Source organism: Psychrobacter sp. TAE2020, assembly GCF_018919485.1.
Classification (GTDB): Bacteria; Pseudomonadota; Gammaproteobacteria; order Pseudomonadales; family Moraxellaceae; genus Psychrobacter.
This window is the reverse complement of record NZ_JAHLMU010000001.1, coordinates 2,396,785-2,454,455: the sequence shown is the minus strand read 5'-3', so window position 1 is coordinate 2,454,455 and position 57,671 is coordinate 2,396,785. Positions and strand designations below refer to the sequence as shown.

General features: G+C 41.6%; 50 protein-coding genes. 26 read left to right on the top strand and 24 right to left on the bottom strand.

Features of this window, described 5'->3' with window-relative positions:
* Positions 1 to 254 precede the first annotated feature (254 nt).
* From KPY62_RS10050 to KPY62_RS10035, 4 genes are all read left to right on the top strand, one after another.
* On the top strand, positions 255 to 1,211 hold the full coding sequence (locus KPY62_RS10050; protein WP_216581868.1) for an alpha/beta fold hydrolase: 957 nt from the start codon (positions 255 to 257) through the stop codon (positions 1,209 to 1,211).
* 249 nt (positions 1,212 to 1,460) lie between these two features.
* Entirely contained in the window at positions 1,461 to 2,513 is a 1,053-nt protein-coding gene (locus tag KPY62_RS10045; RefSeq protein WP_216581867.1) for a bifunctional nicotinamide-nucleotide adenylyltransferase/Nudix hydroxylase, read from the top strand.
* Positions 2,514 to 2,721: 208 nt separating this feature from the next.
* Positions 2,722 to 4,119 (top strand): nicotinate phosphoribosyltransferase, encoded by a 1,398-nt coding sequence (locus KPY62_RS10040; protein WP_216581866.1) that lies wholly within the window; start codon positions 2,722 to 2,724, stop codon positions 4,117 to 4,119.
* Positions 4,113 to 4,949 carry an SGNH/GDSL hydrolase family protein gene (locus KPY62_RS10035; protein ID WP_216581865.1) on the top strand — a complete coding sequence of 279 codons (837 nt, stop codon included), beginning with the start codon at positions 4,113 to 4,115 and terminating at the stop codon, positions 4,947 to 4,949. Before KPY62_RS10040 ends, KPY62_RS10035 begins: the two co-directional genes overlap by 7 nt.
* A gap of 164 nt (positions 4,950 to 5,113) precedes the next feature.
* Here KPY62_RS10035 and KPY62_RS10030 read toward each other — a convergent pair whose 3' ends face one another.
* Entirely contained in the window at positions 5,114 to 5,398 is a 285-nt protein-coding gene (locus tag KPY62_RS10030; RefSeq protein ID WP_201624352.1) for a type B 50S ribosomal protein L31, read from the bottom strand.
* Positions 5,399 to 5,878: 480 nt separating this feature from the next.
* Between KPY62_RS10030 and KPY62_RS10025 the strand changes: the two genes are divergently transcribed.
* Positions 5,879 to 6,481, top strand: a complete 603-nt coding sequence (locus KPY62_RS10025) for a YceI family protein (protein ID WP_228730648.1) — start codon at positions 5,879 to 5,881, stop codon at positions 6,479 to 6,481.
* Between the two features lie 174 nt (positions 6,482 to 6,655).
* Here the strand turns inward: KPY62_RS10025 and KPY62_RS10020 are convergent, their stop codons facing one another.
* A complete protein-coding gene (locus KPY62_RS10020) occupies positions 6,656 to 7,090 on the bottom strand; it encodes a hypothetical protein (protein WP_216581864.1) in 435 nt (144 codons plus the stop codon).
* Positions 7,091 to 7,707: 617 nt separating this feature from the next.
* On the opposite strand from KPY62_RS10020, the gene KPY62_RS10015 reads away from it, so the two are divergent.
* Positions 7,708 to 9,351, top strand: a complete 1,644-nt coding sequence (locus KPY62_RS10015) for an FAD-dependent oxidoreductase (protein ID WP_228730647.1) — start codon at positions 7,708 to 7,710, stop codon at positions 9,349 to 9,351.
* A 177-nt stretch (positions 9,352 to 9,528) separates the two neighbouring features.
* Here the strand turns inward: KPY62_RS10015 and KPY62_RS10010 are convergent, their stop codons facing one another.
* On the bottom strand, positions 9,529 to 10,206 hold the full coding sequence (locus tag KPY62_RS10010; RefSeq protein WP_216581863.1) for a TIGR00730 family Rossman fold protein: 678 nt from the start codon (positions 10,204 to 10,206) through the stop codon (positions 9,529 to 9,531).
* Between the two features lie 230 nt (positions 10,207 to 10,436).
* Between KPY62_RS10010 and KPY62_RS10005 the strand changes: the two genes are divergently transcribed.
* Positions 10,437 to 11,399 carry an alpha/beta fold hydrolase gene (locus KPY62_RS10005; protein WP_216581862.1) on the top strand — a complete coding sequence of 321 codons (963 nt, stop codon included), beginning with the start codon at positions 10,437 to 10,439 and terminating at the stop codon, positions 11,397 to 11,399.
* 25 nt (positions 11,400 to 11,424) lie between these two features.
* On the opposite strand, the gene KPY62_RS10000 is transcribed toward KPY62_RS10005, so the two are convergent.
* Positions 11,425 to 12,828 (bottom strand): sodium:solute symporter family transporter, encoded by a 1,404-nt coding sequence (locus KPY62_RS10000; RefSeq protein WP_216581861.1) that lies wholly within the window; start codon positions 12,826 to 12,828, stop codon positions 11,425 to 11,427.
* Positions 12,829 to 12,919: 91 nt separating this feature from the next.
* Positions 12,920 to 13,615 carry a putative quorum-sensing-regulated virulence factor gene (locus tag KPY62_RS09995; RefSeq protein ID WP_216581860.1) on the bottom strand — a complete coding sequence of 232 codons (696 nt, stop codon included), beginning with the start codon at positions 13,613 to 13,615 and terminating at the stop codon, positions 12,920 to 12,922.
* Positions 13,616 to 13,848: 233 nt separating this feature from the next.
* Here KPY62_RS09995 and KPY62_RS09990 point away from each other — a divergent pair, with 233 nt between their 5' ends.
* Entirely contained in the window at positions 13,849 to 14,442 is a 594-nt protein-coding gene (locus KPY62_RS09990) for a M23 family metallopeptidase (protein WP_228730646.1), read from the top strand.
* A 9-nt stretch (positions 14,443 to 14,451) separates the two neighbouring features.
* Here KPY62_RS09990 and phoR read toward each other — a convergent pair whose 3' ends face one another.
* From phoR to dtd, 3 genes are all read right to left on the bottom strand, one after another.
* Positions 14,452 to 15,567, bottom strand: a complete 1,116-nt coding sequence (gene phoR / locus KPY62_RS09985) for a phosphate regulon sensor histidine kinase PhoR (RefSeq protein WP_216581859.1) — start codon at positions 15,565 to 15,567, stop codon at positions 14,452 to 14,454.
* Positions 15,568 to 15,621: 54 nt separating this feature from the next.
* Complete coding sequence (gene phoB, locus KPY62_RS09980; protein ID WP_216581858.1) at positions 15,622 to 16,326, bottom strand: phosphate regulon transcriptional regulator PhoB; 705 nt, start codon at positions 16,324 to 16,326, stop codon at positions 15,622 to 15,624.
* A gap of 216 nt (positions 16,327 to 16,542) precedes the next feature.
* On the bottom strand, positions 16,543 to 16,995 hold the full coding sequence (gene dtd, locus KPY62_RS09975) for a D-aminoacyl-tRNA deacylase (protein ID WP_216581857.1): 453 nt from the start codon (positions 16,993 to 16,995) through the stop codon (positions 16,543 to 16,545).
* 155 nt (positions 16,996 to 17,150) lie between these two features.
* On the opposite strand from dtd, the gene asd reads away from it, so the two are divergent.
* Positions 17,151 to 17,987, top strand: coding sequence for an archaetidylserine decarboxylase (gene asd / locus KPY62_RS09970; protein ID WP_216581856.1), 837 nt, complete (start codon positions 17,151 to 17,153; stop codon positions 17,985 to 17,987).
* 139 nt (positions 17,988 to 18,126) lie between these two features.
* On the opposite strand, the gene KPY62_RS09965 is transcribed toward asd, so the two are convergent.
* The 4 genes from KPY62_RS09965 to fadB form a co-directional block, all read right to left on the bottom strand.
* On the bottom strand, positions 18,127 to 18,729 hold the full coding sequence (locus KPY62_RS09965; protein WP_216581855.1) for a DUF1287 domain-containing protein: 603 nt from the start codon (positions 18,727 to 18,729) through the stop codon (positions 18,127 to 18,129).
* Between the two features lie 48 nt (positions 18,730 to 18,777).
* Positions 18,778 to 19,353 (bottom strand): isochorismatase family protein, encoded by a 576-nt coding sequence (locus tag KPY62_RS09960; RefSeq protein ID WP_216581854.1) that lies wholly within the window; start codon positions 19,351 to 19,353, stop codon positions 18,778 to 18,780.
* Between the two features lie 478 nt (positions 19,354 to 19,831).
* Complete coding sequence (gene fadA, locus KPY62_RS09955; protein WP_216581853.1) at positions 19,832 to 21,004, bottom strand: acetyl-CoA C-acyltransferase FadA; 1,173 nt, start codon at positions 21,002 to 21,004, stop codon at positions 19,832 to 19,834.
* 169 nt (positions 21,005 to 21,173) lie between these two features.
* Positions 21,174 to 23,333 carry a fatty acid oxidation complex subunit alpha FadB gene (fadB, locus tag KPY62_RS09950; RefSeq protein WP_216581852.1) on the bottom strand — a complete coding sequence of 720 codons (2,160 nt, stop codon included), beginning with the start codon at positions 23,331 to 23,333 and terminating at the stop codon, positions 21,174 to 21,176.
* 692 nt (positions 23,334 to 24,025) lie between these two features.
* On the opposite strand from fadB, the gene KPY62_RS09945 reads away from it, so the two are divergent.
* The 5 genes from KPY62_RS09945 (at position 24,026) to KPY62_RS09925 (ending at position 29,117) form a co-directional block, all read left to right on the top strand.
* On the top strand, positions 24,026 to 25,138 hold the full coding sequence (locus KPY62_RS09945; protein ID WP_216581851.1) for a polyprenyl synthetase family protein: 1,113 nt from the start codon (positions 24,026 to 24,028) through the stop codon (positions 25,136 to 25,138).
* 180 nt (positions 25,139 to 25,318) lie between these two features.
* On the top strand, positions 25,319 to 25,828 hold the full coding sequence (locus tag KPY62_RS09940) for a diacylglycerol kinase (RefSeq protein ID WP_216581850.1): 510 nt from the start codon (positions 25,319 to 25,321) through the stop codon (positions 25,826 to 25,828).
* A 32-nt stretch (positions 25,829 to 25,860) separates the two neighbouring features.
* A complete protein-coding gene (locus KPY62_RS09935) occupies positions 25,861 to 26,733 on the top strand; it encodes a DUF72 domain-containing protein (RefSeq protein ID WP_216581849.1) in 873 nt (290 codons plus the stop codon).
* A gap of 204 nt (positions 26,734 to 26,937) precedes the next feature.
* Positions 26,938 to 28,092, top strand: a complete 1,155-nt coding sequence (locus KPY62_RS09930) for a metal-dependent hydrolase (protein WP_216581848.1) — start codon at positions 26,938 to 26,940, stop codon at positions 28,090 to 28,092.
* Positions 28,093 to 28,376: 284 nt separating this feature from the next.
* Positions 28,377 to 29,117 carry a DUF4145 domain-containing protein gene (locus KPY62_RS09925; RefSeq protein ID WP_216581847.1) on the top strand — a complete coding sequence of 247 codons (741 nt, stop codon included), beginning with the start codon at positions 28,377 to 28,379 and terminating at the stop codon, positions 29,115 to 29,117.
* Between the two features lie 86 nt (positions 29,118 to 29,203).
* On the opposite strand, the gene KPY62_RS09920 is transcribed toward KPY62_RS09925, so the two are convergent.
* Complete coding sequence (locus KPY62_RS09920; protein ID WP_216581846.1) at positions 29,204 to 29,833, bottom strand: superoxide dismutase; 630 nt, start codon at positions 29,831 to 29,833, stop codon at positions 29,204 to 29,206.
* A gap of 416 nt (positions 29,834 to 30,249) precedes the next feature.
* On the opposite strand from KPY62_RS09920, the gene rdgB reads away from it, so the two are divergent.
* The 6 genes from rdgB to KPY62_RS09890 all read left to right on the top strand — a co-directional run bounded on the left by rdgB (position 30,250) and on the right by KPY62_RS09890 (position 37,765).
* Complete coding sequence (gene rdgB / locus KPY62_RS09915; protein WP_216581845.1) at positions 30,250 to 30,894, top strand: RdgB/HAM1 family non-canonical purine NTP pyrophosphatase; 645 nt, start codon at positions 30,250 to 30,252, stop codon at positions 30,892 to 30,894.
* Positions 30,895 to 31,232: 338 nt separating this feature from the next.
* Positions 31,233 to 32,579, top strand: coding sequence for a trigger factor (tig, locus tag KPY62_RS09910; protein WP_216581844.1), 1,347 nt, complete (start codon positions 31,233 to 31,235; stop codon positions 32,577 to 32,579).
* Positions 32,580 to 32,898: 319 nt separating this feature from the next.
* Positions 32,899 to 33,597, top strand: coding sequence for an ATP-dependent Clp endopeptidase proteolytic subunit ClpP (clpP, locus tag KPY62_RS09905; protein WP_416384037.1), 699 nt, complete (start codon positions 32,899 to 32,901; stop codon positions 33,595 to 33,597).
* A 156-nt stretch (positions 33,598 to 33,753) separates the two neighbouring features.
* A complete protein-coding gene (gene clpX, locus KPY62_RS09900; protein WP_216581843.1) occupies positions 33,754 to 35,031 on the top strand; it encodes an ATP-dependent protease ATP-binding subunit ClpX in 1,278 nt (425 codons plus the stop codon).
* 315 nt (positions 35,032 to 35,346) lie between these two features.
* Positions 35,347 to 36,243: an SDR family NAD(P)-dependent oxidoreductase gene (locus tag KPY62_RS09895; RefSeq protein WP_216583302.1), complete on the top strand. Its 897-nt coding sequence runs from the start codon at positions 35,347 to 35,349 to the stop codon at positions 36,241 to 36,243.
* 532 nt (positions 36,244 to 36,775) lie between these two features.
* On the top strand, positions 36,776 to 37,765 hold the full coding sequence (locus KPY62_RS09890) for a c-type cytochrome (protein WP_216581842.1): 990 nt from the start codon (positions 36,776 to 36,778) through the stop codon (positions 37,763 to 37,765).
* A 182-nt stretch (positions 37,766 to 37,947) separates the two neighbouring features.
* Here the strand turns inward: KPY62_RS09890 and KPY62_RS09885 are convergent, their stop codons facing one another.
* The 3 genes from KPY62_RS09885 to argS form a co-directional block, all read right to left on the bottom strand.
* Complete coding sequence (locus KPY62_RS09885; RefSeq protein WP_216581841.1) at positions 37,948 to 39,042, bottom strand: PTS transporter subunit IIC; 1,095 nt, start codon at positions 39,040 to 39,042, stop codon at positions 37,948 to 37,950.
* Between the two features lie 132 nt (positions 39,043 to 39,174).
* Positions 39,175 to 39,981 carry an SPOR domain-containing protein gene (locus KPY62_RS09880; RefSeq protein WP_216581840.1) on the bottom strand — a complete coding sequence of 269 codons (807 nt, stop codon included), beginning with the start codon at positions 39,979 to 39,981 and terminating at the stop codon, positions 39,175 to 39,177.
* 159 nt (positions 39,982 to 40,140) lie between these two features.
* A complete protein-coding gene (argS, locus tag KPY62_RS09875; RefSeq protein WP_216581839.1) occupies positions 40,141 to 41,970 on the bottom strand; it encodes an arginine--tRNA ligase in 1,830 nt (609 codons plus the stop codon).
* Between the two features lie 645 nt (positions 41,971 to 42,615).
* Between argS and KPY62_RS09870 the strand changes: the two genes are divergently transcribed.
* On the top strand, positions 42,616 to 42,837 hold the full coding sequence (locus KPY62_RS09870; protein WP_216581838.1) for a DUF2788 domain-containing protein: 222 nt from the start codon (positions 42,616 to 42,618) through the stop codon (positions 42,835 to 42,837).
* Positions 42,838 to 42,969: 132 nt separating this feature from the next.
* Here the strand turns inward: KPY62_RS09870 and KPY62_RS09865 are convergent, their stop codons facing one another.
* From KPY62_RS09865 to cmoA, 3 genes are all read right to left on the bottom strand, one after another.
* Entirely contained in the window at positions 42,970 to 44,094 is a 1,125-nt protein-coding gene (locus KPY62_RS09865; protein ID WP_324033918.1) for a DUF1176 domain-containing protein, read from the bottom strand.
* A gap of 45 nt (positions 44,095 to 44,139) precedes the next feature.
* The gene (cmoB, locus tag KPY62_RS09860) at positions 44,140 to 45,264 is read right to left on the bottom strand and encodes a tRNA 5-methoxyuridine(34)/uridine 5-oxyacetic acid(34) synthase CmoB (RefSeq protein WP_216581837.1); all 1,125 of its coding nucleotides are present in this window, start codon (positions 45,262 to 45,264) and stop codon (positions 44,140 to 44,142) included.
* A gap of 230 nt (positions 45,265 to 45,494) precedes the next feature.
* A complete protein-coding gene (gene cmoA / locus KPY62_RS09855) occupies positions 45,495 to 46,316 on the bottom strand; it encodes a carboxy-S-adenosyl-L-methionine synthase CmoA (protein WP_416384036.1) in 822 nt (273 codons plus the stop codon).
* A gap of 184 nt (positions 46,317 to 46,500) precedes the next feature.
* Here cmoA and msrA point away from each other — a divergent pair, with 184 nt between their 5' ends.
* The 3 genes from msrA to KPY62_RS09840 all read left to right on the top strand — a co-directional run bounded on the left by msrA (position 46,501) and on the right by KPY62_RS09840 (position 48,610).
* Complete coding sequence (gene msrA, locus KPY62_RS09850) at positions 46,501 to 47,022, top strand: peptide-methionine (S)-S-oxide reductase MsrA (protein WP_216581836.1); 522 nt, start codon at positions 46,501 to 46,503, stop codon at positions 47,020 to 47,022.
* Positions 47,023 to 47,195: 173 nt separating this feature from the next.
* Positions 47,196 to 47,876: a thiopurine S-methyltransferase gene (gene tmpT, locus KPY62_RS09845; RefSeq protein WP_216581835.1), complete on the top strand. Its 681-nt coding sequence runs from the start codon at positions 47,196 to 47,198 to the stop codon at positions 47,874 to 47,876.
* Positions 47,873 to 48,610: a DUF1499 domain-containing protein gene (locus tag KPY62_RS09840; RefSeq protein WP_228730645.1), complete on the top strand. Its 738-nt coding sequence runs from the start codon at positions 47,873 to 47,875 to the stop codon at positions 48,608 to 48,610. Before tmpT ends, KPY62_RS09840 begins: the two co-directional genes overlap by 4 nt.
* A gap of 16 nt (positions 48,611 to 48,626) precedes the next feature.
* Here the strand turns inward: KPY62_RS09840 and KPY62_RS09835 are convergent, their stop codons facing one another.
* On the bottom strand, positions 48,627 to 49,232 hold the full coding sequence (locus KPY62_RS09835; protein WP_216581834.1) for a retron system putative HNH endonuclease: 606 nt from the start codon (positions 49,230 to 49,232) through the stop codon (positions 48,627 to 48,629).
* On the bottom strand, positions 49,219 to 50,730 hold the full coding sequence (locus KPY62_RS09830) for an AAA family ATPase (RefSeq protein ID WP_216581833.1): 1,512 nt from the start codon (positions 50,728 to 50,730) through the stop codon (positions 49,219 to 49,221). The genes KPY62_RS09835 and KPY62_RS09830 overlap by 14 nt, the downstream gene beginning before the upstream one ends.
* A gap of 262 nt (positions 50,731 to 50,992) precedes the next feature.
* On the opposite strand from KPY62_RS09830, the gene KPY62_RS09825 reads away from it, so the two are divergent.
* Positions 50,993 to 52,459 carry a lytic murein transglycosylase gene (locus KPY62_RS09825; protein WP_216581832.1) on the top strand — a complete coding sequence of 489 codons (1,467 nt, stop codon included), beginning with the start codon at positions 50,993 to 50,995 and terminating at the stop codon, positions 52,457 to 52,459.
* A 130-nt stretch (positions 52,460 to 52,589) separates the two neighbouring features.
* Here the strand turns inward: KPY62_RS09825 and KPY62_RS09820 are convergent, their stop codons facing one another.
* The 3 genes from KPY62_RS09820 to KPY62_RS09810 form a co-directional block, all read right to left on the bottom strand.
* Positions 52,590 to 52,886, bottom strand: coding sequence for a hypothetical protein (locus tag KPY62_RS09820; protein ID WP_216581831.1), 297 nt, complete (start codon positions 52,884 to 52,886; stop codon positions 52,590 to 52,592).
* Positions 52,887 to 53,131: 245 nt separating this feature from the next.
* Positions 53,132 to 54,178: a glutamate racemase gene (murI, locus tag KPY62_RS09815; protein ID WP_216581830.1), complete on the bottom strand. Its 1,047-nt coding sequence runs from the start codon at positions 54,176 to 54,178 to the stop codon at positions 53,132 to 53,134.
* Between the two features lie 163 nt (positions 54,179 to 54,341).
* Positions 54,342 to 55,058, bottom strand: a complete 717-nt coding sequence (locus KPY62_RS09810; protein ID WP_216581829.1) for a DUF1285 domain-containing protein — start codon at positions 55,056 to 55,058, stop codon at positions 54,342 to 54,344.
* Between the two features lie 844 nt (positions 55,059 to 55,902).
* Between KPY62_RS09810 and KPY62_RS09805 the strand changes: the two genes are divergently transcribed.
* Positions 55,903 to 57,576 (top strand): electron transfer flavoprotein-ubiquinone oxidoreductase, encoded by a 1,674-nt coding sequence (locus tag KPY62_RS09805; protein WP_216583293.1) that lies wholly within the window; start codon positions 55,903 to 55,905, stop codon positions 57,574 to 57,576.
* The last annotated feature ends 95 nt before the right edge of the window (positions 57,577 to 57,671 follow it).

The window sequence follows — 57,671 nt, the reverse complement described above, 5'->3', positions numbered from 1 at the left end:
TGCTAATGTCTATATCTTAGTAGCTACATCTTAGTATCTATATTAAGGTCAACTCCTCGATTATCAACCGTTGCCTTATATCAGCTATTAATAATGCTTAGACTAACTATTTTAGTAGCTTAGCTAACGTTTAATACCACAGCTGAATTTATGCTTAGACGATTTTTTTAAGCGTTGCTAACTAACTATTTTCTAGTCATTTTGATACTCTGAAATCATTAAATAACACCTTGTAATCAAAAAGAGTCCGTCTTATGAGTACTGAAAGCTTGCATCTAGTGACTACTAAAGACGATGAAAAAATTGCCGTCTGGCACCTCGCTGCTATAGTAAAAAACGATTATGTAAAGCAATCTTCTGCAGTCGATAATCTTAGCCTTCAAGCTAAAACTAAAAGCCAAAACATCTTGTTGATCCACGGTACTTTTTCCGACAAAAGAGTCAGCTTAGGGATTGCCGGCTACTTAGCTAAGCTTGGGCATAATTGCTATATTATGGAGTGGCGTGGCCATGGAGCCAGCTCAACCCCTAAAGATAAATTCAATTTTGAAACTGTGGCTTTTTATGATGTCGAGGCAAGTCTTCACTATCTCTTTGATCAATTAAAATTAGACAATCTACATGCAGTCACTCATAGCGGCGGTGGCATTTGCTTGACTATGTGTCTAACTCAAAATCAGCACTATATTAATAAAATAAGCAGTATCAGTATGGTGGCTTGCCAAGCTTATGGTGCGGTATTAAATCGGCAAAGCTATAGCAAAACCTTTCTGCTAAAAACCCTAACTCGATGGCTCAATCATTTGCCTGCTAAAAGGCTCAAACTCGGTCCGATTAATGAGAGCTACTACATTATGAGTCAGTGGTATAACTGGAATTTAAATAAAAATTTTTGCAGTAACTTGTCTCAACAAAGTTTAAATATGGTAGGTTTTACTGATAAAACCGACTTTGATTATCGCCTGCTAATGCCTTCTATTACCATTCCTATCTATGCTATCAGTGCTAAAGGCGATCATTTTATAGCCCCACCTAATGGCTGCCAGCTATTTTTAACTGATTTTAATAATCCAGCAAATGTCTTCCGTGAGTTCTCTAGCACCAGTGGCGATTTGGAAGATTATAACCACAGCCGAGTTATCTTAAGTAGCAATGCCGCCAAAGAGATTTGGCCAACGATTGCCGCTTGGATTAAGCAACATAAAAAATAATAGTTTATTTTTTGCGTCAACCACTATATCAAGGTATGTTACGAAGTAGTTCCATTAGTTAATGAGTCTAGTAAAGATCGTTAACTATCACCAAACTGCTTGAGCTTAAATTACTGCCATTGATTATCATCAACATTCATACCTTACAACACATCTTTATACTTGCCAGTTCCTAAGCGCCTGTGTCAGTATTAGCGTCATTAAATAATTTTGAAACACTGCTAGATGTTTTGCAGGGAGTAAGCACTTATGAGTGAATTGATAGCAAAAGACTTAGATCAAAAAGACAACAAACACTATAAATACTTAGTTTTTATTGGCCGTTTTCAGCCGTTTCATAGCGGGCATAAAGCGGTCATTGATGAAGCGCTAAAGCGTGCTGATGAAGTGATTATGCTTATCGGCTCGGCCAACTTACCACGTAGCTTACGCAATCCTTTTACCGTTGAGGAACGTACCGCAATGATTAAGGGTGCTTATTCAAAGGATGAAGCCGCTAGAATCCATTGTGTAGCGCTCGATGACGCCCTCTATAACGATACCCGTTGGCTCAAATATGTACAAGCCGGCGTACGCTCCGTCACTGGTGATCTACACGCTGATATAGGCCTAATCGGCCACTCCAAAGACAGCTCATCATACTATCTATCCTTATTTCCAAACTGGGCCTCTGTTGCCGTTCCTAACTATCAAAATCTATCTGCCACCCCTATTCGGGACAGCTATTTGATGGGCGCAACCCCGACCCCAGAGCGCACGCCAGAGTCGACTCGTAAAGTGTTAAATGAGTTTAAGACTAGCGCAGATTATAAGCAGTTAAATGAAGAAGCTGGCTTTATTGATACCTACAAAAAACAATGGGAAGCCGCGCCTTATCCGCCGACCTTCATGACTGCGGATGCGTTAGTAGTTCAGTCTGGGCATATCTTATTAGTAGAGCGCCGTAGTATGCCAGGACGGGGTCTTTGGGCATTACCAGGTGGTTTTCTCAATCCTAAAGAGACCCTATTTGACGCTTGTATCCGTGAGCTGCGCGAGGAGACTCGTCTAAAAGTGCCTGAGCCAGTATTGCGTGGCTCTTGTCATAGCCAGCATACTTTTGATGATCCCTATCGCTCAGCGCGTGGTCGCACTATTACCCAAGCTTTTTATCTCCACTTGAAGAACGACGCCAAAGGTTTGCCAAAAGTAAAAGGTGGCGATGATGCCGCACAAGCATTTTGGCTACCCTTAGCTGAGCTCAATGCCAAGATGATGTTTGAAGATCACTATGCAATTATTACTAAAATGGTCGGTTTATAGCGACTGTTGAAGTCATAACTGACTAGCTTTTAGATTAAAAAAATCGATATAATTTTATAGCTTTTACGATTTGTATAGCGGTGATATAAACTATTTCGATATAACTAGCTTTAGCGCCTAAGCCGATAGACGGCAAAGGTTAATCCCGCCGCAGTTGACCGTATTAATCAAGAGAAACTGCGGTATTTCAAAGCAGAGGAGTTCTGTGATGTACACTAGTAATTTTAATAATTTGATTCTCAATAGCGACAGCTATAAAACCTCACATTGGGTGCAATACCCAGCGGGCAGCGAGTATATGTCCAGCTATGTTGAGGCTAGAGGTGGCGACTACGACGTAGTGTTCTTCGGCTTACAGGCATTTATTAAAGAGTATCTCAGTAAACCTATTACTCAACAAGATATTGATGAAGCCGAAACTATTATCCAAGCCCATGGTTTGACTTTTAACCGTGCTGGCTGGGAGCTTTTATTAGCAAAACATGGTGGTTATTTGCCGCTACGTATTGAAGCCGTACCTGAAGGCAGTATCGTGCCAGTATCCAACGTGGTCTGTCAGATTATCAACACTGACCCTGAATTCTATTGGCTACCTAGTTATATCGAGACCTCCTTATTACGGGCTATTTGGTACCCCTCGACGGTTGCCAGCGTCTCACGCTACTGCAAAGGGATTATTCGTCAAGCCTTGGAGAAATCCGCTGACAATATTGACTCGCTACCGTTTCGCTTACATGACTTTGGCGCTCGTGGTGCATCGAGTTTTGAATCAGTGGCGCTCGGTAGCTTGGCGCACTTAGTGAATTTCTCGGGTACTGACTCAATGACTGCTCTAGTGGCAGCCAGTCGTTGGTATGGTATGAATAAAGACATGCCAGCCTTCTCTATCCCAGCGGCGGAACACAGTACTATGACCGCCTGGGGACGTGAAGGGGAAACTGCGGCTTATGCCAATATGCTCAAGCAATTTGGTGGCGCAGGTAAGGCCTTTTCGGTAGTTTCTGATAGCTATGACTTATGGAATGCCATCGACAATATTTGGGGCGATAGTCTAAAAGACGACGTCAAAAATATGGGCGGGACTTTGGTCATCCGGCCCGATAGTGGTGAGCCGATCAAAGTTGTCCGTGAGGCCTTACAACGTTTGGCCGTCAAATTCGGTACCACCATCAATAGCAAAGGCTATAAAGTATTGCCCGACTATGTACGCATCATTCAAGGTGACGGTATTAGCCCGCAGAGTCTAGGTAAAATCGTCGATGCGGTTATGGAAGCTGGCTTTAGCGCAGATAATATTACCTTTGGTATGGGCGGCGGTCTATTGCAACAAGTCAACCGCGATACTATGAGCTGGGCGATGAAAGCTAGCGCTATCTCTATCGATGGTAACTGGAAAGAGATCTATAAAGATCCTATCACTAGCCACTCTAAACGCTCCAAAAAAGGCCGCTTAGCCTTGATAGAAGACAGTAATGGCCAGCTAAAAACTATTAGAGCTGATGAGTTAACGGCCTATAGTAATAACTTACTACGTGACGTCTTCGTCGATGGCAAACTAATCACTGAAGACAGTCTAACGACTATTCGGGAGCGTGCCAAATGGTAGCAGCCACTAACATAAAATCTACTGCAAAAGATTTATTGTTAGCTCCTCTTTACCTTTATCAAGGTCGTAAAGTTAAGCGCAATACTATTCGTCTACCTGAGCCTAAAGGCATACGCTGTGGGCAAGTAAAACTTACAGACTCGACTGAAAGTAATAGTGCTGATACTGATCAGGACACGCTTAAGATCATGGTGGTTGGTGATTCGGCAGCGGCTGGGGTTGGTAGTCAGACCCAACAACAGGCGCTAGCTGGTAAATTAATCCCAGCGTTACAGCAGCAAGCGCTAGTTAATAAAGCTTTTGCGGCACAATTTGACGAGTTGAATTGGTCAGTGCAAGCGACTACAGGTCATACTAGCTTCGATATTCTAAGGCGCTTGTACATATTGCCTAAACCTAGTCAGCCTATCGACGTGATGGTGCTAAGCGTTGGGGTAAATGATACGACGTCTAACGTCGCAGTACACCAGTGGCAACAACAAATCGAAGATATTATCGCTATTACTAAGCGCAAGTTTGGGGTACGAGAGATTATCTTTTCTAGCCTGCCACCAATGGCAAAAATGCCCGCCTTGCCCGCTCCTTTGAGTGACTTTATAGGTGCGAAAGCTTCTAAGCTGGATAAAGTATTGCGCGATATTTGTGCTGAACACCAAGGTGTGAGCTATATGGACACTGACTTTCCACGAATGATAGCAGAGCACTCTAATGGCACGCCAATCGATATTGCAGTGATGTTTGCCAGAGATGGCTTTCACCCTAGTAGCTTGATGTACGGCTATTGGGCGCAGCAGTTGGCGGAACTGATTACTGAACTGCTCACTACTTAACGCGGGATATGAGGTTTAGTAACAAGTCCAATAACAGCTAAAACAGTTAAAACAGTTAAAACAGCTAATTTCATAGTAAAAAAAACCACTGAATAGTCAGTGGTTTTTTTATTTTAATATTATTACCTAATCTGGGTAAAACAAACTTACCTAGTAAGATAATCTTACTCGGCAGGAGTAGCATCTTCAGCTTTCTTATTACGGCCACCGAATGCACCAAAGCGTTTGTTAAAGCTAGCAACACGGCCTTCAGTAGAAGTTTTGCGTTGTTCGCCAGTATAGAACGGATGCGATGCACTTGAGATATCAAGTGGGTAATATGGGTATTCTGTACCTTCATATTCGCGAGTAGTTTTAGTCTTAACTGTTGAGCGGGTTAAGAAATAAACGTCAGCGTTAGTATCATGGAACAAAACGTCATGGTAATCAGGATGAATATCTTTACGCATAATAAACTCTCTATGTCCGATGTATGATCACTATTACTGGCAATTTGCCAAACTTATATATTAAGTTTCTGTAAAAAGTACATACGTAACTGAGGCACTAAGCACATCTATAAGTCTGGCAATCACGTCACTGGCTTATTCCAGTACCCAACACCAAATCTCTGCTCTCTTAGCCTTCCACAGCGGGAAAATCAAAAAGGGATTTTAACGGTTTTTGACGCTCGATGCAAGTCGCTGGTAAGTTATCATTAAAGGCTATAGCTTGTGATAGACTGTTACAACAACGGCTAGAACACTAGTTTATGGTTTAAGCCATGCTATCAATGACGGCTTACTCGTTTGCATAACACTACTGACTTTTGACTGGCGATACGTTATAAACGGTGGGTAACTTTTATAGTCGACTGTTCGCATACTAATATTGTATGGCGACTGCTCATTATCAAGGATCTAATAAACGCTAATCAATAGGAATAATAAATGATGAGCTATACTTCATTAACTACTTTAACCAAAACCTTAGTAATCAGCGCAGCACTAACCGTCGCTACTCTCGCTACTGCGGCTACGCCAACTCAATGGCAACTTGATAACTCGCATACTCGTGTTGGCTTTTCAGTTGAGCATTTAGGGTTTTCCACTACTATGGGACATTTCGATAAAGTCGGTGGCAGCCTCAATTATGATATGAAAGCTCCTAATAAAGCGCAGATGAACTTTGTGATTGATACTAATAGTATCAACACGGCGTGGGAGGCTCGTGATAAGCACTTGAGAACAGCTGATTTCTTCAATGTCGAAAAACACCCAACGATGACTTTTAAATCGACACAAGTAAACTTCATCAATCCTATTCAAGCTAAAGTTACTGGTGACTTTACTTTATTAGGTAAGACTATGCCGCTAACTTTAGACGTCACTTTGAAAAAGATCGCTAATAGTCCGATGACTAAAGAGCCAGTTATTGGTTTCCGTGCTACAGGTAATATTGATCGTGCTGCTTATGGTATGACTACTTTTGCGCAAGGGATCACTACTAATGTACCCATCCAAATCGATGGCGAGCTAATCCAAAAGAAATAAATAGATGGATAAAAGAAAAGTCATCAAGCTGATTAGTCTATCTTTAACTAGAATCAAAACAACAATTAAAACCGAAGTTAAAACTAAAACAGCAGCTACGATAAACGTTAGCTGCTGTTTTTTATTATAAGATAACTATAATATGTGAAGAGTGTATTGAAGCTTAAAAACACCCTATTTGGTGCGTACTACATGCCATACACCAAGCTTGTTGTCGCCGTCTGTATCGCCGACTTTGGTATCATTAGCGTAGAAGTATAATGGCTTACCGTTTGCAGCCCATTGATAAGTGCCATCTTCACGTTGGAATGCTGAGAACTGACTTGTAGACTTAGCATTACTAGGTGCCGTAAACGCTGGCCAAGCTACAGTACAGACTGAACCACACTCTGACTTATTCATTGAATCTTTATCAAAAGTATACAATGTCATTTTGTTTATTGAATCAACCAGCACCCCGTTCATACTAGTAACTGGAGCTGTATTACTGGTAGTGGCTTGAACATCCTGCATACCTGAATTACCCATGCCCATCATATCCTTCATGGTTGTACAACCGGTGAGCGTTAAAGCTCCTGCTAACGCTGACAACATGATAATATTTTTCATAGCAACTTCCTTATTGTGAAAAAATTTAGTATCTTTATTTATTTATTTACTTTGAGATATTCAAACACCTAATATATTCTAAACTATTATTGAGCTTTTTTAATATATCACAGGTTCACATTAAGTCGATTCCATTGGTCATTATACTTACAAAACATATCATCTAATACTCATAATCATTACCTATACAAGCCGTCGCTACGCTGGCTGGTTATCATCAATAATATTTGTAGTGTTCTAGTATATCTATCGGCTTCCTTTGACAAAATGAATGTACATTCTTACCAATTTGCTGTCATGTTTATTATTATTTTAATTAAAATAAGGTTACCCCCAATAGGTTATATTAAAAGACTTGTAACACAACCATCTTGACAGTCACTATCTATTGAACTCACCAATCATTGCACTCATATAACCAATACTATGAGTAAATACACTTCTGCAAACCAAATAGCTCCAATCTTAACACCAGTAATCAGCAGTATTAAAATCAACACCGCTAACGTAATGCTGAACCAATACTAAGTAAATGCAACTTTGACTGCCTGTTGTAAGCCTATATTAGTGCTAACAATAATGTTGATGTTCACGACATAAAGGATATGACAACGACGATGATGCCATTCTCTGATAATACTTACTCTGAGGCTTTTAAATTACAGCCTCATAATGATAATAATACCAACTTTAGTCAAGTTCAGACCAAACGTGTTGGTATTCTTGGTGGCGGTACTGCAGGTGCCACTATTGCCATACGTTTAGCTGCGCTTGGGCTTGAAACCTATTTGTTTGAGAAAAAAACATCGCTTATTGATGGTCCACCAATGTGTCATCTACACGCTGGCGGTAATTTATACCGCGAGATTCCAGATGAAGATTGCGTAGCGCTACTTAAACAGTGCATCGATATCTTACGCCTTTATCCTTATACTATTGATGTGCGTCCGACAGTATTCGCTGTACCTACTCGCGATGAAGGACTACCTGAAGACTTGTTACCACGCTTAGATATCTTAACGGATGCTTATCGTGATCTTATCGCGCAAGATATTAATAATAAAGTCTTAGGTGAGCCGGAAGATTACTATCAACTCTATAGCCATGAACAGCTAATTGAGCTGTCTCAGTGTCCACAAGTAGCAATTCCTACTAATGTCGATGAATGGATGATACCTGTTGCTAAATATCTTGATTTAAACAAAGTAAAATATCCGTTAATTGTAGTACAAGAATATGGTTGGAATATCTTCCGCTTAGCAGCCTCTGCCCAGTTGGCACTAGCTGAGTATGAGCATGCTCATGTGTTTACGGATACTAAAGTCCTGCAAGTAGTAGCAGTCGATTGCACTGACTGTACTAATGCTAATCATCATGTCAGCAAATGGCGTATCGATTATCAGCAAAATAGCCAAGCAATCAGGCACGCTACTGCTAGCGGTTCTGAAGACGATAGCGCAAATGTAGAATCTATCGAAGTCGATTATTTGGTTAATGCTTGTGGCTTCCGTACGGGTATCATCGACGATATGGTTGGGATCGAAGTCACTCGGATGGTTGAGTTTAAGTCCTCTTACATCACTCAGTGGGATGATGCGGGCGGTCAGATACCAGAGATCATCATTTATGGTGCTCGTGGTACGCCAGAGGGCATGGCTCAGCTCACTCCTTATCCAGGGGGTTATTTTCAAATCCATGGTATGAGTAAGTTTATTACCTTATTCGATGACGGCTTAGTAGCTTCTACTAAAGATAGTGCTCAGCCTAAATTGCCACAGCAGTACGTACATTATATTGAAGATGGCTGGGACAAAGCCCCATTACAAGCACGTAGCCAGCAGTCTATTGATTATGTAGCAGAGTTTGTACCGACTTTTAATAGTGCTAGAACTATAGGCAATGCGCTATATGGTGGTCAACAAATTCCAGGCGAGGATGATACGCTGCGAGTTGCAGATGTGAGCTTGTATCCTAATCTACACTATGCTCGTGCCGAAAATGTCAAAGCATCGTCTACTTTGATTGCTGCTGATGAAATCGTCGAACAATTGACTGAACTTGGACTGTTAGATAGTAACTTGCCAGGCAATGAGAATCGCTATGCTCATCAGTGGGACTACCTTGCTCATAACGATAGTTCGAGCATAGATGTAGCCGCCAGAGTATTAGCCGAGCAGCGTGGATTCCCTATTCGCATGGCTGATGTCAATCATAGCGTGAGTGAGATAGCGCTAGATGACTTAACCCCTGTTTCTGTCTAAATGTTGTTATGAATATTGTGATTACCTTAGTTAATCACAGTGCCAAGGGTACAGTTAAAAAAAGGCATAGATTATTAATCTATGCCTTTTTTTTAATTCTAACTAGCGCTTTATAAAAGCCAGCTAACAGCCACTATATAAATTTTGGTCTTCAGTAATCTAGCGCAACTAACGCTACTAGTTTCCTACCATTTTTTTGGTGTCGACAGCTTCATCAATTTTGACTATTGCTTGTAGCAAATCAATAGCCTCAGCAATAGTGTTGCAGACTACCAAACGATCGAGATCCTCTTGCTTCATAAAACCTTGATCAGCAGTATATTTAAGATGCTCAATCAGGCAGTCATAAAAACCGTTGATGTTAAGAATAATCATCGGTTTTTCATGTTGATACAACTGTCGCCAAGTGGCGATTTCCATAATTTCCTCTAAGGTACCTAGACCGCCTGGTAGGGTAATAAAAGCATCGGCATATTCTGCCATAACCGTCTTACGCGTGTGCATAGTATCGGTCAGATGCAAGCGTGTTAGTTTTTGATGAGCAATCTCATGCTTGAGCATAAAGGTTGGAATTACTCCAACAGCTTGTGCGCCATTATCGATAACTCCATCAGCTACTGCACCCATTAGACCGATACTAGCGCCACCATACACTAGGCCCATGCCGTTATTGGCTAAAGCACTACCTAATTCGCGAGCTGCTTGTTCATAAACCTCATCATTACCTAATCGTGAACCACAGTAGACCGCAACTAATGGCATGGCGAAAGTAGATTTATCTACTGCTTGTTCTATATTGGCTATGTCTTGGCTAGTAATAACTTCATAAGTATCATTGTTGATTTTCATTTGCATAAATTAGCCTTAGTTTAAGTTTCTAGTTGTAAGTTTTTTACCTAAATCATGATGTTGCATTTTATCTGTGACTGCGGCGATATAAAATCTTTCGCTAATTCGTTGGATTCAGCCCCTATTTATCTTACCATAAGCCATGCTATTAGATGTTAGCAACGATTTATCACTACGTAATTAATACAGGATGGCGTAGTTAGGTAGTGAAAAACCAACCGCTTAGGAGATGACTAATGCCAGACAACCACCCGCGTGAAGACCATCTGCCTGAGCAGCCATTAGGTAGTACTGTAGAGCTTACTGCTAGCGCTATCGAAAGCTACTCACTGACCATAATGACTGAGCGTAATAAAGCCTTAGCGGCTACTGTTTACCGACCTAATGCCGATGTAAAGAAATCAGAAAAAGTAAAAAAGGCCATAATGATAGCACCAGCTACTGGTATCAAACGCCAGTTTTATCATAATTTTGCTCAGTTTTTAGCTGAGCAAGGCTTTGGGGTGATTACTTTTGATAATGAAGGAATCAGTGACTCACTCTCCAGTACTTTAGCCAAATGCGATGCCTCGTTAATTAGCTGGGGCCGTCATGATATGAGTGCAGTACTGGATGCTTTGCATTATGAGTTTCCTGACGCTAGCTATCATCTGTTAGGCCATAGTGCTGGGGGTCAGTTAATTGGTTTAATGCCTAATTATGCTGCTATCAGCACGGTATTTAACGTTGCTTGTTCATCGGGGCGTATAAAAAATATGGCTATACCTTATAGGCTCAGAGCGTCGAGTTTTATGCAGCTATTTATCCCGCTAAGCAATCTAACTTTGGGCTATACTGCCACTGACAAAATCGGTATGGGAGAGCCCTTACCACGCGGCGTCGCTAGACAATGGCGCGAGTGGTGCAACGGTGCTGGCTACATCAAGACTGCTTTTGGCACAAGTATATACACTCACTTTTATGATCAGCTGACTATGCCATCGTTATGGCTAGGCTTTAGCGATGATGATATCGCCAATAGTGACAATATCGATGACATGACTAGGGTCTATAGTCAGATGCCAGTGCAAAAGCACTTCTTGCATCCTCAAGACTTCGGTCTAGATAGCATTGGGCACATGCGCTACTTCAGTCGCAAAACCTATCAGCAAGCCCCGGAGCTGTGGCAGATGGCAGTTGATTGGTTTAATGACCATTGATACATCATCACTAGCAAAACGGCTATTAAGCACCTGCGATTAATTTGGGTTTATTGCGTCCACGGCTGACTAATAGCGGCACAAAAAAGCCTAGCGTACAAAGTACTAAGCCCCAAGCGTTCACCCCTAGTAATACCCCATATTTACCTTCGCCAATCGCCCAGCTGGCTGGGATTACATCTAATGCAAAAGCGATGCCTAGTAATAAACCTGTCCAAAAACTCAGATGAAAGCTCCATGGCGACCAACGGGTAAAACCATAGAATAGAAAAACAGGCGCTAGCCCCATCACCATAGTTCCAGATATGGTAGTTGCCGCTAAAATATCAGTGCCAGCGAACATCGGAATATTACCTAATAACGCAAAAACAATCATCACTATAGCCCCTACTCGCATGCTAGGCAGACTAGCTGCCGTTTGGCGTACTAGACGGGGTAGATCAACTGCTAATGATTTGGCTAAAGAAGTAAAAGTAGAGTCCAAGGTCGAACCGGCAGAGGTCATCATAATCACACTCATAAAGAATAACGCTGCCAATCCTAATGATCGACCTACGGCTACTGGTGCGTTACCCATAGTTTCGATACCGTTTAGCCGAGCGTGTACCCCAACTAAGCTGAATATAAATATCGCGATAAACCCTAATAGCCCAGCGACTATAAAACTCTTTAACATAGTTTTTTCGTTATTTACAAAAGCACGGTCGGTTAATACAGGATCATGAAAAGGATAGCTAAACAGTTGCAGTAACGCCACTAATAACAAATCTACTCCAGAATCGAGCCTAAAACTCCCTTCTCGTAGCAGTACCTCAGGCTCATTAGCTGGCAAGATCATAAACATCACTGCCCCTAAAAAGAACACGAACATAAAGGCTTGGATCACATCGGTAAAGATCGATGAGCGCAGCCCACCTTTTAGGCTATAGGCTAAGGTAAATCCAGTAAACACCATAGCGGCAGTATAATACTGCCATTGCCCCGGCAGACCAAAATAACCACCAACGACAGCTGTATTACTCCAAATTTCATTGTACAAACGAATTAAGATAGCCGCTGCGAATGCCAACGCCGCAAAACGGCCAAAACGCGAGGTCAAAAACTCTTGAATACTACCTGCGCCTGTCCGACTGCGAATCAGATAGATGACATAGCCCGCTACTGGGATAGACAGCCAATAACTGGCATAGGCCAAACCACCTACCACCCCATAATCTGCGCCTAAATTGGCAGCATTAGTCACTGACTTAGCAAAAATCCAACTGATAAAAATACTGGCTGTAAGCGGCCATTGCCCTACTGGATTACCTTGCTCATCTGCCCCTTTATAGAATGATTTTGAGTTGCGACTTTTCGGTGACAGAACATACATAGTCACCCCGTAAACCAGCAAAAAGCCCCAAAATAGCACCGCTTCGGTAATGCCCATTATTGATTATTCCCTTTTTTCTTATAATTATTTGTGGTTATGTAGGGTTTTTTACCAGCTCAACCTGCGATAAAATTGCTTAGTCTACGACTTACTCTAGTGATTCATCAGCCAGTTTTGCAGCAGTTATACGCTCAGTCAAAGCCGTATGTAATGAGGGCTGCATATTATGAATATTACCTAGCATCCACTTAATATAGTTGATCGGTACTTCTTTGATCGCTTGACCTTTATACTTGCCAAACGGCATCTTGCTTACTGGGTTAGCGGTGTTGGAGATTTTGTGAGCAGCGGCAAAGTCAGTAGCATCAATCTCCAAGCGCTCACAACAAGCCTTATAAAGTAAGTAACACATCCGCGCATCGCCTAGCGCATCGTGGGCGGCTATGGTCATTTTACTGGCCTCGCCTTTACCTAATAGCTGTTCGATACATTTGGACTGACCATAAAAGCGCCATTCTGGAAAAGCGGCGCGTGCCAGCCGAACCGTACATATCAGCTTAGTCGATGGCCTGCCAATCACTCGCCAGTCAAAGCGAACATTATGGCCAATAAGATACTCTGGTAATTCGAACTCATCCAACTGAAAACTTGCCAGACCTGCGACACGCTCATCAGTAATGCCATGCACTTTTATCACTACAGGCGATATCGAACGACCACTGTTAAAATACTGCATCCACTCAAAACCGGTAGCGACATTTATAGTCGCTACTTGAATAGGTCTTGGATCACTTCCTTGATCGGTTTCGGTATCAATAATAAGCGCTGTAGCAACGGGAGTCATAAGCAGTAGCCATTACAATATATAGAAAATTTATGGTTAAACACCATTGAATAAGGTCTAAAATAATCTTCATATATTAGGGCGTATTGAGCGTTCACAAGTAGACACCGCTTTGCCCGTCTGCAAGATAAGAAGGCGGTTATCTTAGTATTGCTACCAACATAACCGCAGTAAATAAACCTGCTAAAATTAAAAGCAGTTAATAAAAAAGTAGTTAATAATAAGGAAAATCGATGCCCCTCAATGACCAATATCGGCAAGCACCGCCATCACTATTTAGTCGGTTATTAAAACTAATAGTGAGATCAATGCTTTTATTGGGTCTGTTGTTTTTATTTGACAAGCTATTACCTACTATCAGTCAACAGTCACAGCGCTTTGTAGTAGCAAAATGGCAGCAGGTAAATCTATTGCAACAACCGCTACCGACAGACAATAGCTTACCCAGTCCGTTACTAGGTCAGCATTTGACTGATACTTGGGGCGGTGCACGTAGCGAAGGACGCCGTCACGAAGGTATAGATATCTTTGCGCCACGCAATACTCCGATTAAAGCCACTACCCAAGGAGTAGTAAGCAAAGTCGGTGATGATAGATTAGGTGGAAAAGTAGTGGTTATCGTAGGGCCTGGTGGCGCGGGACATTACTATGCGCACTTAGAAGACTATGCCGATATCAGTCCTAATCAATGGATCGAGGCAGGAGATACAGTAGGTTATGTTGGCGATAGCGGCAATGCTAAAGGGACACCACCCCACGTCCATTATGGGGTTTACATCAATGGCAGTGCGGTCAATCCTTATCCTTTGCTAATCAAAGCCAAATAGCGCTACAACCTAATTATCAACCGAAGTTCGAACTTGTGACATTGGAAACTTAGCACTAAAAGTAGAGCCCATGTCTTGTTTAGAGTTAATATGCAGGCTAGTATTATGTTGGTACAGCACGTGCTTAACGATCGCAAGCCCCAACCCTGTACCTCCAGTAGCACGACTGCGACTACTATCAACACGATAAAAGCGCTCAGTCAAACGGGCGATATGAGTGTCTGCAATACCAATGCCATCATCAGTGACCGCAAAGCAGCAGCCTTCAGAGGTTTTGGTCCAACTTATCTCTATATTGCCCCCTTTTGGGGTATATTTAATGGCATTGATGACTAAATTGGATAAGGCACTATTTAGATACATCTCCGAGCCATATAAGCCATCATAAGTGTCTATGTGCAAATGAATAGTATGACCGTATTCTTGGTTATAAGCCTGCGCATCATCATAAACTTGGGTGAGTAGTTTAGTCATATTTATGTATTCTAGCTGATGAGTCTCTTCAATTTCAATTTTAGACAGCAGCAGTAAATCATTAATGATTCGATTCATCCGTGTGGTTTGCTGAGTCATTAACTCAAAACCGCGCCGCCACTGCGGAGTGATGTCTTCTTGCTCAGAAAAGTTTTCTAGATAACCCATCAGCACGGTCAAAGGTGTACGCAGTTCGTGAGAGACATTACCGACAAAATCGCGGCGCATTTGTTCTAAATGATGCAAGCGCGTTTCATCGTAGATAATTAACAGTTTATTATCACCAAAAGGGGTGATTTCACATCTAAGATAACGCTTAGGATCTCGCCATGATGCCATGTGCACACCATCATTAGAGGTCTCCGTACTTATAGATATGGCTTGATAATAATCTCGAAACTCAGGGCCCTTGATGAAATCAAAAATACAGTTACCCTTATCACCGACTTGCAACAGCAATAGCGTTTGCGCTGCCTGATTCCACCATTCCAAGCCGTCATTATGATCAAGTAATACTACGGCATCTTGCAATGCTCGCAACGAGCTTCTTATTTTTTCGAGCTGACCTATCGCCTGTTGCTGATCTATTTGGTTTTGCTCATGTTGTTGCTCATTTTCAGTGACAGGCGTTACGGTTATAGCGGGTATCATAGGTTTGTCCATCATTTTATAAGCAGCTGCATTACCGTTATTTTTATAGTAAATCTAGTCTGCCTGCAATAAGCTAGAGAATCGATAGCCAGTGCCGCGAACCGTCTGAATCAATCTGTCACAGTCATACGGCTGTAGAAGCTTACGCAAACGGCGAATATGCACATCGATAGTACGATCTTCAATATAAACATTGCCGCCCCAAACTTGATCTAACAGTTGAGTACGAGTATATGCACGTTCAGGATGAGTCATAAAAAACGCTAGTAATCGATATTCTGTTGGGCCAATATCAATAACCTTACCCTCAGTCGTTAGACGCTGGCTTTTAGTATCGAGACTGAGCTTACCAATATCGATAGGTTTATCAGCACTCAAGGCACTACTACGACGTAGTACGGCTTTGATTCTTGATACCAGTTCGCGAGTTGAGAATGGTTTAGTAATATAGTCATCAGCACCAGCATCTAAGCCATGGACTTTATTGTTTTCTTCGCCTCTTGCGGTCAGCATAATCACTGGAATCTCCGCATACATTTGATCTTTTTTGAGCATGCGACAAAAATCAATACCGTTTTTATCACCAGGTAACATCCAGTCTAGCAAAATCAATGCTGGACGGTGATCAACGACTTGTTGGTGCGCCTCTGAGATATTAGCGGCTTGCAAGCAATCGAACCCAGCTATCTCTAGCGTCATTACGATCATCTCACTAATCGCTGGCTCATCTTCAACGATCAAAATCCGCTCATTTTGCATACTATGACCTTATATTGGTAACAGTTTTAATAGTGATACTAGCTTGATTTACTATAGGCTAAGTCTGTATCAGCTATTGGTTCATTAGTTTTTATTGGTTTTTTATTAGCCTACTATTAAAGCCTTTAATTATGACTACTTGATGACAAGCACTGCTATTAAGATATAGCGTAAATTACCTACATAGTGCTTATCGACGCAATAACTTTAGCTTTATTAAACCTCAAGTAAAAAGCTCAAAGGCCCATCATTGATACTTTCAACCTGCATATTTGCGCCGAATTCACCGCTAGCAACGATCGAATATTGACTCTGCGCATAGGCTATCATCTCTGCGAACAACAATTGCGCTGCATCAGGAGACATTGCTGGGCCAAAGTCAGGCCGACGCCCATTATTAGTATTGGCCATTAAGGTGAATTGCGAGACTAATAATAAGCCACCGCCAACTTGTTGTAGATTTTGGTCCAATTTACCTAGCTTAGTGGGGTCGATAGTATTGTCAAAAATACGATAAGTCAGGATTTTATCGACTAAGCGCTGCATACTTTGTTTATCATCATCGTGACCAAGACCGATATAAGCCAAGATTCCCTGTTCGATAGCGCCGATGCTGTGCCCATCAACTTTGACATTAGCATGCTTAACACGCTGAATAAGTGCTTTCATTAAATTTTTCCTTAACCAATTATAAGCATATGAATGCCCCTCACCGTGATAAAATACGCCACAATATTATTATATTTTACTATTGTTTACTAAACCGCTTAACAACACCCTCTTTATCAAATACTTTATTCAAAAAATCATCTTGGTAGCCTGTTATGACTTTATTTACTACTATTCAACAGTTTGTTCCGCAGCAGAAGCTCAGTCGCGTTGCTGGTCGCTTAGCCGCTAGTCGTCATCCGCTAGTTAAGCGGGCTTTTATTCGCAGCTTTGCAAAAGCTTATGGCGTCAGCTTAAAAGAATATGAGCGCCAAAGCTTTAACGCCTACGAGAGCTTTAATGATTTTTTTACTCGTGAGCTCAAAGACGATGCCCGTACTATCGATGCGACTGTCAATGGTATCGTTAGTCCTGCTGATGGCGTTATATCGCAGTTGGGACAGATAGAAGATAGCAAATTGTTGCAAGCTAAAGGCAGCTATTACGATATCGGCCAATTGCTAGCTAATAAAGACGACGGTGATTATTTTGCTGAGGGTAGCTTTGCTACGGTTTATCTAGCTCCTAGCAACTATCATCGGGTACATATGCCGTTTGCTGGTACTCTAACCACCACTCGCTACGTACCTGGAACTTTATTTTCGGTTAATAATAGCACAGCCGCTAACGTGCCGGATCTGTTTGCACGTAATGAGCGTTTGGTTTGCATCTTCGATACTGAGTATGGCAAAGCTGCAGTAGTGATGGTCGGAGCCATGATCGTCGCTGGTATCGAAACCGTAGCTACTGGTCGCATCACCCGTAGCAAAGACATTCAACTGCAACAGCATGATATGACTTTAGCAAAAGGTGCTGAGCTTGGGCGTTTTTACTTAGGCTCAACGGCCATCGTTATTCTGCCAAAAGCAGCTAAAGCGGATTGGCAACAGAGCATGAGTGCTAATGCTAAAGTTGAAATGGGACAGCTATTAGGCTTAGCAAACGCTGAATAAGATTTTGCTAGTAAACCACATAGCATGATCTAAAATGTTGCCAACACTACCTTATAAAAACAGCTGCTAGCGTTAATTCGTTAGCGGCTGTTTTTAATAGCACTAAGAGATAAATATTAATGCGGTAATACTGAGGGTATTAATAACGAAAATGGCCTTTAATTGGATAAGTAAAAAGGATGTTTTCTTCTTGAGTACCACGACCGATGTTATGGATAATAAGCGGCGTACCGTCAGCAGCTAACTTGTCTGAAACTATGCCGATATGCGGCAGATTACTAGTAGGTAATCGCCAAGAAACAATGTCACCCGCTAAAAACCCTGCCTTATCGGTTACTGATAACGGCTGTCCATGACGAGTAAAATAAGTCTCTAAATTAGGCACACGGCGATGGTCAATATTTTTATCAGTTGATTTTAGACCCCAAGTGTTAGGATAAGCAGAAAAATTCGCTTTCATATCGACGTTAATAAGCTGTTGCAGATCGATATTTTGCAAACGGTAAGCTCGTACTACCACATCAGTACAGACCCCAGTATCTTGTGCTACATCGCCACGTGGGAAATCAAGCTTGCGATAAGTCGGGTCGTAACTGACAGTGACGCCGATTTGCTTTTTGGCATCTACTGCCAGCTTGTTACCGCTACTGATAGAGCTAGCAGCAGAGACTGGCGCGGTTATAGCAACTGATAATATCAGTATCAAGAAACTATTTAGACCATACTGCTTTACTCTACCCATTGGCTCTGCCTTATCGATTAAAAATCAACTTATTATTAAGCAAGCCTATTATTTGATTAAATTACTAATAGTTTTGAATGCTGGGTCAGCACTACTACGGCACAGCTCAAACAACACTGTTTCTACAGTAGTAATAACCCCACCAGCACGGCGAATACGGCGAATGGCTTGCTTTTTGTCATAGGGAAAACGTGAGCCTACGGCATCGCCAATAATCACCGGTTGCATGCCGTTATCGAGTAGATCAAGAGCCGTTTGCAGCACACAAACATGAGTCTCAACGCCCATTAATAACACGATGCTACGATTTTGCTGCGCCAAATGATTCCATGAATCATCGTTGTCACAAGCACTAAAAGTAAGTTTTTCAAAGCCTTTTTTATTATTCTCATTCAGCAGCTCTTTTATCTCAGGCAAAGTCTCGCCTAAACCTTTTTTATATTGCTCATTGAGCATAATAGGAATATCAAGCGCTTGTAGACCTTGAATTAAAGTAGAGATTTTTTTGACGATACTTTCATGGTCATTGATATGTGGGGTTAGGCGTTCTTGTACGTCAATAATCATCGCTTGCGTGTTCTCACGCGCAATGCGGTAAGTACGATCCGTTATCATAGTAGCCATAATACACTCCTTGTACATCTGCAGCAGGGGGCAACAGATTCCTTTGTTTTTATGAGATAATATATTTTTATAAAATAATGCACTTTTATAAAACTATAGTAATTATTGCCATTATAGTTATAAAAGCCTTTCTTATTTAGTCATATTTTGTTGAGGTCGTCAATGAGGATAATCTCTAGTAACAACTTATCATCTGTTACTGGGTTATAACTATTTTTTACCCGTGCTCCCTATTGATGAATTCAGTAATTATTTTTGACCATAATAGCTACGCTGCTTGCCGCAACCTTGAGTGAGCCAATCGATATTAGCTTTCTGCCCTCAAGCCACTTTAATGCACTACAAACAAAAAAACACCCCTAACCTTAAGTTAGAGGCGTTTGTTTTAGCAGCGATTAAGCAATAATCAGTCGATAAATATCAGCTTTGTTAGTCGCTAGACTTTCTTAATTACTGCCGATCACTATTACCGATAGTGCTAAACCCGCTCAATAATAGTAGCGATGCCTTGGCCAAGACCGATACACATAGTCGCTAGACCGATTTCAGTATCCATGTGCTCCATAGCATTGAGCAAAGTCACGGTAATACGTGCGCCTGAACAGCCAAGCGGATGGCCTAAAGCAATCGCCCCACCATTGATGTTAATGATGTCTTGCTTGTCGGTCAAACCCATAGATTTGATAACCGCTAAGCTCTGCGCAGCAAAGGCTTCGTTTAGCTCGATAGTTTGGATATCATCGAGGCTTAAGCCCGCACGTTTTAAGGCTTTTTGAGTAGCTGGTACTGGACCATAACCCATAATAGCCGCATCACAACCAGCGATAGCCATACTACGAATACGAGCACGGGGCTTCAGACCTAAATCTTTGGCTTTTTGTGCGCTCATAACCAACATAGCTGAGGCCCCATCTGATAGTGCTGATGAAGTCGCTGCGGTTACTGTACCCCCTTTAGGATCAAAGGCTGGACGTAGCTTCTGCATTTGCTCCATCGTCGCATCGGGACGAATCACTTCATCTACAGTACACAGTTGCAGGCGACCTGCTTCGTCATGGCCTTCGATGCCGATGATTTCATTTTTGAAACGGCCTTCAGTCGTCGCTTCCCACGCACGGCGATGTGACTCTAAACCGAAAGCGTCTTGCTCTTCACGAGTAATACCGTTCATGCGACCTAGCATTTCTGCAGTCAAGCCCATCATATTAGAGGCCTTGGCATAGTGCTTAGAAGCCGCTGGGTTTAGATCGACGCCATGCATCATGCCTACGTGACCCATGTGCTCAACACCACCGATAATAAAAGTGTCGCCTTGATTGGTCATGATTTGCGCAGCCGCAGTATGCAATGCTTGCATCGATGAGCCACAAAGACGGTTAACGGTTTGGCCGCCAGCAGTTTTTGGAATATCAGCCAATAGACCGATATTGCGACCGATATTCAGCCCTTGCTCTAAGGTTTGATTAACACAACCCCAAATAATGTCTTCAATATCATTAGGATCGAATTGGTTGCGCAGAACTAAAGCACGAACTAGCTCTGCTGATAAGCTATCGGCACGCACGTGACGGAACATACCATTTTTCGTTTTACCCATCGCTGAGCGTACGCCATCTACGATAACCACATCATTTGGACTTAAAGTTGTCATACTATTTTCCTTTTAAATTTTTATTGTCAGTAACGGTTGCGCTGTAAATGAACTCTCACTGCTAATAACTTATTAATAGCTTGATAGCAGTTCGATAACAGATTAATCACTATCAATAAAACTGCGTTCAACCAGCGCTTACGTTACTTATCCTAATAGTGTGTGCTCATTATGCAGTAGCGTAAAAGGTCTCGCCTGCTGCTGCCATATCACGAATCTTTTGTGGGGCTTCATAAGCTTTGCCAAGGTATGCGTATTTTTCACACAATGCCAAGTAGTTATCTAGGCCCATCTGGTCGATATAACGACAAGGTCCACCGCGGAATGGTGGGAAACCAACGCCCATAATCATAGCCATATCCGCTTCAGATGGCGTGCTGACAATGTTATCCTCTAAGCAGCGTACCGTCTCGTTGCAAAAAGCTAGCATAGTACGATCAATAATCGCTTGATCATCGAAAGTTTGCTTTTCGCTATCAGTAGTCGCCTTTAACAGCTCATAAGTAGCTTCATCAGCAGTCTTTTGAGGCTTGCCACGTTTGTCCATGGCGTACTTGTAGAAGCCAACACCGTTCTTCTGACCTAAGCGCTTATTATCATAAAGATGCTCAATTGCGCCTTTATAATCAGCCTTCATACGATCAGGATAGCCTTCTGCCATCACTTCTGCGCCATGAACACCTGTATCCAAACCGACCACATCGATTAGATAAGCAGGGCCCATAGGCCAGCCGAATTTTTCCATAACTTTATCGACATTGACGAAATCAGCGCCTTGCTTAAGCAATAAATCAAATGCCCCGAAGTATGGGAACAGTACACGGTTAACTAAGAAACCTGGACAATCATTAACGACAACGGGTACTTTGCCCATCTTACTAGCTAGTGCCACTGTAGTAGCGATCGCTTGCTCTGATGACTTCTTGCCACGGATAACTTCAACCAAAGGCATACGATGTACTGGGTTAAAGAAATGCATACCAACGAAGTTCTCTGGACGTGCCAGCGCTTCTGCTAAAAAGGTAATAGAAATTGTTGAAGTATTTGACGCTAGGATACAGTCGTCTTTTACTAAGCCTTCGACCTCTTTTAGTACCGCACGCTTGACGTTTGGATTTTCTACTACGGCTTCAATGACGATATCAGTCTCAGCAAAATCACCATAGTTAAGCGTTGGGCGGATACGGCTCAAAGTTGTGCCCATTTCAGTAGCCGTCATTTTGCCACGGTCAACCATCTTACCTAGTAGCTTACTCGCTTCACCCATACCCAAATCTAGTTGCTCAGATTTGATATCTTTCATGATAATAGGCAAGCCTTTGCTAGCAGCTTGATAGGCAATACCGCCACCCATAATGCCTGCGCCTAACACGGCTGCTTCATCAATCTCATGCGCTTGCTTGCTGTGTTGCTTAGCCAGCTTTTTGACCAGTTGATCGCTTAAGAACAGACCTACTAAGCTCTCAGCTTGCGGGGTCTTAGCAGCTTTAGCAAAACCTGCTGCTTCTACTGCAATAGCTTCATCACGCGATAAGTTAACGTGCTTCTCAATAGCTTCAATTGCTAATGCTGGTGCTGGATACTGCTTAGGATTGGCTTTGGCAAAGATCATGGCTTTAGCACTGCTAAACGCCATCGCTTGCTCGAGGGCATTGAGCTTAACTGGATTTAGCTTTTCATAACGACGTGCTTGCCAATCAAGCTCACCTGAGATACATTTTTTCACTAAATCAATAGCAGCATCTTGTACGTCATCAGCCGCTACAGTCGCATCAACTAAGCCTAATTTTAGCGCGTCCAGGGCTTTTTTAGGGGTTCCAGTAGCGATCAATTCAAGTGCATTATCAATACCGATGATACGCGTGCTACGTACAGTACCTCCGAAGCCTGGGAAGATGCCCAGTTGCGTTTCAGGCAAACCAATAATGGCTTTTTCGCTCATGACCCGATATTCACAAACTAGCGTCATCTCACAGCCACCACCCAGTGCGGCACCATTGATGGCCGCTACTTTTGGGAATGGTAAATCTTCAAAGCGATTAAAATCTTTATTAATACTAATAACCCAGTCTTTAATACTTTCTTCTGATTGCTTAAATGATGCCACAAACTCAGTAATATCTGCGCCAGCGATAAACACGCCTTTACCTGAAGTTACGATTAATCCCTTAATATCACTGGCTTTTTCTAAAGCAGTTACTGCTTCACCAAATTGCTTATTGGTTTCAGCATCAAATTTATTTACGCTCTCATTTTCGGCGTTGTAATGCATGTTGGCGATGCCGTCATCTAGCATGCTTACCGTGATGCGATTTCCTTGGTATACCATTTGAAACTCCTTGCCATGTATTAAAAAGCTATTGGTTAAACAGCTATGTTTTATAGAGCCACCTAATAAAATCTGGCTGTTAGTTAACAAGCAACAGCACAGTATTATTGGTAGTCTGAGTAATAGCATTGCTTACCTACAAGCTTGGTAACTTGCAGGAATAGGCAATGCTGATATCTTTATTATTTAGCGTCTATTGATATTGCGCTTCGTTGTTGGCTAAAACTATTAACTGATCTTCTGTATTTAAATATCTTTCGTTTAAATTTTTCTGGTTTAAATCATCAGTTAGATCATGGGACTTTTTTAACGTTAATTAGTGTAGGGGATTATGCCCCTCACTGTCACAAGCTAAAACCATACTCGCAAGTCATTATTAAGTCGCTGCTAAGTCGAGAGCGACCCGTTAGTTTAGTAATCCCACCTTGCAATAGCGGTCGGCATCGACAGACTATTGTCAGTGAATCTTGCCCAGATAAACTGCTTCTACTACCCTATAACAACACATTCGTCAGACAAGTTAAATCGTCCAAACGTAACTAACCCTAGCAAAAACTTATTCTTAGCCTAGCCATAAGATAACCAAAGGGAATAAAGGTTTATGAAGCCATCGATAAAGGTGTGAATGAAAGCTATATAAGGGCTGCTGGCTAACATGCTACACTAAGGTTATTTTTATCCTTCACCTTTTTATGAGTTGGATTATGACTGCCCCTATTGCTCCACGTTTCATCCCTTTCGTCTCTTTTAAGCAGCTGCACAGCTCGCTGCGTAGCCAGTTAGCGCAAGATATTGATTCGCTATTTAACTACGCCCAATTACCGAGTCCCCTTAATGAGGCCTGTCGCTACGTGATGACTGGCCAAGGCAAGTTAGTAAGACCATTATTGGTAGCTAGTAGTTTTGCTACTATTGATGCGCTTAATAACCTTAACACTAGTAATAACAGTGACATCAATCAAGCTATCTTTACTGACTCGTTAGTGACTAACCAGCAGTTTTTTGATCCTATTTTAGACTCGGTTTTAGACCCTTCTCTGGAACCGCTGCTGACTGGTGAAGTACATTATGATATGTGTCGACGTGCGGCGTTGGCCGTAGAGCTACTGCATACTTACTCTTTAGTACATGATGATTTACCTTGTATGGATGATGATGCTCTACGTCGCGGACAGCCTACTTGTCATATTGTATTTAATGAGGCAAGCGCACTATTAGCCGGGGATGTACTGCAAACCTTGGCTTTTGAAGTGTTGACGGCTGAGATGCCGACCTTTGCCCCTTTTGATGCCAACATAGCTAGTGCCTTATTGGCGATATTTGCTCCTCGTGCACGGCGCATGGTGTCAGGGCAAATGCTTGATCTTAATGCGGAGGCCAGCGCTACTGTTTCGCAACTGCAACTAGAAGCTATCCATCGTGATAAGACCGGCGCTTTGATTGAGGCGGCTATGCTGATGGGCGCTGTCTGTGCTGAGGCTACCGCACCGCAGCGTATGGCGTTAGAAGAATGTGCGCAATATATTGGTTTGGCTTTTCAAGTTCAAGACGATATCTTAGACGTAACTACTAGCACTGATACTTTGGGCAAGCCTGCCGGTAGCGATGAAAAGTTAGATAAATCGACTTACGTCAAACTTATGGGGGTCGAGGCTGCCAAACGTTATGCGCAGTCATTATTCGACCAAGGTCGCGCCGCTATAATACGTGAGCTCAGCCCTGATATGGATTCTGATTCTGATTCTGGCATTGATGATAATGGACTTCTTGAGCTTATCGAATGGTTATGGAAGCGTAATAAATAAACAGGTACCTTATTTAAGCTTTAAGCTACTAAATATCGCTATTTAAATTAGCCAGAACTAATCACTGTATTCAATTTCCTCCATTAAATAATTGAACAAAAATAGGCTTATTGATGGCTTTGCTACCTTTATGCTCATGCTAAAATACTACCTATCAATAACTATGGATGGTGGTTTTATATGGATAATAATAAGCTTCACAAACTTAATGAGTCTACCTTCAATGACAGCTCATCTGTTGATTCCCTTCAGCATCAGCATAATGATCATGCCGAGCACACCCCAGATACGGCTTCATTGGCAGCGGATAGTTTCGCTGGTAAGGCCAAAGGCAAGGCCGGTTTTGGACGTATCGTCAAAGCTGCGGGCTACTCTGCCGATGGCTTTATGGCCGCTTATAAGAACGAAGCGGCTTTTCGCCAAGCCTTTTGGCTCAATCTAGTATTGCTCATCGTCATTATCTTTATTCCTTTGGCTATCAGTATGAAGATGATACTGTTAATCGCCTCTTTTTTATCTATTATCGTTGAATTGTTTAATACGGGGTTAGAAGCCAGTATTGACCATACTTCTACTCAGCAACATCCGTTAGCTAAGATTGGCAAAGATGTTGGCTCTGCCGCGCAATTCCTAGCGTTAACGCTACTATTTATCCTATGGATGATGGCATTGTCTACCTTACTATTCTAACTTTGGTATTTTTAATGATAAGCGAGTAATTTATGGTCAACACTGCGGCGACCCTGAATCCTTTAGCGCCTACGTCCACTATCGAAGCGGCTAATAACCATACGCCGACTGTCTATCTTGGCACGGGCGGCTATAGCGATACTGATCTGCTCGGCACCCTCTATCCTACGGGTACAAAAAAAACGGACTTCCTGCGTGAATACGCTAGACAATATGGTGCAGTAGAAATAAACAGCACCTTTTATGCGCCTATCGGTCAAAAAGCCTTTGCTGGGATGGTTAATAAAGCTTATGTACAAGCAGACAGTGAGCTGAGGTTCGCTATTAAGCTACACCAAGATTTTACTCACGCTAGAAAAGGCTCTGCCGAACACGCACAAGCTTTTATCAACGCCCTCAGTCCCTTAGTAGAGGCAAATTGTCTAGCACCACTATTGCTACAGTTTCCCCATGGCTTTGATCGTACTCGTGACCATCGGCTGTATTTAGCTAAGCTAGTCAGCTGGTTTCAGGACTATCCATTAGCGGTAGAGTTTCGTCATAACGGTTGGCATACTGCGCAAGTGGTTGATAGCTTTAAAGAGCAAGGTATTATCTGGTGCAGCGTTGATTACCCCAAGGTGAATGGTCTACCACCGTCACGGCTGATATTTACCGAGCGTACTGGCTATCTACGCATGCATGGCAATAATCTAAACTGGTGGGGCGCGATGAGTGCATCTGATCGTCATGATTATCGTTATAGCGAGGCGGAGATGCAGGACTGGGCACAGACGATTGCCAATCAACGCGAGCACTTTGATACGCTCTATATTTTCTTTCAAAACACCGTTAATGCTCATGCTTATTATAATATTGCGATGTTAAGAGAGGCTTTAAAAGCTTATGATTTTAATGTTTTGTAGACTTATTAATCTTGATACGCAAGGTTCGTAGGGTGTGGTTAGCGAAGCGTAATCCGCCAAATAGTTTAGATAACATTTGCCAATATAACAATAGTCTGGATGACAGTGGCGGGTTACGTTTTATCTTCATTCTCTGCGAGAATAGAATAAAACTAACCCACCCTACAAAAACTATTAAATTTTACGAAGAGCCTTTTACTTCCTATGGATTCACTCAGTCAAATCGTCTTAGGTGCCAGCGTTCAAGGGGCTATCCTCGGTAAATATCAAGGTCGCAAGGCCTATCTGTACGGTGCAATGCTCGGCACGCTTCCTGATTTGGATGTGCTTATTCGTTATGGCGATCCTGTCAGCAACATGACTTATCATCGCGGCTTTAGTCATTCGCTAATTGTCTTGACTATAGTGGGACTATTAGGCGCTTGGCTAATCACCCGTTACCATCGATGGCGTGACATGCCCTTCCCCTACTCAGCCAGACGCTTAGCACTCGCCATGACTTTGGCGCTGACCACGCATCCGATACTTGATAGCTTTACGGTCTACGGCACACAGCTATTTTGGCCATTACAAGAGTCTTTATCTTTAACACCTTTTAGCATTGCCTCCATCTTTATTATCGATCCGCTTTACACTTTGCCACTGCTTTTTGCGATGATCTTTGGACTAGTAAAAGGGCGTAGTCTTAGTGTTTTTAAACAGGGTTTATTAGCGAATTTTCAGCGTTTGGCCGTAATAATGCTGATGGTAAGTAGTAGCTATTTGCTGCTGTCATTGGGATTGAAATATCAAGCTCAAGATAAAGCTGAGCAAACCCTAGCAGCGGCTGGTATAAACGATATCGCCCGTATTAAAACGATGCCCGTATTACCCACTATTTTGATGTGGCGTACTCTTGCAGAAGATGATAATAAACAGCTTATTGAGTTGCGCGGTAGCATCTTGGATAAGCGTCTACCCGAATATCGCTATTTAACACAATATGCCGATTCGCAAGCTATTCAAGCAGCGATACCACAAACCAATCAGCATTATGCTAAACGTTTGGATTGGTTCTCAGGGGATTGGACAGGTTATCGAACGCAAACGCCTAATAGCGACTCTACTAAAAATAATGAGCAATTAGTCGTCGATGACTTACGGATGATGGCGGGTGATACGGCGTTTTTTAGTTTTGTGTTAGCGACTAAGAATCCTGAAAACAATCAATGGCAAGCGATTGAACCAATAGACGCGCCAGTGGTTACTATCGATAATAAACCTCAGCCGTCACGCTTTGAATTGATAAAGCAAGGCTTTGAAAGAGTGTTTGATGATTCGGTTGTGGATGATGGTTGGGAGTTGGTTGATGAGGATTGATACTGCAAATTAACTTACAAGTCATAAGAGATTTCCAATCAGCGTCAGCACTTTGATACGCTTTATATTTTCTTTCAAAACACGGTTAATGCTCATGCTTATTATAATATTGCGATGTTAAGGCGTAGGGTGCGCCCCGCGCACCGATGATTATTCGAAACGTTATTTTGTATGGGTAGTAAAACTTACCGAAGATATGCGGAACTTAATTTAAGCATTTATTCTTAATGGTGCGCAGGGCGCACCCTACAAAGACTAATAATATTCAATTTATGGAGTAATACATGATACCTGAATTTGGAAAAGATAAATTTCAATGTCCGCACTGTAATACTCTTGCGACTCAAGAATGGTTTAATTCATATAATGCTAGCAGTGCAGTTACGAAAATTTTTAATCATATATTTTTAGACTATAGACAAGGGGTTGAGAGTTACGTTCAAAACTACATCTCTATCTTTTTAAAGAATACTAATAGAAATTTTCAACAAGTATTTACTAAGTATATACCTACAGGGTTTGCATTAGCCACTTGTTCCTCATGTCAAAATTTTACTTTGTGGGTAGACGAAAAAATTGTCTATCCTAAGAAAACAACAGTTCTCCCACCTAATGATGATTTAGACGAAGATATCAAAGCTCTATACATTGAGGCTTCAAGTATTCTAATCGATTCACCAAAAGGTTCTACTGCTCTTTTACGTTTAGCCCTTCAAAAGCTTCTAAAACAAATAGGTGGAAATGGAAAAAACATCAATAACGATATTAAGGACTTAGTAGCTGACAACCTAAGTCCGCAAATGCAAAAAGCTTTAGATTTATTAAGAGTTGTAGGTAACAATGCAGTTCATCCTGGTCAGATAGATTTAGATGACAACATAGAAATCGCTCGTAAACTATTTGACATTTTAAACTACATTGCTTATGAGTTGATTACTAAACCTAAGGAGCTAGAAAGCTTGTATTCAGATTTAATCCCACTTGAAACTCAAGAACATATTAAACAAAGAGATAAGCATAAATAGGTTATTATCAAATAATCAAAACCAAAAAAAGGACACCTCGCGGCGTCCTCTTTTATTTATAAAGCTAAGATAGTAGTGTTTAAATATTACTCTTCAACACCAGCATCTTGACCTTTATATTTAGCGTTTGCGTAGTCCCAGTTCACTAGTTTGTCTAGGAACGTGTCAACATAATCAGGACGACGGTTACGATAATCGATATAGTAAGCATGTTCCCATACATCACAAGTTAATACCGCTACTTGGTCATGTGCTAATGGAGTATCAGCGTTAGCTGTTTTAGCGATAGATAATTTGCCGCCAACTTTATCAGCAACTAGCCATGCCCAACCTGAACCGAACTGAGTCATTGCTGCATTTTTGAACTCTTCACGAAACTTATCATAGCTACCGAAATCTTCTTCGATTTTAGCTTTCAAATCACCAGTAGGTTCGCCGCCGCCATTATCAGGCGTCATGCAGTTCCAATAGAAAGTGTGGTTCCATACTTGCGCTGCTTGGTTAAACATACCTTGTTTGCTGTCATCTTTAGCAGTTGCTACGATGATTTCTGACAAAGTTTTGTCTTCTAGACCAGAACCTGGTAGCAACTCGTTTAACTTAGTCACATAGGCATTGTGATGCTTATCATGATGGTATTCTAGGGTCTCGGCACTGATATGTGGCTCTAGCGCGTCTTTTGCATATGGTAATTCTGGTAAAGTAATAGTCGTCATAGTTATTTTATCCTTGCTGTTTTAGCCTAGTATAGTATAGGGATTATAAAGTAACTTCTATAAGATGTTAGGCTAAGTTGGCTGAGTTTATTATTAGTGAATAAATATAGTGCTGAATATAATAGCGTACTTGCTGTAAAGTTAAAAGGCAACCTAAAGCCAACTTACTGGTTATTGTTACGCTGATTATTAATAATTTCTCTCAATAATCAGTAACAACAAGCATAAATTGCAGATTGTTAACTTAAAGTTTACAAGCTATAAGCTATAATTCACTGTAGCTTGCTATACAGTATAACAATAACACCGCTAACTATCCGTTACCGAATGTTATAGTTTTTATATACTACATAGCAGTTATATCATACGCAAACTCACACTAAAAGTATTAGATTTTAAATCATGGACTTATCTTTATGCCAACTAATCAACATCAGCCTATAACTAACGACATATTTCAACAGGATTGGGTACTTGCCAGTAATAACAAAGGCAAGCTTAGCGAGTTTAAGCGGCTGTTCGCTGAAGCCAACCTAAACGTCACTATCATTCCGCAAGGCGAGCTGAACATAGAGGATGCTATTGAAGATGGCTTAAGCTTTATCGAAAACGCCATAATCAAAGCCCGACACGCCAGCCGCATCAGTGGTCTACCGGCTATCGCCGATGACTCTGGGTTATGCGTGCCAGTACTTGGTAATGCACCCGGCATCTACTCTGCTCGTTATGCTGGAGAGCACGGTGATGATGCCAAGAATAATGCTAAGCTCATTGCCGACTTGCAGTCTGTACGCGCTCAAAGTCCTACTACTGCGATTAAAGGTTTATTCGTCTGCGTATTGGCAATGGTGCGTCATGCGGATGATCCGCTACCGATTATCGCTCAGGGTTTATGGCAAGGTGAAATCCTAGAAAAAGCGCATGGCGACGGTGGTTTTGGTTATGACCCACTATTTTGGTTACCTGATATGCAAGCGACCGCAGCCAGTCTCAGTGCTAGTGACAAAAATAAGGTTAGTCATCGCGGACAAGCTATTCGCCAATTATTACAACAATTATAGCGCCACTGCTAACTATATAGCCGATAAAGGTGGTCGCTGTAAAACAGATAATTTTTACTTTAATTAGTAGATAGATTATACTAATCTACTTTTATAATTTTATTACCAGCTGTCTTTGCTTATTTAAACTAAAAATAAGTAGACTTAAGGCGTTTTGGTAAGGTATTACTGATACTTAATAGCTGGTGTTTATAGTGCCTTTGGCGATTGCTGATTGCATTATATTTTTTTCGGCTATTACTATCCCCTATTCATTCCAAAGGCAATTGGCTCATAAGTAAACTTGTGCGCTGTAAAATGCGATTGCCTGATATTTCAATCCTAAAGGTGTAATTAACATGGCTACAGATCTACAAGTCACAACCAACAAGCTTTCTAACAAAGAAACTCAGCTGACTGTAAAAGTACCAGTTGAAAAAATCCAAAACAAAGTCGAAGGTCGCATTCGTCAAGTGGCTAAAACTGCCAAAATTGATGGCTTTCGTAAAGGTAACGTTCCTATGTCGCATATCCGCAGCCAATACGGTGCCGGTATTCAGCAAGAAGTTATCAATGACGTGATCCGTGATACTGTTTTTGAAGCTATCAAATCTGAAGACATCCGCGCTGTTGGCATGCCTAATATCGATGATGTTAAACTTGAAGACGATTTCTTGGTTTATCAGGCTACTGTTGAAATCTTCCCAGAAATTGACGTTCAAGGTATCAATGAGATCGAAGTTGAGCGTCATATGGCGAAAGTCGATGAAGCCGATGTCGATACTATGATTGAAAACCTACAAAAGCAACGTGAAGAGTTTGTAGAGAAAAAAGGTAAAGCCGATAAAGGCAATCAAGTTACTTTTGATTTTGAAGGCTCAATCAACGGTGAGAAATTTGAAGGCGGCTCTGCTGAAGACTTCAAATTGATTATTGGTAGCAACCAAATGATTCCAGGCTTCGAAGCGGGTATCAAAGGCTTGAAAGCTGGCGAAGAAAAGGTTATCGACGTAACTTTCCCAGAAGATTATCAAGCAGAAGAATTAGCTGGTAAAGAAGCTCAGTTCAAAATCAACGTAAAATTAGTTGAAAAATCTAAGTTACCTGAAATCGATGATGCGTTCCTTGAGCTATTCGGAGTTAAAGAAGGTGGCGTTGAAAAACTAAAAGAAGACGTTCGTAAGAACATGGAACGCGAAATCAAAAACGCTGCCCGCAGTCAGATTAAACAAGCTACTTTTGATGCCTTGTTAGAAAAGAACGAATTTGATGTTCCTAACGCTATGTTAGAGCAAGAGATTGATCGTCAGCGCAGCATGATGATGCAGCGTTTCGCTCAGCAGTTCGGTTCTAATGCCGATAGCTTTGATAAAGACATGTTGCCAAACGAGCTGTTTGAAGAACAAGCGCTACGTGCTGCCCGTCTAGGTATCATCGTTGCTCGAGTTATCGATACTAAAGGCTTAGAAGTGGATCAAGAACGCGTTGAGAAATTTATCAAAGAAGCTTCAGAAAACTACGAAGATCCAGCAGAAGTTATCGAATACTACACTAATGATAAGCAACAACGCGCCAACATTGAGTCAGTAGTATTAGAAGACCAAGTAGTTGATTACCTTATCGAACAAGGTAAAGTAACTGACAAAGAAGTTAGCTATCAAGATTTGTTGGCTACTCAGCAGCAACAACAGCAGCAAGCGATGTAATTTGCTTGCTTAGCAAAATAATAAGCTAGAGTTTTGATAGCTTTTATCGAAACTTTTTTATTGATAGTTGTATAAATAATGCCTCAACAAATCTTGTTGGGGCATTTTTATTAGCGCTTTATATCCTTAGCCCTTGATAAATGACTACAGACGCCTTATTAATAGGGAATAATTCATCATTTGTTACCGTAAACATTTACTATTAGCTGCTAAAAAAAGTTACTATTACGGCACTTATTTTCTTAATAATACTTATTATTAATAGCTTATTCTTAATAAAATCCGTTTTTTATATTATATATTTCAATAGGATCTTTCCATGACTGATTATGATCGCATTACTAGCAATCCCCATTTCGATATGCTTATGAGCGCGCACAACGCCCAAGGTATGCATAACACTCAAAGCGCACCTCAGAGTGCACTAGTGCCGATGGTCGTTGAGCAATCAGCGCGTGGCGAGCGTTCGTTCGACATTTTTTCACGCTTATTGCGTGAACGGGTTATCTTCTTAACTGGTCAAGTTGAAGATCATATGGCTAATCTTATCGTGGCCCAGCTCTTATTTTTAGAAGCTGAAAACCCTGATAAAGATATTCATCTGTATATCAACTCACCAGGTGGTTCAGTTAGTGCAGGCCTAGCTATTTTTGATACTATGAACTTTATCAAACCTGACGTATCGACTATCTGTATGGGCGGTGCTTACAGCATGGGTTCTTTTCTTTTGGCAGCTGGAGAACGAGGCAAACGTTATGCCTTGGCTAACGCCCGCGTCATGATTCACCAGCCTTCTGGTGGTGCTCAAGGTCAAGCATCAGATATCGAAATTAATGCTCGTGAAATTCTAAAAACTCGTGCTCGCTTAAATGAGATTTTGGCTGAGCGTACTGGTCAACCAGTAGAAAAAATTGAGAAAGACGTTGAGCGTGACTATTGGTTAGATGCTAAAGAAGCCAAAGAATATGGCTTAGTAGATGAAGTACTAGAGCGTCGCCCTACTGAACTTAAAATATAAAGTAAACCTAGGCGCATTATGCTACTAGTATAGTGCGCTTTAGTTTTGAGTGTCCCATTAGACTATATAAGCTTTAACTGGTAAATTTTGAATTGTCAGTTTTGAGTTGTCAGTTTTGAAACACAAGCCAAGTTTAAAAATTAGGAGTGCCTGTACATGGCAGAAGATAAAACCCCGCATTGCTCGTTCTGCGGAAAAGCCAAGAAAGAAGTCAAACAATTAATCGCGGCTGACGATGCTAATATTTGTAACGAATGTATCGAGCTATGTACCGATCTCATCGCTGATAGCTCACCTGATGACGATGATAATGATAGCGACCTTGATACTTCGTGGGTCAATAAAAAGCTACCGACCCCTAAAGAGTTACGAGCCAAGCTTGATGAGTATGTTATTGGTCAAGATGCCGCTAAAAAAGCACTAGCAGTAGCCGTTTATAACCATTATAAGCGCCTAAAAGTTAGCCAAACCTTAGCTCGTGATAGCAAAAAATCTAAGATTGGCGCTGATGTAGCGATGGTTGAATTGTCTAAGAGTAATATCTTGCTGATCGGGCCTACCGGCTCAGGTAAGACGCTATTAGCCCAAACTTTAGCGCGTCTATTAGATGTGCCTTTTGCTATGGCCGATGCCACCACTTTGACTGAAGCTGGTTATGTCGGTGAAGATGTAGAAAACATCGTCCAAAAGTTGCTACAAGCTTCTAATTATGATGTCGGCAAAGCCGAACAAGGCATCATTTATATCGATGAGATCGATAAAATCAGTAAAAAAGGTGAGAACCCTTCTATTACTCGTGATGTATCAGGTGAAGGCGTACAACAAGCTTTGCTTAAACTAATCGAAGGAACAGTCGCTGCTATTCCACCTCATGGTGGTCGTAAGCACCCTCAGCAAGAGCTAATCCAAGTTGATACTAGTAATATTCTAATCATCGTTGGTGGCGCCTTTGCAGGTCTAGATAAAGTCATTCAGCAACGTACTGAAAAAACAGGTATTGGCTTTAACGCCGACGTCAGCTCAAAAGATGACAGCAAGCGTAGCTCAGATCTACTGCAAAAAGTTGAGCCGGAGGATTTGATCAAATTTGGTCTAATTCCAGAGCTAATCGGCCGTTTGCCAGTACTAGCTGCTTTGACAGAGCTGGATGAGGAGGCATTAGTGCAAATATTGACTAAACCTAAGAACGCGCTGGTCAAACAGTATGAATATCTGTTCGATATGGAGGGTGCGAAAATCACCTTTACTGATGCCGCCCTTGACGCTATTGCCAAAAAGGCTATGGAGCGTAAAACAGGTGCGCGTGGCTTGCGCTCTATCGTGGAAAATGTGCTGTTAGAAACTATGTATGAGCTGCCATCGATGACAGACATTAAGACCGTTACTGTCGATGAAGAAGTTATTACTGAAGGTAAATTACCTAAGATAGCTTAGGGTTTTATTTTAAGCCGTTTTACAGAAATGACTGTAGAGAAGCTTAGAGAGACTTTTATTGAAGAAGCGTCTAGCACTAGTAGTGTTTAGACGCTTTTTTTATGTCTGCTGATTTATCTAAGCATTAGCAACTACAGTGCCATAAGGCTTATAAAATGACAGCAGCGTCCATTAATCTTACTAGTGTTTATTATATATAGTACTAATAATGTAGCTTATCATTACTCAGATAACCAAGGGGTGCCTATCATGCTCAATACTATGACTGCTTCGCTACGCCAGCATCTATCCAACTCATCCATTACTAATAAGCCAATGCCTGACTACTATCAGAATCATGTGGCGGCTATTACTGGCGCTGGTTCCGGTATAGGTCGCGCACTGGCTATTCACTTAGCAAAAATGGGCTGTCATGTTGCGCTAGCAGATATCAATGCAGAAGCGCTAACACAGACGCAACAGCTGCTCACAGACTACGATATCCAAGTAACTACTATTATACTCGATGTCGCTGATAGGGAGGCCGTAGAAGGTTGGGCACAAAAGGTAATGGTCGATTATGGCAAGGTTAACTTCATATTCAATAATGCTGGTGTCGCTCTTTATTCTACAGTGGAAGGCAGTAGTATCAGCGAGATCGAATGGCTGATGGACATTAACTTTTGGGGTGTAGTCTATGGCACTAAAGCATTTTTACCCTTGATCAAAAATAGTGTCAAGCAAAGTAAAGGTAGTACTGTCACAGAGAATGGTCATATTATTAATATCTCAAGCCTGTTTGGTTTAACGGCTCAACCCTCACAGTCTGCCTATAATGCTAGTAAATTTGCAGTACGTGGCTTTAGCGAAAGCTTACGTCAAGAGCTAGATATTCAGCGCTGTGGCGTTTCTGCTACTTGTATTCATCCAGGTGGCATCAAGACCAATATCGCCAACAGTGCCCGCGGTAATGAGAGTATAAGAGATCTAGGTATGGGTACTAGTGCCAAAGCAATAAGCAGTTTTAATAAGCTGTTAAAGTTCGATGCTAATGAGGCAGCATGGGTAATTTTACAGGCCACAGCAGCAGACCAAAAGCGCTGTTTGATCGGTAACGATGCCAAGGTAATAGATGTCGTGCAACGTATTTTTCCGACACATTACGCCACTATTCTATATAGTGCTGTCAAACTATCACGCAAGTTTAGTCCAAAGTACCAGTCAAAAAGCTAGTTCTAAGTGAGAGCTTAGTATAACGATTGTAGCTAGTAGTTATGGCTAATAAAACCAAAAAACGCTCAAACATTGATTATGTTTGAGCGTTTTTATTTAAGGCTTATTTTTCTAGACAGCAGTTAAAGGTTAAGGTATTGAATAGTCTTAGTACTAATGATTTTATCTAAAAGTACTTTTATCAGACTTTATCACTTGTTGTTTGTTATAATAATATTACTGCTAACTTACAGAATACTAAGTTCTCTCTGTTTAATCTCTGATAATCTTGTCGCATTCACCAGTATAAGTGCTGCACGTTTGTGTTTTATACATGCGTTTAACGAAGTTATGACTTTTAATTACTTTAATATTCTGCAGCTCAAGTGCTTGATAAATTAAATTTTATTAATACTAGCACTAATCCATAGTGGATCACCTGTAATCATTATTTGTGTAATACAAAAACTTAACAATAATATGGTCATTGTACTATCTAACATAGCATATAAATTTATATGTACATATTATTTTTTATAATAAGGATATGCCAATGAAGACTTTTTCACCAGCCCAATCCTCTTTTCTTGTGGCAACTATTTTTGCTATTAGTGGCATCGGTGTCACTAGTTGCAGTAATAATGAGCAGGACACCAAAGCCGTTGATCGTGTGAACGAGGCCGCAGCGATAGCTCGGGTGCAAGGACTAGAAGCTCGCGCTGCTCAGTTAAAGAATGACATGCCTGCAATCACAGACATAAGCGATATCACCAATACTGATCAAGCCACTGACGCTGCTAAGCCAGCCATTACCATGCCAGATATAGGAACTATTCCTGATGATGAGTATGGGGCAGCCGTACGCCGTGGACTACAGATTGTTAATCATACTTATAAAGAGCTGCCTGATAACGTCGGTAATCAGCTTAACTGTACTAGCTGTCACTTAGGTAATGGCTCAGAGGCTTATGCTGCGCCTTGGAATAATATTACTAGTATTTATCCTCTTTATCGCAGTCGCGCTGGTCGTATCAACGTTATACAGGAGCGTATTAACGGCTGTTTTGAGCGCTCAATGAACGGTAAGGCGCTTGAGCTAGGTTCAGATGATATGAACGCTGTGGTTTCTTATATGAGTTGGTTGTCAAAAGATATGCCCTTCGGTGTCTCTCCTGAAGGTCGTGGCTTTGTAAAAATAGACAAGAGCTTAGAGGCCGATACTGTCAACGGCAAAAAGCTATTTGCAGAGAAATGTAGTGTTTGTCACGGTGCTAATGGTGAAGGCCAATATAACGACGATGGCACTTATACTTTCCCAGCAGTTGCTGGCGACAACTCCTTTAACGATGGCGCTGGCATGGCTCGTACTTATACGGCAGCCGCCTTTATTAAAGGTAAAATGCCCTTTGGTCAGGGTAACTCTCTAAGCGATCAAGAAGCTGTCGATATCGCTGGCTACTTTACTCACTTGCCGCGTCCAGTAAAAGCCAATAAAGACAAAGATTGGCCGAACGGTGATGCGCCAAAAGATGTTCGTCGCTAAGCGTGACTTTTAAGGGTGGTGTCTTTGTTAAAGACTTATTAACGTCTGCTTAGCAACCCCTTCCTAGCGAACTTTAGTAGTAAAAAAGCCCAGCTAATTTCAGTTAGTTGGGCTTTTTGTTGTCGATAAATTGACTAGCGACTAGTAGTAAAAGCAAAGTACAAAACCATAGCAGAAAATGCTTATGGTAACTTCATATCACCAGCGACGAGCCAACCCATACGGCGCATCAAATGCGCTACTAGCCCAGCAATGAGGGCAGGTAATATGAACATTAATAGGATAATCGCTGTCCATAACTCAGTAGCACTCATCAGTGGCTGTGAGGCCTCAATCACTCCAAACACTCCCACTAAGCCAGCCGTGCCCATACCAGCGCCAGTAGCAGTACAAGCCAATTGAAAACCGACGGTAGCTATAGGCCCAACGATAGCACTAGCTATCACTGCTGGTAATAGAACCATCGGCTTCTTAAGCACATTAGGTATTTGCAACATACTAGTACCTAAGCCTTGCGAGATAACCCCACTAAAGCCATTATCTTTATAGCTAGCTACCGCAAAGCCAATCATATGCGCGGCACAGCCGACCACCGCTGCCCCGCCCGCTAAGCCCCCAAGACCTATAGAGATACAGATAGCTGCGCTAGACGTTGGTAGCGTTAGCAAAATCCCAACTACTACGGCGATGACTATGCCCATCAGTAACGGTTGTAGCTCAGTAGCAGCTTGGATACCTATACCTATAGCATTGACCGCCGCAACTACCGGAGGATTGAGCAGCGCGCATACTGCCCAAGCGCTAGCACAAACCACTAAGGGCACTAGCAAGATATCGAGCTTAGTCTTACCGGCTACCCAACTGCCAGCACGATAGGCAAATACTGAAGCCAAATAAGCGCCAATAGGATTACCCGGCAACGCCAAAAAAGTTGCTGGACCAGCAGCTTGCGGTATAAACAAAGTCCCTGCCATCAGCGCTTCGGAGTGCGCGCCTAGCATGCCCGCTACCAGACAGCTAAGCATCACTAAAGTAGGAGCTTTTAGATAATAAGCTATTCCAACCCCGATACCTGCCCCCATCAATACTGAAGCCAGCTTACCGATAGCCACCAACACCGGCAATTGCAACCACCCCCCTATTTGCGAAATAATCAGCCCTGCAATTAAGGTTACAAATAGCCCTAAAGCCATACCAGTAAAGGCATCAATAAAGTACTTTTGAAAAAATACTTTCACCACGCTTGGTGGTATTGCTATAGGAGTGCTAGCAGTCATATGGTGTCCTTGAGTTATTTATCTAAGAGGTAAGCAAAAAGGCTAATCCAAAACAATATTATCCATAAAACGCCCCTAAAAAAAGCGTCATTTTGACGCTTTTTTTATGATAACTTATGATAAAAATTAAGTTTAGCGACGCTGCTCAACGATAATAGAGTCAATGCCATTATTCTGTAGACGCTGCTGAGCATTAGTAACTACTTGACGACTATTCATAGGCCGCGAGATTACTTGATAGATAGGCGAGCCACTACTAGTAGTGTTTTTCACTACTCGGGCATCGATGCCAGCCATCAGTACCTGAGCGCGGCGACGATCAGCCTCATCAGCATTACCAAAGCTATTTATTTGCAGAATATAAGTGCTAGCAGCCACAGGTTTTGGAACTGAAGCGGTGTTGGCCTTATTCACTGATCCACTGCCAGTGCTGGGTGTACTACCATCATAGGTAGTATTCTCCTCTACAATGACAATATCATTTTCATTGCTACTATTAACATTATTCGAGGGACTTTTATTACTATCGTTACTAGTATTCTCGGTAACCCCAAAGTTACCTGAATCATTATTACTGTTGGCAGTATTATTATCAGGTTGAGTGATGACTACGTCAGGCTCAAAAGCTTCGATATTACCAGATTGAGGACTATCAGGTTCGCCAAGCGCTTCGTCAGGGATAGTGGCCATTTCTTGATTGGGCAAAATGTCATAGAATTCATAATCGCTGTTATCAGTATCAGTACCCACACGCTGCTGTACTTGCCGATCAGGGTCGGCTTCTGGAGCGCCTGAAGGATTGAAGTCAAACAAAGGTGATAAATATAAAAATACCCCGATCATTAGGGTCAACAAGGCACCAACAAACATCCATACTAAGCCTGATACGCTACTGGATTTGCGCTTTTCAGTGGCGCCTTTAGGTTTTTTGGCTAACATGGATAGCATTCTCCCTACTGAGTCTTTCTATTAATTTACTGATGTGATTTATCAGGGTAATTTTTCTACTAACTGTCCGGTCATCCAACTCGATACCAGCACTGAAATAGCTACAGCCTCTAGTATTAGCTTTGATGTCTGGTGATTAGTGCTAGGCACCTACATACTAGTTGGTGCTGACAACCCTAATAAGTTGAGACCATTAGCCAATACTTGACGAACCGCTTTTGATAAGCGCAAACGTGCCTGCATTAAATTCAACTCGTCTTCAGTAGGCGTCTCACCAGAAGTTAAACTGATGGGTAAAATACGGTTGCCATCGTACCAGCCATGAAATAGCGCAGCCAGCTCTTTCAGATAATTGGTCAGTATATGGGGCTCATAGCCGGTGGCTGCTCTTAATAAGGTTGCTGGGTAAGCGCCCAATAGCTTAATCAGCTCTTCTTCGCTTGGCGCAATAAGCAACTGTTGGTGCTGAGCGCCAATGGCATCGTCAACTTCAAGTCCACTAGTTACTAGTTTTTCGAGCACTCGGCAAACACGTGCATGCGCATATTGGATGTAATAAACTAAGTTATCTTTGCTTTGTGACTTGGCTAGCTCTAGATCAAAGTCAATATGTACTTCCGGCTTACGGGCTACGTAATAGAAACGTGCCGCATCATTGCCAACTTCCTGACGTAGATCACGTAAAGTGACAAAATCGCCTGAGCGTGATGACATTTGCGCTTTTTCATTACCGCGCCATAAGGCGACAAACTGTACTAATACCACATCAAGACGATTAGCATCGATACCTAGTGCTAATAGTGCAGCGCGTACACGAGGTACATAGCCATGATGATCAGCGCCCCAAACGTTAACGACTTTATCGAAACCGCGATCGAATTTGTTTTTATGATAAGCGATATCAGAGGCAAAATAAGTACTTTGACCATTAGCTCGGCGCACTACTCTATCTTTTTCATCACCAAAGTCAGTCGATTTAAACCAAATATTGCCTTCTTTTTCGTACAGATAGCCTTTGTCTTCTAGTATCTTTAGCGCAGGCTCAATCTCAGCTTCGATTGATTTTTCGTGGAACCAACACTGGTAGTGGACACCAAAATCGTTTAAATCGTCTTTGATATCAGCCAAAATACCCGTTAACGCTGCATTTAAAAACAGCTGGTAACTATCACCAAGCAACTCCTTACTATTAGCAATAAGCCCATCGATGTGCGCTTCTTTATCACCAGATATCAGCTGTTTTTCGCCCGCCGCATCTATCTCATAACTTGCATCTAGCACAACCTCTTTGGCTACTTGCTCGAATGCGTGCACATAGCTATTCCCATACTGAGTTTTTAAGGTCTCAGCGATATCGTGGACGTAATCGCCTTTATAAGCATTAGAGGGAAATACTATAGTCTCGCCATTAGCTTGTAGATAACGCAAATAAGTACTAGTCGCTAAAATATCCATTTGACGACCAGCATCATTGACATAATACTCACGAGTGACGTCATAACCCACCGCTTCAAGCAAGTTGGAGACGCTCATACCAAAAGCTGCGCCACGACCATGACCAACATGGAGACTAGAGGTTGGGTTAGCAGAGACGAACTCGACCTGCACTTTTTGACCGTCAAATTGATCAGTGAGACCAAAACTATCTTGCTTAGCAAAAATATCCTCTAATACTGCAAATTTAGCTTCAGCATTTAAGAAGACATTGATAAAGCCAGGACCGGCGATATCTACTTGGCGAATATCTTGATTATCAGGTAAAGCGGCAACGATTTTTTCAGCCAAAGCGCGTGGATTAGTTTTAGCAGCTTTTGCCGCTGTCATCGCAATATTGCTGGCAAAATCACCGTGACTAGCATCTTTAGTGCGAGTGATTTGACTATTATTCTGCCAATCGGCTGGTAGTGCACCTTCAGCCTGTAAGGTTTGCACAGCAGCATTAAACAGTGAGGCTAAAGTATCAATTTGGGCTTGTGACATAGGACTATGAACTCGGATAAATAAGACGAAAAGATAAGTAACCTGTAAATATAACAATCTTTAGGATCTATTGCACTAACTGTAGCAAAATTAGCTTGCGGCTTAACTGATGACAGTAAGTAGCATAGACTCCAAAGCTCAGCCATTATAACGCTACAATGACTTAGTAGTCGCGCTGAATAGCTTATTTGGCTGCTGTTAACCAGCCTCCGACATGTATAGCGACGCTGTTCCGCGTTATAATAGGCCTATTAGTTTAACTGCTAATTAGCGGGCGATTTAGACTGCTACATAGCCTTACTATAAGATGCTTTGTTGAAACACAGCTAAGCGCACAATCACTATAAAATAAGGCGCATAGATAGTCTATATAAGCTGATGCTATAGCAATCGCTATTATATCCGCTATCGCTGCTCGTACTGTCGCCAATTAGGGTCGGTACTTTTTACTACTTATATTTATAGTATTGGGGTTTTTTACTATTCAGCATATCTCTAACAACATTCACGTTAACTTTGCTGGGATATCCCAGTTGTCTTAAGTGCTGGGTATAAAGTTGAGGGAATTGTTGATAAAAATAATGATTAGAAGTTGCTTTTAAAAGATGGTTTAATTAACTATCACTCTTTTTACAGGATAAAGCTATGTTTGCCATTGCTGCCAGTACCGTCACCAGTTGGGGTCTGTACGTTTTATTACCCGTATTTATTGCGTTCTTATTCTTTATTATTTGGGATCTATCTAAACAATCCGGTGCCGGACGTGCAGGTACCTTTTGGATGTTTTTGGCTTTAGGTGCCGGGTTTATAGGGTTTATTATTAAAATTCTAGCTGAGATTGCTTTTGATAAATGGTTTATTGGCTAATTACTGTTAATAAGACCTTATTTACTATTACTCCTAATCGCGTCCATATCAGCGCAGACTTTGAGCTAAGTTAAAGAATAACCAGTTTGCCTATTCAGATCATAATAGCAGTAAGCTCATTCGCTGCTGTCTTTAATTAGACGATATTGAGTTTTTAATCACTTCGCTGACGTAAGTAGGTAAGTCCCATGCCCCGCCAGCAAAGCCTCGACACATCCCGGTGCTAGAATCTTCTGTCATTGCAAATCTTTTGCCATCCCAAACCCATACCTGACTATTCCAACAGTCCCCTATTCCTCGGTCTTTGTGAATGGCAAAAATTTCTCCATCATCATATTCAGTACCTGAGGTCGTTATCAATTGTGGCTTATTAGGGTTAGCATTATTGATAGTCCAATAACCAGCACCTAAGTTATACGCCCCCCGCCAGCATAAGTGACTTGCTAAGGTATAATTAGCATTAATAGGTGTGAAATCCCAACCAAGTGAACCAGCAGCATATTCTGCAAGATTGATAGCGGCCTCACTGCTAGGATTAATTAGCTCACAATCTCCTATTTCATCTTTAGAGCCCACAAACTGCACGGCATCAATATCGATCCACTTGTTTATGTTAGCCTGAAAATAAGCCAATTTTTTAGCATCCAACTTTTTTTTGTCTTGGGCTAAATAATTGTAGGATTTTCTAACTATAGGTTTTGCTTTGGCCGGTTTCGGTGTTTGCTTATTAGAACTATTTTGACTAACCAATGCCAGCGATGTTCCGACTCTTCCTTGCACCTCATCAAGCTTTAGCAATACAGCACTCATACCTTTATCACTGATAATCCAGCTAGCATTGCCGCCTCTTAGCTCTATTTTAGTATTGATACGAGCATGACGAATGATTTGTTTGGTCTGCTCTGCGTTTAGTTCGTCATCGCGAATGGCACCATAGCTTTTGTCGTTCAGCCATAGCTCTACAGTGCTAGGATTATCACCAGAAACGCTTTCACTTTCCTCATCTGAAGTTAGAACAGTTACATAAGCTTTTGGCAAAGCTTTTTTTGGTTCTGCCACTAATAAGATAGAAGCTGGGTGGTCTAAATATTCTTCTTTAGTATAACCTGCCGCTCGACAAGTTAACGTATTATCGCAAACCACTTGCCAATCCTCTGCGACAAACCCCCAGCCCTCAAATGGCGTCCCATAAACCGCTAGCGCTGGTAAAGATAAAACACTTAGGGATGCTACCAATATAGTCGTTAATGCTTTCACAATATATTCTCCTTACATAAGAGGAGTTTCGGCGGTGGCTAAAAGCTATTTAATAGCAATCAAAGTAGCCCGTTTCGGTGCCGGATAGCCCTCAATAGTTTTGCTAGGGTCATTAGGGTCAAGAAAATCACTGAGCGATTGGTAAGTCATCCATTCAGTTTGGCGTTGTTCCTCTGTCGAGGTCACTGCTACATCGACACAGCGTACATTAGAGAATCCCGCTTTTTCTAGCCAGCCAATTAATGCTGCTACTGATGGTAAGAAATAAACATTATTCATCTGTGCATAACGATCATGTGGCACCAAAACTGTATTGGCATCGCCATCAATAACTAAGGTCTCAAGTAGCAACTCGCCACCTTTAATCAATTGGCCTTTGAGCAATTGTAAATGCTCGAATGGGGATTGGCGATGATAAAGAACCCCCATACTAAACACGGTATCGAACAGCTGACTATGCTCAGGTAATGCCTCTAATCCTACTGGAATATAATGAGTCCGATAAGCATCTGCTGCACCTACAAAATGTCGAATAGCCATAAACTGATGATAGAACAAGCATGAGGGATCAATAATAATTACCGTCTCTGCATCCAACCCTGCCATGCGCCAACCGTGATAGCCTGAGCCACCACCAACGTCTAATACCTTCCGACCTTTTATAGCACTTAAGTGTGGCGCTACCCGTTGCCACTTCCAATCGCTATGCCATTCGGTATCTATAACTATAGGCTGGCTTTGCTGGTTTGAGTGTTGACTATCAGCCACTTCATTATTGTCTTTATTGATATGGTTGTCGTTATTGTCATTGTTACTAATACTGTTACCACTATCTTCAATAGCATCGCTGCCGATTTGAAACGGCCCTTTGCGCCATGGCATCAGCTGCTTCAATAACGCTAAGGTTTGCTTACGCTCAGACGCACTGAGGCTAGTATTAATGGTCAGCTGATCACTATTTAAGTCTACGCTATCAGCTATGATGGTAGGCAGGCGTGCAACTGAAGCTTGGTACGCCGGTGCATGAGCATAATTGCGCTTGTCCTTAATATCATTAAGCCATTCCGGCAGTTTAGCTAACCAGTCATAAGCGCTGGGATGCGTTTGCGCGAGGGTTAACAAAGTTAGATACAGCTCGCGTTCGGCTTGAACAATAGTGTCGTTGATCATAATTTTCCGTAGGGTGCGTCCCGCGCACTATTAAAATAACTATAGCTTAAGATTATTTTTTAGTTAATAGATGATAAATCTTTTATTCACTGCTTTTATTAATTGCTTAGCAAAAGTATGTTTTTTCCTGATTTTTGTTGCAAACGGCTGACCCGAACTATGGTAAATATAAGCTAAGAAAAGTCAGGTCAGCTGTCACTATTGATCAAAACGCTACTATTTAGACGCTACTATTTAAACGCCACCATAGAAGCAAAGTTTAAAAACTGAAACCATGTCAAATGCCGAGTAAAACCCACTTGCGCTAAGCGCTGGTGATGCTGATCTAAAGTATCCGTGATCAGTACGTTCTCTAGCGCATTACGTTTACCGCTAATTTCCATTTCAGTATAGCCATTAGCCCGTTTAAAGTCGTAATAACGCTCGACTAACCACGCATCATACTGCTCATCAAAAGCATGAGTCTTTTCAGTCAGTACTAAAATCCCACACTCATTGAGCGCTGCATAAATCTTCGCTAATACCGCTACTCTATCGGCTGCTGGTAAAAACTGTAAGGTCAAATTCAAAATCACCATATCGCAGGATTCAAGCTCAATATCTCTGATATCAGCGGTAATGACTTCGATATCATGCTCAGCGTAATTATCAGTAAGGAGCAGCTTGGCCTCGCTAGTCATCGCAGGCGAGATATCGACCGCTTTAATCTGCAAGTCGTGCGCTGCAAACTCGCCTGCTAGCGCCATAGTGGCACCACCAAGTGAGCAGCCCAAATCATAAATACGGCTCACCCGCTGTCCACTAGTGTTTTGTTGACGATACTTACAATGACGGCGTGCAAAAATGGGCAGCATAGCCAATACTTGACCGTAACCAGGTACGCTACGACGAATCATATCAGGAAAGCAGGCCACCACTTGCTCATCGAATGAAAAACGCGCAGCCTTATCAAGCGGAGTAGTAAATAAGGTATCGTGTTGCACAGAAGCAGCAGGCATAGTAGCAATAGTGGCAGCTGGTAAAGGAGTAGATTGGCTCATGTAACGGCTCATTTTGAATAAAGTTTTAAATAGTATTTTATCTGGCTTTTCTGGCTAATAATCTTAGCAAAAGCTCATTATAACATTACTGTTTGTTACTTAGAGGCATCCGTCTGCCTGCTAAGCTAAATGCAGTAAATATAAGCTGATAAAACTAATAACCCTAAATAACAATTCATAATAACAGGACAATATAATGCAAACTATTATCTTAGGTGGCGGCTGCTTCTGGTGCACCGAATCTGTATTTTTATCGCTAAAAGGCGTTCAATCAGTAGTTTCAGGCTATATGGGTGGTGAAGCAGCGACCGCCAATTATCAAACCGTCTGTGGCGGCAACAGTGGTCATGTTGAAGTGATTAAAATAGAGTTTGATGAGTCAGTGCTACCACTAGAAGTACTGTTAGATGTGTTCTTTGGCACTCATGATCCTACGACTAAAGATCGTCAAGGCAACGATGTCGGTAGCCAATATCGCAGCGTAGTGTATTACACTGATGAACAGCAGAAACCTACTGTCGATCGCACTATCAACAAGTTGCGTGATATGGGTCTCAATATTGTCACAGAAGTACATCCAGCGGTGGAGTTCTATAAAGCTGAAGAAGCGCATCAAGACTTCTTTAACAGAAATCCAGGTCAAGCTTATTGCAACTTTGCTATTCCCCCTAAGCTTGCCAAGCTACGTAAAGAGTTTAGCAAATATATGGTCAGCTAGACGCTAAGTTCACTATAAAACAAGGGTTTAAAATTAATCGTTACTTTAAACCATTAATAAAAAGGCCAAGTGTTGCTACGCTTGGTCTTTTTATTGGGTACTATAGTAGTCATATTAAAATATAAATCACTAAAACCACTCATAAATAAGACCCTACTGATAAAGGTAATAATATGAACCCTGAATTTTGGCAAGCACGTTGGCAAGATAAGCGCATCGGCTTTAATCAACCTAAAGTTAATCCATTATTAGTTAAGTATTTCTCAGTTTTAGACTTGCCAGTGGGTAGTCGGGTCTTCGCCCCATTATGTGGTAAGTCTATTGATATGCGGTGGTTGGTCGAACAAGGCTATGAGGTGGTTGGTGTAGAGTTAGTAGAGTCAGCGGTGGAAGAGTTCTTCGCTGAGCACAATCTGTCAGCTACTATCACTGAACATCCTGATCATGCCAATATCAAATGCTATCGAGCTCAACTAGCAGGCAAAACTATAGCGTTATGGGTTGCTGACCTCTTTGCCCTAACCGCTGCTGATATCGGTCCTATAAATGCGGTATACGATAGAGCTGCCTTAATCGCTATGCCAGCAGATATGCGTCCAAAATACAGTGAACAAGTACGCCAGTTAAGCAGTAATGCTGATGCTAATATTAATGCCAGCCAACTACTGCTTACCCTAAATTATGATCAAAACGAATGGTCTGGGCCACCGTTCTCAATCAGTAGCCAACAAATCCAGCAGTACTATAGCGAGCACTACCAAATAACTGAGCTGGAAGCTGAACCCTCAACTTTAAATGCCAAGCCTAAGATGGCGGTAACTGAGCATGTATGGCTCTTGGAGCAAAATAATTGAATAACTTAATGAAAATCTTAGTGATTTTAATAAGCCTAATCGCCTTGTTACTAGTTGCCCTATCAGCGCCTTTTCATAAACTTGGTATCATCGACTTAGGCACCTCGTTTATAGGCTTTAAATATGGGGTATATACTGGTATTGCAGCGCTAATGCTGTTGGTTTTACTGATTATCTTGCAAGTTATCACTAAGCGAAAAATCATAACTTTTGGCAGTGCGGCAACGGTTGTTTTATTTTCTGGCATTGCTATAGCCGTGCCCCTAACCATGATGAACAGAGGGAGTAGCGTACCGCCTATTCATGATATTTCGACTGACTTAGTCAATCCACCAGAATTCGTAGCTATTGTACCGCTACGAGCTGACGCGCCAAATCCTGTAGCTTATGAAGGTGAAGCATCAGCGGCTATGCAGCGCCAAGCTTATCCCGATATTAAGACTTTAAATTATATACAGCCAAAAGCTGAACTAGTAAAAGCTGCAGCAGAGGCCGCTGAAAACTTAGGCTGGGAGATGGTAAACACTGATGCTAATACCGGCTTAGTTGAGGCCACCGATACGACTACTTGGTTTGGATTTAAAGACGATGTGGTCATACGTATTAAAGATAAAGGCGACAAACGTATAGTTGATATTCGTAGTAAATCAAGGATGGGTGCCAGCGATTTAGGCAAAAATGCCGAGCGTATTCGTGGTTTTATTAAAGAGTTGAATTCTGTTTTGGGAGTGTGATTAAAGTCTGAATTGGTTACATAGTTAGTTTTTTGACAATGTATCTAAGCTCGCTCTTTTGACCTATATCTGGTAAAAAACCTAACAACATCTCAAGAGCGTCTTCATTTTTTATTTCTAGGGGTGGCTTGTAAGGTAAGTCGTATCCAAAAACTTCACTCATCATAGTAAATAAGTTCTTACGGTGCTGACATGCCTGACGACTATTCAAGTTAAGTATTTTAATAGCTTCATTGCCTCGGTCGCTGTCGGACTCTAATTCTCCTGCAAGATTGAGAGTTATCTCATTTTCGCATTCATCCATTAATGGCGTCAGAAACAGTTCTTGACTACCTTTAGCGTTATCACATTGTTTGGGTACACTACAGCTCAACAACAGATTATCATAATCAAATCGTTTATTTGGATAGTGTTTGCGACTCTTTAAATGTTCGATAGTCGTTTTTTCGTTGCCAAGGCTCTTACAGCAATAGCAACAAACGCCATACTGCTCATCATATAGCTGCTGTCTTAGAGGAGCTTTTATCTCTTCTGTAATCTCGCCCCAACGCTTACCTTTATATTTTTGAAAACCTTTCGCAGTTTCAATAGGCATTGAGCCTAGCTTTTCAATCTTCTGCATAGCTAGGTTTATCCCCCTCATCATTAAGTTTAGCTTGCGCCAATAACAAGCGGCATTTTAATAACTCTAAATGATCAGAAGGTAGTTTTTCTGCTAACTCTACTATGTTACTTTCTGCTGTCATGTAATCATGCTTACTGATAGCGCGGCGAATGACCGTAAATTGCTTCTCAACTTTACTATCACGAATGTCCACATCAAATATTTTGGTGAGTACCGTATTCGCATCTTCTCCATAAACATTAGGCTTTTCAAACAGCTCACCATCATCTAGCGAATACAACAAAATATCATTTCGGTCGCTAATAACATGTGGTGAATGGGTCGTTAAAATAAACTGCACATTTGGAAAGGTTTTTACTAATTTATCTATCAAGTCATGCTGCCATTTTGGATGCAAATGCAAATCGACCTCATCAATCATTACTACGCCTTCACCTTCAAGCGGATTATTAAGGCTTGGATTAAGTAGCGCTAAGCGACGGGCAATATCACCAACTAAGGCTAATAAGGACTTTTCGCCTTGTGATAATTGATTGACGTCTAGCTCTTCACCTTCTTTTTCAACAATCATTGTAGGTGTGCCTTGACGGCGAATCCTGATGTTTTCGAACCCAGTAAATCTGTTAATACTTTTTCGAATTGGCGTCAATAATCTTTCAAGTTTAGGTTCTAAACGCTTCTTTTTACTTTCAATTATTTTTTGAAAGTCTTCAATTTCAAGTAAGTACTTTTGATACCTTGACTGAGTATTACTATGTTCTTCCTCGTTTAAATTATTATTGATATTTTCATGTAGATAGTTCATTTCCTCCATTATTCTAATGGCTTTAATTTGAATATCTTCACTATCGTAAGCTGAATCTTTCAGTTTAATTTCATTTTCAATATCTTCTTGTTCACGAAACCAAGAAAAAAAACTCTCAAAATTTACTGATTTTTCTAATGCGTCGTCATAAGCTGTGAACTGATTATTCACAAAATTATCACTAATTTCAACTGGTGTATTTCTAATAGCACGCTCTACAGGGTAGTAAGCTAATACAGGTAAACTAGCTTCTTGATTAAGGTTGAATTTATGAATATAGCTTTTTGTTACATTAGAAAAATTATTAATGTTTAACCCATGAGTAGCAGGCCTAAGTTTCTTCTCTCTAGTTACATCAATCTTCCAATTTGCTTGTATGTTTTTCTCAGACCATTTCTCATTTTTTTCAACATAGATTAAATCTTCAATGATTATTTGGACAGAAGACATATAATTATCGTTTTTTATAATAGACTGGGTCAGCTCTTCTCCATCTCTATTATCATCGCTTAGTCTCGCTACAAACCAACTCAAACTCGTAGCCAAAGCCTGCAAAATCTGCGACTTGCCCGCGCCATTATTTCCCACAATTACAGTGACATTACTAGTCTTCTCAGCTGTCGGAGCAAAGTTTATCCCTAAGTCTTCAAAGCGACCATAATTTTGCAATTGTAATCGTTTAACTTTCATTTTAATTATCTCTTTTAAATAGTATTTGATACCAATTCTTTAAAACAGTATAACAATATAAACCAGCGGCTAGCATAGCTATTATTCACAGACAGCTTACCGTATTAACCCCCAACCTCACCCTTGCGTCAGCTTATAGTAACTAAGTGCGTCTATGCCTTTTCTTTATTATTAATATTGGTTACTCTAAACTAATCTCACCACCTTGCATCTTTGATTTTATTTCTGGCCTTGCCACTATTTTTATTTATAGGATATCTTTATGCGTTTGACCCATTTATCTACCTTATCTTTGCTAAGCGCCGCTATCGGATTGACTCTTGTCAGCACCGCCCAAGCGGCTAGTACTAACGCCCCTAATTTATCGAATTCTCAATTCCAGCAGTGTCTAGATGGTCTAAAAAACTCTAGCAAATTTCGCGGTGTCGATAGTTCTACTTTTGAGAGATATCGCCCTACTGAACCTGATCCTAGCGTGATTCAATCTTTAAATTACCAGCCTGAATTTCAAAAAGATATTTGGGATTATCTCTCCTCATTAGTCGATAGTGAACGGGTAGAAGATGGTATTCGTGCCAAGCGTCAGTGGGCAGATACCTTACGTAGTATCGAATCGCGTTATGGCGTCAAACCTGAGCATGTCCTAGGAGTATGGGGTGTAGAATCAAATTTCGGCCAGACTTTGGGTAAAAAATCTTTGTTTGACTCTTTAGCGACTTTATCTTGTTTTGATCGTCGTCAGAGCTATTTTCAGGGTGAATATGCCAATGCCCTAAAAATTGTCCAAAACGGTGATATTAGACCTAATGACATGACTGGCTCATGGGCAGGGGCTTTTGGACAAACCCAGTTTATGCCTAGTACCTTTTTAGAATTAGCGGTCGACTTTGATGGTGACGGTCGTCGTGACTTGGTCAATAGTGTGCCAGATGCGCTAGCCTCTACTGCTAATTTCCTAGCCAAACGTGGTTATCGCTCTGGTGAACCTTGGGGTTATGAAGTCAAATTGCCTAGTGGCTATTGGGCAGCATCTGATCGCAAAAATAAAAAATCGATGAGCCATTGGCGTGATCAGGGCTTAACCTTAGCTAATGGTAGCCCGCTGCCTTATGATTTAAGTAGTGCTGGATTATTGATGCCTGCTGGTAAAGACGGCCCTGCCTTTTTAGTAGGCAAGAATTTTGATACTTTCTACTCTTATAATGCCTCGGAGAGCTATGCCCTTGCGATAGCGCATCTGTCTGATCTTGTCACTAGTGAAAATAGTAGTAAGACTGACTTTATTACCGCTTGGCCTACTGATGATCCGGGTATTGGTCGCCAAGAAGCTCGCGATATTCAACAAGGCCTGTTAAATGTAGGTTATGATATTGGTGCCGTTGATGGCATCATTGGTGACAATACTCGCACTGCTATTCAACAGTACCAATCTAGCCGTGGCATCTTCCCAGCCGATGGTCGTGCTGGTCAAAAGTTCCATCGTCTGATCGCTGCTCAAAGCTCGCCTCGTAGCAACAACGTCTCAGGCAATCAGTACGGAACGCAATATAATCAAGCGTCTAATAGTCAACCTGTGAATCAAACATCTGCTGATCGCATGGGACAACTGATTCAACAACAAACCGTTAGGCCTACTGTGTCCTCAACGCAACCGTCAACCTCAGGTAATATCCGTTATCGTCAAGTTTCAGGTAGTGATGGATCAGTACGTTTAGAGCGTATTAATTAAGACTCTCTACTGCAGTAGTGATACTAGTAGCTGAAGGCTATTAGGCAATGAAGTATTAAAAATAAAACCCCCGCTAATTATTTAGAGTAGCGGGGGTTTATTTTAGTTTCTTATAAAACCAGCAAAGTCATTATACAATCGGTGGTGCATTAGGCTTACCATTGTCACCATCCCAGTTTTCACGAGCTTTATCATCCAGATCATCAGGAGTTTTATGCTCCCATTTGCCATTTTCTTTCCAAGTAGTATCGCCCCAATCATCTTTCTCTTTATCATCCCAGTCATTATAAGTCTTACTAGGATCAAGGCCTCTGCGCTTCATGTCAGCCACTTGCTCTTCTAAGGTATGGAATTGCTCAGTGTCATGCATGGTCTTTTCAAGCTCAGTAATTTCTTTTTTTAATTCTTCGCGTTTAGAGTCAGTCATTGCGCTCTCCTCATATAAATAATAATAGTTTAAGTACAAATAGGATAAATAAAAAAACTTGCTCTTATAAAAGTTATTATAAAACTTACTATGGTCTGTGGCTTATAGTCTGACTCACTTTGACCTTTTATTAAACCTTATGCACGTATGCTTTGTATTACAAAACGTAGCCCTGCCCCTTGATCTATCAACAGCTCTTCTATCTGTCACTCTAACTGCTGCTCATAAAGGATTTGCCCTATTGATTAAAAACAATACTGAATAACGGCTTCTGAGCCTAGTAGTCGCGATAGCATATCGATGAGAGCAGTATCATACTTACTGGCATAAAAATTTAATGGTTTAACGATATTAGGGGTTTGCGATAAGGCTAATATTTTATTAGTTACTAGCAGATACTGGACCCGAGCAGCTATAGCTTGCCCAGAATCAACTACGTCTAACGACAACTTTTTATCTTTAATCTCACGCAATAAAAACTCTCGAAAAAAAGGATAGTGGGTACAGCCTAGCACTAAGTAATCTACTTCATCGGCAGCCAGCTGGCATATTTTTTCACGTAGAAGCTGAGCAGTTTCAGAATCTTCAGGCATGCCCGCCTCTACCCAAGGCACTAGCTGCGGATCAAAGTACTTAGTGACAATACTACCTTTAGGAGTCGCCACCTCGGCAATCACTTGGTTCAATAGTGAACCTTCTAGAGTGGCCTTAGTGGCGAGTACGGCTATTTTGCCAGTTTTACTCTGTGATACTGCGGGTTTAAGAGCAGGTACTAAACCTACGATTGGCAACTGTGGATAGCGATAACGAGCCACTTCCAACGCATGAGCTGAAGCACTATTGCAGGCAATGACGATCAGCTTGCAACCTTGTTTATATAGCCAGTCAATCGCAACTAAGGTCAGCGCCTCAATATCTTTGCTATCACGATTGCCATACGGCACATGCTTAGTATCTGCATAATAGAGGTAACGCTCAGCTGGTAGCTGCTGCGCTAAATGTAAATATACTGATAGGCCACCTATACCTGAATCAAACAACCCAATCGGGGCATCGCTTCTAGTATTAGACTCATTGATTTTTGATTCAGTAGTTATCGATTCAGTAGTTATGGGTTCAATGATTTGAGATTCATTGTCATGATAAAGAGCGTTGCCAATAGCTTGCTGATCACGGTTATTATGCTTAATATCCACCTGATAGCTATTACTCCCCTGATAGGCCTTTTCAATACAGTCACTACCGTCATTATATAGGGCGTTATTCTCTTGCCAAGCTGCTGAATCAGTCATGCTCTCTTTACCACTAGTTATAATAAGATAAAAGTAAAAACTAAGATGGTATTGTCCGCTTATTAATCCATCAAAGCGACTTATTGTTAAGCCTACAGGCTAAGTGCTAGGTGCTAAACATCAGACTAAGCTTCAAGGCTCTGCTTAATTTAAGACAAAGCTCCTAAACCTCTGGCATTGACAACTGGTAAGACTGGCCACCACTATGTAAGGTCAAAATCGTCTTACCTTGTTGTTCGCTTAAGTCACCAATCTCCGTTAAATGGTAAAAAGTATTACGTCCAATTAACGCCGTTAGACCATTACGAACTGGCATATAAGGCCGTACTTGTGCTGTAACTTCTGCCTGTTCTTTATCTGACTTATAAGCTCGTAAAGTAATAGGATGTGCCTCATCCAAGCGTACTATATCGCCAGTAGTAGTAGTGAATTCTAGCCAGCTCAACTGCTTGCCATCGAGCACTTCATTGACGATGCCCACATCATTGATTAGCAACGGTACATCTTCTACTTGAATACGTAATTTTTGTACTGGGGTTTTTAGATAGTACTCCGTACCACCAGCGACTTGCTCTTGCCATAATACTGTCGCAAACAAAGTAACCAATGACTCACGGGTCATTAGCCCACCTTCATGCCACCACTCGCCATTGGCTTTAATAACTAAATCCATATTATCAACTTGCTCAGGATGCCATTGCTCCAAAGGTGGTATCGAGCGTCCTTGACGGCTGCCTGCATCAGCCTTGAGATAATGACTGAGTGCTTCAATCTTAGTCAGATCGTCACTAGAGTGTTGATTAACGGCTGAATCTTGCTGATTGATGCTATCACTACTTACGCTCGCAGCTGTTTTTTTACTATTGGTATCGCCGTTCATAACACAATCTCCTTATTAGCAATTACCTAGTCATTAAAGTTTGCCCTATCGGCTATTACTATTCATTTTAGTTTCGGGTATGATAGGACAATTAGGCATTATAGGTTTAATATTACCTTAACACTGATACTCGTAAATGCGTATCGTGTTTGTAGGACTTTTCTTTTATAATGAGTAACGATTTTTTATTAAAAGAGTCCTGTAACGGTTACTTTAATTGTCTTTTTTAAGTTAACTATTGCTTTGTTTTTCCCTGATAGTCCCCAAATAATAATACTTGATAGCTACTTTATGATGGTTTGATGCCATTATTCTGACTGTTATTAGTATTATATTAGTCATTAGTCTGCTGCAGATCTTATCATCTCACCAGTTTCATCATTTCAATGGTAACGTTGTCGATTGATGCCGTAAAGACAGTTTTATCGGGCAGCCATATATCTGTAGGTAATTAGACTCGCAAGCTTTATTATTCGATTGCTGAGCTAATTATACTCAAAGATAAGCCACTACAAGTTTAGGAGTAGGTATGCAAGAGCAAGACCATAAAACGTCAGTCGTTAATGCTGATGTCGTCAACACTGACGCGCCAATAGCTATAGATACACCCCCATCAGATTTAGTCAATACAGATCTCAATAGCGTGGCGGACACTGAGTCCAATACCTTAGTCGTTGATTCTGTAGACGCTGAAAATAACAGCATGACTATTAATGACACAGCTGTAGTAGAACCAGAAGCTGTTGAAGAGATAGCTGTCGATCAACCTAGTGCAGTGCCAGTCGAAACTGTGGTCACCGAACAACCTATCGCAGCTGTTAGCGTTGAAAAACAACCAGAATTAATGGTTGCTGAAGAGCCTGAGATTGAACGTGAATCTATGGAATTCGATGTCATCGTAGTAGGGGGTGGTCCTGCTGGTCTATCTGCTGCCATTCGTCTGCGTCAGCAAGCGATTGCTGCTGGTAATGACGAATTTTCGGTATGTGTGGTTGAAAAAGGTTCTGAATTTGGGGCGCATATCTTATCAGGTGCAGTTATTGAACCGCGCGCCTTAGATGAGCTGATTCCGGACTGGAAAGAGAAAGGTGCTCCTTTGACGGTTGTTGCACGTGAAGACCGAGTCTACATGTTAGGTTCAGCTAAGCGTAGTACTAAGCTGATCGATTCAGTTATTCCAGAAAGCATGCACAACAAAGGCAACTATATTGTCTCTTTAGCTAATGTAGTACGTTGGCTCGCCGCCCAAGCTGAAGAGCTAGAAGTAATGATGTTCCCAGGCTTCCCAGCTGCTGAAATCTTATACAACGATGATGGCTCAGTAAAAGGTATCTTAACCGGTGATATGGGCGTAGCAGCCAATGGCGACACTAAGGCTAGCTTTGAGCCAGGTTACGAGCTACTGGCTAAGTACACTATCTTTGCTGAAGGTAGCCGTGGTCATTTGGGTAAACGTTTAATCAGTCGTTTCAACCTTGATAAAGATTGCGATCCACAGCATTATGGTATTGGTCTTAAAGAGCTGTGGGATATTGATCCTGCCAAGCATGAAGAAGGTGTGGTCATGCACGGTTCAGGTTGGCCTTTGACTGATACAGGCTCATCAGGGGGTTGGTGGTTATATTTTGCCGCAGACAATCAAGTCAGCTTTGGTATAGTGATCGACCTTTCCTATTCCAACCCTTATATGTCACCATTTGATGAATTGCAGCGTTTAAAAACTCATCCGCTAATTCGTAATATTTTAGAGGGCGGTAAACGCATCTCTTATGGCGCACGCTCATTAACTAAAGGCGGTTTGAACTCCTTGCCTAAATTGACTTTCCCAGGTGGGGTATTGGCTGGTGATGATGCTGGATTCTTGAATCCTGCCAAAATCAAAGGCACGCACACTGCTATGAAGTCAGGCATGCTAGCTGCTGAAGCTGTGTTTGAAGCTTTGCAAGCTGGCCGTCAACATGATGAAGTGCTAGCTTATACGGATATGTACAAAGACTCATGGTTGTATAAAGATAACTTTGATGCGCGTAACTTCTCGCCTTCAATGCATCGCATGGGTCAGTGGATGGGCGGTGCGTTTAACTTTATCGAGCAAAACCTGCTTGGTGGTCAGGCTGTACTAACTATTCATGATAACGCGCGCGATTATGATCAATTAGAGCGCGCAGCTCATGCTTATAAGCCGGAATATCCTAAGCCAGATGGCAAGCTTACTTTTGATAAGCTATCGTCAGTATTTATCTCCAATACTAACCATACAGAAGATCAGCCAGTACATTTGAAATTGACTGATGCTACTGTGCCTATTTCGATCAATCTACCTTTGTATGCAGAGCCGGCGCGTCTATATTGTCCTGCTGGGGTCTATGAAGTAGTAGAAGATGCCAAAGGTGCCCATTTCGTCATTAATGCACAAAACTGTGTTCATTGCAAAACTTGCGATATTAAAGATCCTTCGCAGAATATCAACTGGGTAACCCCAGAAGGCGGCGGCGGTCCTAACTATCCAAACATGTAAGCTCCTAAAGACTAGGGTTAGTTTAAAGCTTTAGTCATAAGCTTACATATTAAAAAACAGTATAATAAAAAGCCCCGCTCGTTAATGAGCGGGGC

Excerpts from the sequence above, each read along its gene's own strand:
- KPY62_RS10020 (WP_216581864.1), bottom strand. The coding sequence starts at position 7,090 with ATGAAAAATATTATCATGTTGTCAGCGTTAGCAGGAGCTTTAACGCTC.
- KPY62_RS10030 (WP_201624352.1), bottom strand. The coding sequence starts at position 5,398 with ATGCGTAAAGATATTCATCCTGATTACCATGACGTTTTGTTCCATGAT.
- KPY62_RS09930 (WP_216581848.1), top strand. The coding sequence starts at position 26,938 with ATGGATTCACTCAGTCAAATCGTCTTAGGTGCCAGCGTTCAAGGGGCT.
- tmpT (WP_216581835.1), top strand. The coding sequence starts at position 47,196 with ATGAACCCTGAATTTTGGCAAGCACGTTGGCAAGATAAGCGCATCGGC.
- KPY62_RS10010 (WP_216581863.1), bottom strand. The coding sequence starts at position 10,206 with ATGCAAATGAAAATCAACAATGATACTTATGAAGTTATTACTAGCCAA.
- KPY62_RS09880 (WP_216581840.1), bottom strand. The coding sequence starts at position 39,981 with ATGTTAGCCAAAAAACCTAAAGGCGCCACTGAAAAGCGCAAATCCAGT.
- KPY62_RS09960 (WP_216581854.1), bottom strand. The coding sequence starts at position 19,353 with ATGGCTACTATGATAACGGATCGTACTTACCGCATTGCGCGTGAGAAC.
- fadA (WP_216581853.1), bottom strand. The coding sequence starts at position 21,004 with ATGACAACTTTAAGTCCAAATGATGTGGTTATCGTAGATGGCGTACGC.
- tig (WP_216581844.1), top strand. The coding sequence starts at position 31,233 with ATGGCTACAGATCTACAAGTCACAACCAACAAGCTTTCTAACAAAGAA.
- cmoA (WP_416384036.1), bottom strand. The coding sequence starts at position 46,316 with ATGAGCCGTTACATGAGCCAATCTACTCCTTTACCAGCTGCCACTATT.
- cmoB (WP_216581837.1), bottom strand. The coding sequence starts at position 45,264 with ATGATCAACGACACTATTGTTCAAGCCGAACGCGAGCTGTATCTAACT.
- KPY62_RS10005 (WP_216581862.1), top strand. The coding sequence starts at position 10,437 with ATGCCAGACAACCACCCGCGTGAAGACCATCTGCCTGAGCAGCCATTA.
- dtd (WP_216581857.1), bottom strand. The coding sequence starts at position 16,995 with ATGAAAGCACTTATTCAGCGTGTTAAGCATGCTAATGTCAAAGTTGAT.
- KPY62_RS09825 (WP_216581832.1), top strand. The coding sequence starts at position 50,993 with ATGCGTTTGACCCATTTATCTACCTTATCTTTGCTAAGCGCCGCTATC.
- KPY62_RS10015 (WP_228730647.1), top strand. The coding sequence starts at position 7,708 with ATGATGCCATTCTCTGATAATACTTACTCTGAGGCTTTTAAATTACAG.
- KPY62_RS09990 (WP_228730646.1), top strand. The coding sequence starts at position 13,849 with ATGCCCCTCAATGACCAATATCGGCAAGCACCGCCATCACTATTTAGT.
- clpX (WP_216581843.1), top strand. The coding sequence starts at position 33,754 with ATGGCAGAAGATAAAACCCCGCATTGCTCGTTCTGCGGAAAAGCCAAG.
- phoR (WP_216581859.1), bottom strand. The coding sequence starts at position 15,567 with ATGATACCCGCTATAACCGTAACGCCTGTCACTGAAAATGAGCAACAA.
- KPY62_RS09810 (WP_216581829.1), bottom strand. The coding sequence starts at position 55,058 with ATGAACGGCGATACCAATAGTAAAAAAACAGCTGCGAGCGTAAGTAGT.
- KPY62_RS09835 (WP_216581834.1), bottom strand. The coding sequence starts at position 49,232 with ATGCAGAAGATTGAAAAGCTAGGCTCAATGCCTATTGAAACTGCGAAA.
- KPY62_RS10040 (WP_216581866.1), top strand. The coding sequence starts at position 2,722 with ATGTACACTAGTAATTTTAATAATTTGATTCTCAATAGCGACAGCTAT.
- KPY62_RS09995 (WP_216581860.1), bottom strand. The coding sequence starts at position 13,615 with ATGACTCCCGTTGCTACAGCGCTTATTATTGATACCGAAACCGATCAA.
- phoB (WP_216581858.1), bottom strand. The coding sequence starts at position 16,326 with ATGCAAAATGAGCGGATTTTGATCGTTGAAGATGAGCCAGCGATTAGT.
- asd (WP_216581856.1), top strand. The coding sequence starts at position 17,151 with ATGACTTTATTTACTACTATTCAACAGTTTGTTCCGCAGCAGAAGCTC.
- rdgB (WP_216581845.1), top strand. The coding sequence starts at position 30,250 with ATGCCAACTAATCAACATCAGCCTATAACTAACGACATATTTCAACAG.
- argS (WP_216581839.1), bottom strand. The coding sequence starts at position 41,970 with ATGTCACAAGCCCAAATTGATACTTTAGCCTCACTGTTTAATGCTGCT.
- KPY62_RS09965 (WP_216581855.1), bottom strand. The coding sequence starts at position 18,729 with ATGGGTAGAGTAAAGCAGTATGGTCTAAATAGTTTCTTGATACTGATA.
- murI (WP_216581830.1), bottom strand. The coding sequence starts at position 54,178 with ATGACTGATTCAGCAGCTTGGCAAGAGAATAACGCCCTATATAATGAC.
- KPY62_RS09940 (WP_216581850.1), top strand. The coding sequence starts at position 25,319 with ATGGATAATAATAAGCTTCACAAACTTAATGAGTCTACCTTCAATGAC.
- fadB (WP_216581852.1), bottom strand. The coding sequence starts at position 23,333 with ATGGTATACCAAGGAAATCGCATCACGGTAAGCATGCTAGATGACGGC.
- KPY62_RS09920 (WP_216581846.1), bottom strand. The coding sequence starts at position 29,833 with ATGACGACTATTACTTTACCAGAATTACCATATGCAAAAGACGCGCTA.
- KPY62_RS09885 (WP_216581841.1), bottom strand. The coding sequence starts at position 39,042 with ATGACTGCTAGCACTCCTATAGCAATACCACCAAGCGTGGTGAAAGTA.
- KPY62_RS10035 (WP_216581865.1), top strand. The coding sequence starts at position 4,113 with ATGGTAGCAGCCACTAACATAAAATCTACTGCAAAAGATTTATTGTTA.
- KPY62_RS09925 (WP_216581847.1), top strand. The coding sequence starts at position 28,377 with ATGATACCTGAATTTGGAAAAGATAAATTTCAATGTCCGCACTGTAAT.
- KPY62_RS09945 (WP_216581851.1), top strand. The coding sequence starts at position 24,026 with ATGAGTTGGATTATGACTGCCCCTATTGCTCCACGTTTCATCCCTTTC.
- KPY62_RS10045 (WP_216581867.1), top strand. The coding sequence starts at position 1,461 with ATGAGTGAATTGATAGCAAAAGACTTAGATCAAAAAGACAACAAACAC.
- KPY62_RS09890 (WP_216581842.1), top strand. The coding sequence starts at position 36,776 with ATGAAGACTTTTTCACCAGCCCAATCCTCTTTTCTTGTGGCAACTATT.
- KPY62_RS09895 (WP_216583302.1), top strand. The coding sequence starts at position 35,347 with ATGCCTGACTACTATCAGAATCATGTGGCGGCTATTACTGGCGCTGGT.
- KPY62_RS09805 (WP_216583293.1), top strand. The coding sequence starts at position 55,903 with ATGGTTGCTGAAGAGCCTGAGATTGAACGTGAATCTATGGAATTCGAT.
- KPY62_RS10000 (WP_216581861.1), bottom strand. The coding sequence starts at position 12,828 with ATGGGCATTACCGAAGCGGTGCTATTTTGGGGCTTTTTGCTGGTTTAC.
- clpP (WP_416384037.1), top strand. The coding sequence starts at position 32,899 with ATGACTGATTATGATCGCATTACTAGCAATCCCCATTTCGATATGCTT.
- KPY62_RS09830 (WP_216581833.1), bottom strand. The coding sequence starts at position 50,730 with ATGAAAGTTAAACGATTACAATTGCAAAATTATGGTCGCTTTGAAGAC.
- KPY62_RS10050 (WP_216581868.1), top strand. The coding sequence starts at position 255 with ATGAGTACTGAAAGCTTGCATCTAGTGACTACTAAAGACGATGAAAAA.
- KPY62_RS10025 (WP_228730648.1), top strand. The coding sequence starts at position 5,879 with ATGATGAGCTATACTTCATTAACTACTTTAACCAAAACCTTAGTAATC.
- KPY62_RS09820 (WP_216581831.1), bottom strand. The coding sequence starts at position 52,886 with ATGACTGACTCTAAACGCGAAGAATTAAAAAAAGAAATTACTGAGCTT.
- KPY62_RS09870 (WP_216581838.1), top strand. The coding sequence starts at position 42,616 with ATGTTTGCCATTGCTGCCAGTACCGTCACCAGTTGGGGTCTGTACGTT.
- msrA (WP_216581836.1), top strand. The coding sequence starts at position 46,501 with ATGCAAACTATTATCTTAGGTGGCGGCTGCTTCTGGTGCACCGAATCT.
- KPY62_RS09935 (WP_216581849.1), top strand. The coding sequence starts at position 25,861 with ATGGTCAACACTGCGGCGACCCTGAATCCTTTAGCGCCTACGTCCACT.